Origin of the sequence: Prosthecobacter sp. (assembly GCF_044236155.1) — a bacterium.
Lineage (GTDB): Bacteria > Verrucomicrobiota > Verrucomicrobiia > Verrucomicrobiales > Verrucomicrobiaceae > Prosthecobacter.
In genome coordinates, this window is the sequence record NZ_JBIIHA010000027.1 from 1 (window position 1) to 56,758 (window position 56,758).

At 61.5% G+C, this 56,758-nt stretch carries 49 protein-coding genes and 1 tRNA gene (1 of these 50 cut by a window edge); 17 read left to right on the forward strand and 33 right to left on the reverse strand.

All coding sequences use genetic code 11. The features are described from left to right. Positions 1-202: 202 nt before the first annotated feature. From ACILSE_RS18730 to ACILSE_RS18790, 13 genes are all read right to left on the reverse strand, one after another. Positions 203-475, reverse strand: coding sequence for a helix-turn-helix domain-containing protein (locus tag ACILSE_RS18730; protein WP_395718957.1), 273 nt, complete (start codon positions 473-475; stop codon positions 203-205). A 277-nt stretch (positions 476-752) separates the two neighbouring features. After that, positions 753-2,816, reverse strand: coding sequence for a redoxin family protein (locus ACILSE_RS18735; RefSeq protein ID WP_395718958.1), 2,064 nt, complete (start codon positions 2,814-2,816; stop codon positions 753-755). A 7-nt stretch (positions 2,817-2,823) separates the two neighbouring features. Beyond that, on the reverse strand, positions 2,824-3,516 hold the full coding sequence (locus ACILSE_RS18740) for a hypothetical protein (RefSeq protein ID WP_395718959.1): 693 nt from the start codon (positions 3,514-3,516) through the stop codon (positions 2,824-2,826). Between the two features lie 76 nt (positions 3,517-3,592). Next, positions 3,593-4,408: a hypothetical protein gene (locus tag ACILSE_RS18745; protein ID WP_395718960.1), complete on the reverse strand. Its 816-nt coding sequence runs from the start codon at positions 4,406-4,408 to the stop codon at positions 3,593-3,595. A gap of 441 nt (positions 4,409-4,849) precedes the next feature. Beyond that, the gene (locus tag ACILSE_RS18750; RefSeq protein ID WP_395718961.1) at positions 4,850-6,286 is read right to left on the reverse strand and encodes an RNA polymerase sigma factor; all 1,437 of its coding nucleotides are present in this window, start codon (positions 6,284-6,286) and stop codon (positions 4,850-4,852) included. A 169-nt stretch (positions 6,287-6,455) separates the two neighbouring features. Then, positions 6,456-6,602, reverse strand: coding sequence for a hypothetical protein (locus ACILSE_RS18755; RefSeq protein ID WP_395718962.1), 147 nt, complete (start codon positions 6,600-6,602; stop codon positions 6,456-6,458). An 11-nt stretch (positions 6,603-6,613) separates the two neighbouring features. After that, positions 6,614-7,783, reverse strand: a complete 1,170-nt coding sequence (locus ACILSE_RS18760; protein ID WP_395718963.1) for a M24 family metallopeptidase — start codon at positions 7,781-7,783, stop codon at positions 6,614-6,616. Further along, entirely contained in the window at positions 7,780-10,071 is a 2,292-nt protein-coding gene (locus ACILSE_RS18765) for a S9 family peptidase (protein ID WP_395718964.1), read from the reverse strand. Before ACILSE_RS18765 ends, ACILSE_RS18760 begins: the two co-directional genes overlap by 4 nt. Continuing rightward, a complete protein-coding gene (locus ACILSE_RS18770; RefSeq protein WP_395718965.1) occupies positions 10,068-11,654 on the reverse strand; it encodes an arylsulfatase in 1,587 nt (528 codons plus the stop codon). The genes ACILSE_RS18765 and ACILSE_RS18770 overlap by 4 nt, the downstream gene beginning before the upstream one ends. Continuing rightward, complete coding sequence (locus ACILSE_RS18775; RefSeq protein WP_395718966.1) at positions 11,651-11,812, reverse strand: hypothetical protein; 162 nt, start codon at positions 11,810-11,812, stop codon at positions 11,651-11,653. Before ACILSE_RS18775 ends, ACILSE_RS18770 begins: the two co-directional genes overlap by 4 nt. Positions 11,813-11,816: 4 nt before the next feature. Continuing rightward, positions 11,817-13,676, reverse strand: coding sequence for a sialate O-acetylesterase (locus tag ACILSE_RS18780; RefSeq protein ID WP_395718967.1), 1,860 nt, complete (start codon positions 13,674-13,676; stop codon positions 11,817-11,819). 1 nt (position 13,677) lies between these two features. Then, positions 13,678-16,095, reverse strand: a complete 2,418-nt coding sequence (locus ACILSE_RS18785; RefSeq protein ID WP_395718968.1) for a DUF6288 domain-containing protein — start codon at positions 16,093-16,095, stop codon at positions 13,678-13,680. Further along, positions 16,092-17,828, reverse strand: coding sequence for a zinc-dependent peptidase (locus ACILSE_RS18790; RefSeq protein ID WP_395718969.1), 1,737 nt, complete (start codon positions 17,826-17,828; stop codon positions 16,092-16,094). The genes ACILSE_RS18785 and ACILSE_RS18790 overlap by 4 nt, the downstream gene beginning before the upstream one ends. 135 nt (positions 17,829-17,963) lie before the next feature. Between ACILSE_RS18790 and ACILSE_RS18795 the strand changes: the two genes are divergently transcribed. Continuing rightward, entirely contained in the window at positions 17,964-18,725 is a 762-nt protein-coding gene (locus tag ACILSE_RS18795) for a helix-turn-helix domain-containing protein (protein ID WP_395718970.1), read from the forward strand. Positions 18,726-18,736: 11 nt separating this feature from the next. Here the strand turns inward: ACILSE_RS18795 and ACILSE_RS18800 are convergent, their stop codons facing one another. From ACILSE_RS18800 to ACILSE_RS18815, 4 genes are all read right to left on the reverse strand, one after another. Further along, positions 18,737-20,917: a prolyl oligopeptidase family serine peptidase gene (locus ACILSE_RS18800; protein ID WP_395718971.1), complete on the reverse strand. Its 2,181-nt coding sequence runs from the start codon at positions 20,915-20,917 to the stop codon at positions 18,737-18,739. Next, a complete protein-coding gene (locus ACILSE_RS18805) occupies positions 20,914-21,777 on the reverse strand; it encodes a proline racemase family protein (protein ID WP_395718972.1) in 864 nt (287 codons plus the stop codon). The genes ACILSE_RS18800 and ACILSE_RS18805 overlap by 4 nt, the downstream gene beginning before the upstream one ends. A gap of 163 nt (positions 21,778-21,940) precedes the next feature. Then, complete coding sequence (locus tag ACILSE_RS18810; protein ID WP_395718973.1) at positions 21,941-22,753, reverse strand: 3-methyl-2-oxobutanoate hydroxymethyltransferase; 813 nt, start codon at positions 22,751-22,753, stop codon at positions 21,941-21,943. A gap of 44 nt (positions 22,754-22,797) precedes the next feature. Next, complete coding sequence (locus ACILSE_RS18815; protein ID WP_395718974.1) at positions 22,798-23,700, reverse strand: dihydrodipicolinate synthase family protein; 903 nt, start codon at positions 23,698-23,700, stop codon at positions 22,798-22,800. A gap of 78 nt (positions 23,701-23,778) precedes the next feature. On the opposite strand from ACILSE_RS18815, the gene ACILSE_RS18820 reads away from it, so the two are divergent. After that, positions 23,779-24,510 carry an AraC family transcriptional regulator gene (locus ACILSE_RS18820; protein WP_395718975.1) on the forward strand — a complete coding sequence of 244 codons (732 nt, stop codon included), beginning with the start codon at positions 23,779-23,781 and terminating at the stop codon, positions 24,508-24,510. On the opposite strand, the gene ACILSE_RS18825 is transcribed toward ACILSE_RS18820, so the two are convergent. The 6 genes from ACILSE_RS18825 to ACILSE_RS18850 all read right to left on the reverse strand — a co-directional run bounded on the left by ACILSE_RS18825 (position 24,511) and on the right by ACILSE_RS18850 (position 32,733). Next, positions 24,511-25,941 (reverse strand): DUF1501 domain-containing protein, encoded by a 1,431-nt coding sequence (locus ACILSE_RS18825; protein ID WP_395718976.1) that lies wholly within the window; start codon positions 25,939-25,941, stop codon positions 24,511-24,513. A 19-nt stretch (positions 25,942-25,960) separates the two neighbouring features. Continuing rightward, the gene (locus ACILSE_RS18830) at positions 25,961-26,383 is read right to left on the reverse strand and encodes a four helix bundle protein (protein WP_395718977.1); all 423 of its coding nucleotides are present in this window, start codon (positions 26,381-26,383) and stop codon (positions 25,961-25,963) included. 58 nt (positions 26,384-26,441) lie between these two features. Next, a complete protein-coding gene (locus tag ACILSE_RS18835; protein WP_395718978.1) occupies positions 26,442-29,612 on the reverse strand; it encodes a DUF1553 domain-containing protein in 3,171 nt (1,056 codons plus the stop codon). 97 nt (positions 29,613-29,709) lie between these two features. Further along, positions 29,710-31,191, reverse strand: coding sequence for an amidase (locus ACILSE_RS18840; RefSeq protein ID WP_395718979.1), 1,482 nt, complete (start codon positions 31,189-31,191; stop codon positions 29,710-29,712). Between the two features lie 60 nt (positions 31,192-31,251). Beyond that, positions 31,252-32,349, reverse strand: coding sequence for a Gfo/Idh/MocA family protein (locus tag ACILSE_RS18845; RefSeq protein WP_395718980.1), 1,098 nt, complete (start codon positions 32,347-32,349; stop codon positions 31,252-31,254). Positions 32,350-32,373: 24 nt separating this feature from the next. Beyond that, a complete protein-coding gene (locus tag ACILSE_RS18850) occupies positions 32,374-32,733 on the reverse strand; it encodes a DUF3147 family protein (protein ID WP_395718981.1) in 360 nt (119 codons plus the stop codon). A gap of 102 nt (positions 32,734-32,835) precedes the next feature. Here ACILSE_RS18850 and ACILSE_RS18855 point away from each other — a divergent pair, with 102 nt between their 5' ends. Together ACILSE_RS18855 and ACILSE_RS18860 are read left to right on the forward strand one after the other, a co-directional pair. Continuing rightward, positions 32,836-33,771: a di-heme oxidoredictase family protein gene (locus ACILSE_RS18855; protein WP_395718982.1), complete on the forward strand. Its 936-nt coding sequence runs from the start codon at positions 32,836-32,838 to the stop codon at positions 33,769-33,771. Further along, positions 33,735-34,151: a di-heme oxidoredictase family protein gene (locus ACILSE_RS18860; RefSeq protein ID WP_395718983.1), complete on the forward strand. Its 417-nt coding sequence runs from the start codon at positions 33,735-33,737 to the stop codon at positions 34,149-34,151. Before ACILSE_RS18855 ends, ACILSE_RS18860 begins: the two co-directional genes overlap by 37 nt. Before the next feature lie 69 nt (positions 34,152-34,220). On the opposite strand, the gene ACILSE_RS18865 is transcribed toward ACILSE_RS18860, so the two are convergent. Next, positions 34,221-35,417: a serine/threonine protein kinase gene (locus ACILSE_RS18865; protein WP_395718984.1), complete on the reverse strand. Its 1,197-nt coding sequence runs from the start codon at positions 35,415-35,417 to the stop codon at positions 34,221-34,223. Positions 35,418-35,501: 84 nt separating this feature from the next. Here ACILSE_RS18865 and ACILSE_RS18870 point away from each other — a divergent pair, with 84 nt between their 5' ends. The 5 genes from ACILSE_RS18870 to polX are packed head-to-tail and all read left to right on the forward strand — an operon-like array spanning position 35,502 to position 40,787. Then, positions 35,502-36,611 (forward strand): ABC transporter ATP-binding protein, encoded by a 1,110-nt coding sequence (locus ACILSE_RS18870; RefSeq protein WP_395718985.1) that lies wholly within the window; start codon positions 35,502-35,504, stop codon positions 36,609-36,611. Beyond that, complete coding sequence (locus tag ACILSE_RS18875) at positions 36,608-37,468, forward strand: ABC transporter permease (protein WP_395718986.1); 861 nt, start codon at positions 36,608-36,610, stop codon at positions 37,466-37,468. The genes ACILSE_RS18870 and ACILSE_RS18875 overlap by 4 nt, the downstream gene beginning before the upstream one ends. Continuing rightward, positions 37,465-38,235 (forward strand): ABC transporter permease, encoded by a 771-nt coding sequence (locus ACILSE_RS18880; protein ID WP_395718987.1) that lies wholly within the window; start codon positions 37,465-37,467, stop codon positions 38,233-38,235. Before ACILSE_RS18875 ends, ACILSE_RS18880 begins: the two co-directional genes overlap by 4 nt. Further along, positions 38,232-39,011 carry a YdcF family protein gene (locus tag ACILSE_RS18885; RefSeq protein WP_395718988.1) on the forward strand — a complete coding sequence of 260 codons (780 nt, stop codon included), beginning with the start codon at positions 38,232-38,234 and terminating at the stop codon, positions 39,009-39,011. Before ACILSE_RS18880 ends, ACILSE_RS18885 begins: the two co-directional genes overlap by 4 nt. Before the next feature lie 30 nt (positions 39,012-39,041). Next, positions 39,042-40,787, forward strand: a complete 1,746-nt coding sequence (gene polX, locus ACILSE_RS18890; RefSeq protein WP_395718989.1) for a DNA polymerase/3'-5' exonuclease PolX — start codon at positions 39,042-39,044, stop codon at positions 40,785-40,787. A gap of 410 nt (positions 40,788-41,197) precedes the next feature. Here the strand turns inward: polX and ACILSE_RS18895 are convergent, their stop codons facing one another. Together ACILSE_RS18895 and ACILSE_RS18900 are read right to left on the reverse strand one after the other, a co-directional pair. Beyond that, on the reverse strand, positions 41,198-41,770 hold the full coding sequence (locus ACILSE_RS18895; RefSeq protein WP_395718990.1) for a hypothetical protein: 573 nt from the start codon (positions 41,768-41,770) through the stop codon (positions 41,198-41,200). Positions 41,771-41,918: 148 nt separating this feature from the next. Then, complete coding sequence (locus ACILSE_RS18900; RefSeq protein ID WP_395718991.1) at positions 41,919-42,278, reverse strand: hypothetical protein; 360 nt, start codon at positions 42,276-42,278, stop codon at positions 41,919-41,921. 325 nt (positions 42,279-42,603) lie between these two features. Between ACILSE_RS18900 and ACILSE_RS18905 the strand changes: the two genes are divergently transcribed. The 3 genes from ACILSE_RS18905 (at position 42,604) to ACILSE_RS18915 (ending at position 44,173) form a co-directional block, all read left to right on the forward strand. Beyond that, positions 42,604-43,041, forward strand: a complete 438-nt coding sequence (locus ACILSE_RS18905) for a hypothetical protein (protein WP_395718992.1) — start codon at positions 42,604-42,606, stop codon at positions 43,039-43,041. A gap of 485 nt (positions 43,042-43,526) precedes the next feature. Beyond that, complete coding sequence (locus ACILSE_RS18910; RefSeq protein ID WP_395718993.1) at positions 43,527-43,769, forward strand: hypothetical protein; 243 nt, start codon at positions 43,527-43,529, stop codon at positions 43,767-43,769. Between the two features lie 155 nt (positions 43,770-43,924). Continuing rightward, on the forward strand, positions 43,925-44,173 hold the full coding sequence (locus ACILSE_RS18915) for a hypothetical protein (RefSeq protein WP_395718994.1): 249 nt from the start codon (positions 43,925-43,927) through the stop codon (positions 44,171-44,173). Between the two features lie 149 nt (positions 44,174-44,322). Here the strand turns inward: ACILSE_RS18915 and ACILSE_RS18920 are convergent, their stop codons facing one another. After that, positions 44,323-45,627, reverse strand: a complete 1,305-nt coding sequence (locus ACILSE_RS18920; protein WP_395718995.1) for a M20 family metallopeptidase — start codon at positions 45,625-45,627, stop codon at positions 44,323-44,325. A 252-nt stretch (positions 45,628-45,879) separates the two neighbouring features. On the opposite strand from ACILSE_RS18920, the gene ACILSE_RS18925 reads away from it, so the two are divergent. Genes ACILSE_RS18925 through ACILSE_RS18940 form a run of 4 tightly spaced genes read left to right on the forward strand, consistent with a single transcriptional unit; the run spans position 45,880 to position 50,397 of the window. Next, the gene (locus ACILSE_RS18925; RefSeq protein WP_395718996.1) at positions 45,880-47,940 is read left to right on the forward strand and encodes a sodium-translocating pyrophosphatase; all 2,061 of its coding nucleotides are present in this window, start codon (positions 45,880-45,882) and stop codon (positions 47,938-47,940) included. A gap of 53 nt (positions 47,941-47,993) precedes the next feature. Next, entirely contained in the window at positions 47,994-49,247 is a 1,254-nt protein-coding gene (locus ACILSE_RS18930) for a hypothetical protein (protein WP_395718997.1), read from the forward strand. Next, positions 49,231-49,953 carry a MotA/TolQ/ExbB proton channel family protein gene (locus tag ACILSE_RS18935; protein ID WP_395718998.1) on the forward strand — a complete coding sequence of 241 codons (723 nt, stop codon included), beginning with the start codon at positions 49,231-49,233 and terminating at the stop codon, positions 49,951-49,953. Before ACILSE_RS18930 ends, ACILSE_RS18935 begins: the two co-directional genes overlap by 17 nt. Before the next feature lie 18 nt (positions 49,954-49,971). Next, complete coding sequence (locus ACILSE_RS18940; RefSeq protein ID WP_395718999.1) at positions 49,972-50,397, forward strand: ExbD/TolR family protein; 426 nt, start codon at positions 49,972-49,974, stop codon at positions 50,395-50,397. Positions 50,398-50,433: 36 nt separating this feature from the next. On the opposite strand, the gene ACILSE_RS18945 is transcribed toward ACILSE_RS18940, so the two are convergent. The 6 genes from ACILSE_RS18945 to ACILSE_RS18970 all read right to left on the reverse strand — a co-directional run bounded on the left by ACILSE_RS18945 (position 50,434) and on the right by ACILSE_RS18970 (position 54,636). Further along, the gene (locus ACILSE_RS18945; RefSeq protein WP_395719000.1) at positions 50,434-50,847 is read right to left on the reverse strand and encodes a hypothetical protein; all 414 of its coding nucleotides are present in this window, start codon (positions 50,845-50,847) and stop codon (positions 50,434-50,436) included. 19 nt (positions 50,848-50,866) lie between these two features. Next, positions 50,867-50,942 (reverse strand) — tRNA-Ala (locus ACILSE_RS18950). Between the two features lie 129 nt (positions 50,943-51,071). Continuing rightward, positions 51,072-51,542: a thioredoxin-dependent thiol peroxidase gene (gene bcp / locus ACILSE_RS18955; protein WP_395719001.1), complete on the reverse strand. Its 471-nt coding sequence runs from the start codon at positions 51,540-51,542 to the stop codon at positions 51,072-51,074. A 23-nt stretch (positions 51,543-51,565) separates the two neighbouring features. Further along, positions 51,566-52,141, reverse strand: a complete 576-nt coding sequence (locus ACILSE_RS18960; RefSeq protein ID WP_395719002.1) for a DUF4112 domain-containing protein — start codon at positions 52,139-52,141, stop codon at positions 51,566-51,568. 48 nt (positions 52,142-52,189) lie between these two features. Then, positions 52,190-53,866, reverse strand: coding sequence for a transcription termination factor Rho (rho, locus tag ACILSE_RS18965; RefSeq protein WP_395719003.1), 1,677 nt, complete (start codon positions 53,864-53,866; stop codon positions 52,190-52,192). Between the two features lie 20 nt (positions 53,867-53,886). Beyond that, positions 53,887-54,636, reverse strand: coding sequence for a YebC/PmpR family DNA-binding transcriptional regulator (locus tag ACILSE_RS18970; RefSeq protein ID WP_395719004.1), 750 nt, complete (start codon positions 54,634-54,636; stop codon positions 53,887-53,889). Positions 54,637-54,980: 344 nt separating this feature from the next. Between ACILSE_RS18970 and ACILSE_RS18975 the strand changes: the two genes are divergently transcribed. Next, positions 54,981-56,758, forward strand: the 5' portion of a protein-coding gene (locus tag ACILSE_RS18975; RefSeq protein ID WP_395719005.1) for a DUF1549 and DUF1553 domain-containing protein. The gene runs 232 nt beyond the window's last position; the window shows 1,778 of its 2,010 coding nt (coding positions 1-1,778); the start codon lies at positions 54,981-54,983; the stop codon falls past the right edge of the window.

The following is a 56,758-nucleotide window of genomic DNA, read 5'->3' on the forward strand; positions in this document are numbered from 1 at the left end:
CCGGGCGGAGGAGCGAGCCCGTGGCTTCCGGGTTCCAGCCCATGGCGTCCGGGATGGCCGTTTTGAGGCTGAAAACGCCTCCCGGGAGGCAAAACAGCGGTTGGGGGCGGTTGGGGCGGCTCATGGCCGGCGTCGGGTGTGACACCGCCGATGAGAGCACAGACCCCGCGCAGGCCGGTAGTCAATCATAGGTGACGGGTGCTCACTCCTCGTCGTCCTCGTCCTCAAGCTGACCGGTGAATTGCTCCAAGGTCATGCCCAGCCCGTAGCTGATCTGCGCAGTGACAGGCAGCGTGGGATTCGCGGCTCCTCGTTCGATCTTGCCAAGGTATTCGCGACTCACTCCACTCTCACGCGCCAGACCATACTTGCTCAGTCCACAACGTTCCCGGAGTTCCTGCAAGCGCCTCGGCAGCCGCTCTCGGATGCGCTCGGCATAGTTGTGGGCGTCGTGGTTGTCCGGCGCGGTAGGCATCGTTGGTCATCCCCAGAGTTCGTTGAACATGAGTTGCTTCTCGGCGGCGCTTAGGCTGGACTTGGCGACGGCGTTCCAGGCGGTGTTGATGTCGGTGCGTGCCCAGCATTGTGCGATGAGCGCGGCGAGTTTATGGCGAGTATCAGGGCATGCGACGCCTGGCAGCCTGCTGAGAGCTTGCGCAGGAGAGTGGGGCAAATGAACGAGAATACGCTTCGCTTCTCCATCATGCCTCTCGCCTTGGTCACTGGTGCTTTGTGATGTTTCACCTTGCATTCTATTGGGTTGGAAGCTGCCCTTTCTGGTAGGCTGCCAAGCCGTCACGGAGGCGTTTTTCTTCGTCAGGGCTGGTGGCTCGATCTATGGCCTGCTCCTGGCGCTGAATGGCTTCGCTGCGATTACCCTGGCGGAAGTGAAGCCTGGCAAGGTTCTCCAAAATTCGCGGGTGTTGCCCGCGAGTGGCCTCATTGGCCTGCATGGCACACATTTCCGCAAACTTGAGCAGTGCGACGGACGGATTTTCTGCGTGAGCAATGACCCAGACCAGCGAATTGGCAGACCCGCTGTTCTGCTTTTCATCCGTGAGGATCGACTCGCCGAGCTTGATGGCCTCGTTGTCCTCGCGTTTGGCGACGAGGAGTGTGAATTGCTGTTTGCGGATGACAGCCCTCCACTCGGTGTCATCGGCGGGCACGATGGATTTCATCCGGTCGAGCAAGGCTTGCGCATCCACCCAGTTCCGCGTTTTGATGGCGGGTTGGAATTTCCGAAACGCTTCATAGTAGGCCCCGCTGATCTTTCCGCGCACTTGCTGAAGCCGCTTTTCCTTGGCGAGATCGAAGGTTCCGGCCAGCACTTGCTCGACCACAGTTTCGCTCAGGGCTTCCGGGTGGTCGATCCATGCGATGTTGCCGTCTTTGCCCACGAGAATGACGACGGGAATGCCATTCTGCCCGGCGGCTCTGAGCCACGGTTTCGCCACCGCTTCCTGCGAATCGAGCGCGATACGATAGGTCATCTTGTTCGCCACTTTTTCGACAAACGCACTGATTTTACTGGTATCGTCCTCCCACACGTTTTGGCCGATGACGACCAGCCCCTGGTCTTTGTATTTTTGGTGCAGATGCTCGATGTGTGGAATGGAGGCCACACAGGGGCCGCACCAGGTGGCCCAGAAGTCGAGAAGGTAAGCTTTGCCCTTTTCAAACACCTGCACGGGTTCCCCTTGAATCCATGAATGTGCCTTCAGTGCTGGAGCGGGATCGCCGGGGCCAAGCAGGGCCTTCGTGGCTGGCGGCGTGTCCGCCGATGACTTGCCAGTCAGACTGGCAAGACGTTTGCGCACATTGTCTTTGTCGATGGCTGGATCATCGAGCGCCAGCATTTGCCGCCAGACTCGGACGGCATCGTCGGTCTTGCCGTGACCTTCGTAGGCGCGGGCGAGAGAGCTGAGAGCCATGGGATTTCGGAAGCCTCCAATATTGAGCGTCTGCTGCGCGAGACTGATGACTAGGTCGTAGTCAGTCTGATCCTTGTCTGAGACCTTCAATAGTTCACTGGCGATATGGGCAGCGATCATTTCCGACACGCCGGGTGCGACTTCACGTGCGAAGCGATTTGCCGCGGCTGCTTCCCCAAGCTGAATCAGAGCCTTGACGCGGGTTGAATAGTTCAGCGGAGCACTTGCTGGATCGACTTGGTTCATCTCATCCAGCACAGCCAGCACGTCCCGCCAGCGAGTTTCGCGTATCGCCTCGCCCAGCTTCAAATCCAGTTCGGCAAAGGCTTTGTCCATCTGCTCCTGCTGGCGCGGATCGAAGGTGCCCTTGAGCACGGCCGCTAGCGGCCCGTCCAACCGCATGGGATGGCCGATCCATGCTATCCTGCCCTTGCGGTCTATGATGAACGTCTGTGGAATACCCTCACGCCCGGCTTTCTCCAGCCACTCTTTCGCCATAAACTCGGCGTCTTTACCTTCGGGAGTATCCGTGGCGATAGGATGGTTCAAGGCCTCCTTTCGCTTGGCAACAAAGGCGTTCACTGCCTTGGCGTCGTCTTTCACCGCCACAGCCACCACTGTCAGGCCACCTTTCTCGTGCTTCGATTGCAGTTCCGCCAAATGAGGCATGGACGCTATGCATGGTGCGCACCAAGTGGCCCAGAACTCGACCGCGTAAATTCGGCCTGGCTCCAGCTTGGTGACGGGAGATCCCGCCACCCATCGTCCAACTCGCAGCGGCGGCGCGGGATCACCTGCTTTGAGTTGGGGCTCGGCAGCGCGCAGAACAGATAGCGATGCGAGGATCAGGGTGGCGATGAGTATGGAACTGGGTTTCTTCATGAGGTTTTCACTTTTCGTTTTTCAGAGACTCGAGGCGAACGTCGTCAAACCATGTGGCCACTGCGGATTCGCCTTTACCGCCGGGCTGAAGGCCGATGTCGTGCTTGGGCACGTCGCCGCATAACGTGGCGTAGCTGAGAGCAAGTCTCCTGTTGATAAAGGCGCGGAGCTCTTTGCCGCGAAGTTCGATGATGAGTTCGTGCCACACTTCGGGCGCAATGGTGATCTTCTGTGTCTTGGCGTAGAAAAACCTGCGGTTCCAAATGTCCTTCTTCTTCAACTCGGCGGCTTCGGGAGAGCCTTTCGGGTGCATGACATCATTATCCCACGCGGTGATGCTATCGGGACGGATATGAAGCCCGGCAACATTGAAGTCCTTTTCCACCACCGGGTTCGGCCCGCAGACACTGATGCCCATTTGCCCGCCCACAGCGAGCTTGAATCGACAGGTGAAGCGGATGTCAGTCCCGCTGATAGCTCGGCGCAGTCCAGGCGGATGTTTCTCCTCGGGGAAACATTGGCCGCGCAAGGCGCCGTCCATGATCTGCCACCAATCGGGACGCGCCTCCTTGCCGCTCACGGTCTTGCCAAGCGGATGCGTGGCATCAATAGCGCTGGCGAGAAAGCCGTAAGCCCGCCAGTTGTCTGCCAAGGCGCCGCCGTCGGAGAAGTCGTCGCTCCACGATGAATAGGCTGGCACCTTCTCAGCAGCATTTAGGACCGTGATGGAAAAGGATAGAAGAATGAAGATGGTGGGCCGCATAAGCTGGTGTCTCTCAGTCGGTCTTTGGCACGCTCCCGGACTTGTAGCCGTACAGACTCACTTGAATCCGTTTCTTCATTTCAGGATCATCGGCGAGGTGGAGTGCTTTATCAGCTATCTCAACAGCTTTTGACTTTCGGCCCAGGAGAAACTCAGCGTGGGCCAGCACTGACAAGTGTCCGGCGCGGCAGTCGCCCATCAGGTCGCCCTTGTTTGCCGCCAAAGCGAGCTCGTGTACCAAGACGATGATCTCGCGGTGCGGACCTCCTGCGTGATCGAGCAATGCCTGCGCGATCGCATTCAAGCGGCAGCGATCCTTCTCATTGGCTAGAGCTTGGCGTGCGAGAGCGCCCGCCTGCTTGGTATCACCCCTAGCGGCCAGGATTTGAATGCGGACAGGTAGTAATTCGGTTTGTGCCTGCGGCTCAATCTGGATCAGCTCGTCGAGGTGTTTTTCGGCCGCGTCCCATTTCTTCTCTTCTAGGGAGCGGTTGAGGTGAATGGAGGCCGTAACGTCGCGAAAATTATCCTTCAATTCGGGCACGCGGGAAAGGAGTGCATTCAGCAGTTTTTCCGCATCATCCCACCGGCCCTCCTCTTGCGCCTTGTTCAACTCGCTTGCCAGATTGTCAACCTCGCGCGGCAGATCCCCCACGCTGGCGGGTATTGCACCCACCACGGCCGGGCGTTCCGGTTGCGGATTCTGCTGTGGCGTGGATTCTTTGGGCTCGGTGGCGGACACATCCCTCCTACTGATCGCAGCCGTCCCCAAAAGGAGAAGCAGTGGAATCAGGGTGAAAGAGGCGGGGCGGCGGAATTTTGTTGTCATGGAATTATGGAATGTTTGTGGGTTTGCGTGGAGTGAAAGGTCGGCGATTGCAGCGGTGAACGACAGGTCAAGCGGATGTCAGTCCCGCTGATAGCTCGGCGCAGTCCAGGCGGATGTTTCTCCTCTGGGAAACACTGACCACGCAACGCCCCGTCCACGATCTGCCACCACTCGGGCCTGGCATCCTTCCTGCTCACGGGCTTCCCGAGAGGATGTTTGACATCGATTCCTGAAGCAGGGAAACCGTAGGACCGCCAATTTTGGACCAAGGTCTTAGAATCGGAGAAATCATCAATCCAAAACACGGACGGCGCATCTTTAGCCGCATGCACAGCAGGCTCGAATGCGAGCACATAAAAGTCTAGGACGAGCAAACGCAGGAAAATGGATGGTAGGAAAATGCGGAGATACACCTTTATTGGGAATGACGCTGGAGGAGGTTTATTTTGTCTGTTTTGCCGCACGAAGGCTGTAGGCACCCCATGCTAATGTGATTCCAGCGAGCATGAGACAAGTCATCACCAGCAGCGCAAACTCAGCCTGGCACTCCCCCCACACGCCGGACTCCGTCCAGAAGCGAGCCAGCAACCAAGCCAGCAGCGAGGTCAAAGCACTCAGACTGCCGAAATGCCCAAGAAGCAGCCAGCGGTGGCTTGCCGGGCGAATCGAAACCAGCCCTGCCGACACAAGCGAAACAACCATGCACGCAACGATGAAGGTTCCGGTCATCCAGGGAGGCACATTGGCGGTGACGAGACCAACCATGCCCAGGCAGAACATGGGGAAGCATCCAGTCGCGACAATCATCCCCAGAATCGTTTTACGGAACTCCGGCATGCCCGGCTCCAGCCGCCAAGCGCCGGTGGAAGCATCGAGAGGGCTCCCACTCTGCAATCTTAGTGTATCTCGTCGGCGACACATCCACACGCCTAGCCGCCAGCTAGCCAGCAGGACGACCACTGCGGTGATCACGCACAGAAGCAAGGAAGTGTCGGGATTCATGGCAGCGGCCAGTCCGACCATCAGGCCGATAAGGACGCAGACGATCGTCATGCGAATCCACATTCGTCCGGCAAAACGACGTTCATCAGGCGATTGAGCGTTTTCAGTCTGCGCACGAGCCATGGTCCAAAGTGCTGCAGAGGTTCCAGCGAGAGCCAGTAGTGGAGCGGTGCCACCGGCAGAACCGCCAAGTGAAGCCTTCGTCATAGCACCCGTGGATGCGGCTGCCGATGCCGACGTTGTGCCCGTAGCGAGCGCTCCCATGACCGCCACGGTGAATGCAGCCGTCGGAACGGAGGACTTCAGGGCACTGCCCAGCGAGCGCTCCACCCGCTCCGCCAGCATCGCACGGCCTCGCGAGAGTCGTTGCTTCACCGCATCTTCGGAAATCCCGAGTGTTACAGCCACCGCAGCCACGGATTCGTTCTGCCGGTAGAATAGCACCATCGGCTCGCGAAACTGCGGTGGAAGCCGCTGAACCTGGCGCAGCAGGATCGTCCGTTCCTCACTGTCGATCACATTCTCAGCGGGGGATGGTGCAACCTCTCGCGCATCTACCTCCTCGATTCCCGCATCGGCAGCCAGAGGCGTTCGCGCCTCCTTGCGCTGCGTGCTGTTCGCCACATTCCGCGCGATGCCGCAGACCCATGACTTGAACATGGCAGGCTCCCGCAACTCTCCAAGCTGCCTCCAGGCTCTCACAAATGTCTCCTGCGCGATGTCCTCACTGCGATGCAAATCTCCGCAGACCCCGAGAGCGAGGGAACACACCAAAGCCTGATGACGCTGAACGAGCCGACCAAAAGCGTCTGTTCGTCCATCAAGGGCATGTTTGACAAGCTCTGCATCCGGTGGGCCGTCGGGGGGGGGAAGCACTGATGGTGTGTTTATTCATAGCGCCTTCTAAGTGGTCGAAGCTCACTATGAGGTGACACGAAATCTTTGCTACTCTGGCCTGAGTGTGGACCACGGTGCTGCCGGGCATCATCCGCTCTCAATTCGTTGTCAAAATCGGCCAGTCGTCACTGCGGAAGGCGAGGGTGTGCTATTTCGCCTTGCTCAAATACGCCCACGGCATCTTCGCCGTCTCGCGGCCCCAGAGGGTGACGGGCTGGCGGTTGTCGTTACGTTCGTTGATGCCGCAGAGGGTGGCTTGCTGATTTCGATGAGGAAGGCGGGGAGGCTGTAGCACCAGCCATCAGCTCAAAGGGTAACAAACTCGTTTTGCATCCTGCCGGTCACGCGGGCGCTGTGGTCCTCGACGAAGAGGTTGATCTCGGTGCGGACGCCGAAGTCGGGGAGGTAAAGGGCGGGCTCGATGGAAAAGCAGGTCCAGGGGATGATGCGGCGGTCGTCGTGGGTCTCGTAGTTGTCCATGTTCGCGCCGACGCCGTGGACCTCGCGGCCGATGCTGTGGCCGGTGCGATGGCGGATGAACGAACCCATGCCGCGTGACTCGATGCAGCCGCGCACGGCGTCATCCACCTCGAAGCCGCGAATGGTGCGCCCGGCGGCCATCGCTTCCTGAACGAAGCGGATGCCCGCGTCACGCGCGGCGACCACGGTGGCAAAGGCGTCGCGCATGGGCGCGGGCACTTCATCGCCGCAGAAGGCCATCCAGGTGATGTCGTAATAGACACCCTCGGGCACATCCAGCTTTGCCCAGAGATCGAGCAGCACGAGATCGCCACGGCGGATGGGCGCGCTGCCGGTCGCGGGAGGTGAATAATGCGAGTCCGACGCATTCACGTTCGCTCCGACAATGGGCGGATGATTCGTGACCATGCCGGCCTCCTGGAAGCGCTGCATGACAAACTGCTGCACGCCGTATTCGTCGATGGACTGGCCGCTGTGGGTGGCGGTCTTGATGAGTTCAAACGCCTCGTCGCGGATGCGGTCCACGCGGCGACCGGCTTCGAGATGCAGCTCAAGCTGCGCGGGCGTCCACCGGGCCTCGAAGATCTGGATCAGCTCCGCCGAGCTCACGACCTCGACACCCAGACTGCGGACGAGTTCCGCCGTGCCCGCATCCACATTCGCGACATAAGGCACGGCGCAACGCGGCGAGTATTGCATGGCGACCTTCCGCGCCCCGCCCAGCAGATCGCGCAAGGCCGGCTCCTGCTCCTGCCAGCGAGCATAGAGCATCTTTTCGCCGCGCAGTGCATCGAGTTGGTGAGGTTCGACGCGATGAACCAAACCACGCGGCAGGCCTTTGGCCGGGATGAAATAATACCAGCGGCGCGAGACATGGCCCACGGCAGGCAAACCGAGCACGCGATAGGCCAGCGGGTCGCGGAAGTGATGGTCGAAGAACAGCCAGCCATCGAGTCCGGCGCTGGTCAGTTCGTTTTGGATGGCTTCAAGATTCATGGTTCCTTGGCGGCGGTGGCAGGGGTGACGGGCAGATGCTGGTGCAGGTAGCGGGTGATGGTGCCGTGAAAATGACGCACGGTGTTGTCGCCCTCCGAGATGGCGTGGCTGCGGTTCGGATACGGAACGGCCGTGAAGTATTTGTTGTGCTTGATGAGCTCGTTCATCAACTGCTCCGTGCCTTGGTAGTGCCCGTTGTCATCGCCGGTGCCATGGATGAGCAGGAGGTTGCCCTGAAGCTGGCTCGCATGAGTGATGGGCGAGCCGAGGCGATAGTTCTCCGCATTGTCCTTCGGCAGACCCATGTAGCGCTCCTGGTAAATGGTGTCGTAGAGCAACTGGTTCGCGTTGGGCGCCACGGCGATGGCGGTGGAATAGAGGTCCGGGTAGCGGAAGATGGCGTTCAGGCTCATGCTGCCGCCGCCACTCCAGCCCCAGACGCCGACGCGGGCGGGGTCCGCGTCAGGCCAGCGCTTGAGCAAGGCCCGGACGCCTGCGGCCTGGTCCTGCGCCGCGAGGATGCCAATCTGGCGGAAGGCGCTTTTGCGCCAGGCGCGGCCGCGCGGGACCGGTGTGCCGCGGTTCTCGATGCTCGCGACGATGTAGCCCTGCTGCGCCAGCATCCAGTGCCAGGTGCCTCTTTCGCCCGGCCACTTGTCCCGCACGGTCTGGCTCGCTGGCTCGCCATACACGTGGATCAGCAACGGGTGCTTCAGGGAGGGATCCATGGCCGGCGGCTTGAGGCCCCAGGCATCCAGCAAAACACCGTCACCGATGTCCAGTTTCAAAAGCTCGGCGGCGGGCTGCTTGAGGGCCGCGAGCTTCTCACGGAGCTTCTGATTGTCCTCCAGAGCGCGCACAACCTTGTGATCAGACACCTGGATGAGCGCCACCACCGGCGGCTGAGTGAAGTGGGAGTGCGTGTGCATCGCCCACTGAGCGTCAGGCGAGAACTCATAGCTGTGCCAGCCCGGCTGCGAGGCCGGCGACAGACGCTCGGGTTTGCCGCCGCTGAGGCGCTGCCGATAGAGATAGTGCTGCGTGGGGTTTTCCGGCGAGGCGGAAAAGTAGAGCCAGCCATTCGCTTCATCCACAGCCTCGATCTGGATGACATCAAAGTCGCCAGTGGTGATCCGATCCAAGCTCTTTCCATTCGTGTCCGCCAGATAGGCATGGCGCCAGCCATCGCGCTCGCTCAGCCACAGAAACTTCTCGCCGCCAGCCATCCAGCGCACCGGGTTGTCATTTTCCAGCCAGGCCTCATCGGTCTCGGTGAGGACGGTGCGAACCGTGCCGGTGCTGGCCTCAGCCAGCATGACCCGGTTGATGTTTTGCAGGCGATTGAGCTGCTGCACGAGGACGCGCTTCCCGTCCGGCGACCACTCCGCATGAGGAATGTAGTGCTCGCGTGGATCGCCCGGCACCTCCAGCCAGCGCACTTCGCCGCCAGTGGCGCTGACCACACCCACCCGGGTGGCGGAATTGGGTTCGCCCACCTTGGGATAGGGAAAGGACGTGATCTTTGGATAGCTCTCGTCGGTGTTGTTGATGAGATGAAACTGCCGAACGCCGCTGGTGTCGAACTGCCAGAACAGAATGGATGAGCCGTCGGGGCTCCAGCGAAAAGCGTCGCGAATGTGAAGCTCCTCCTCATTCACCCAGTCGGAGGTGCCATTGATGAGCGTGGGCGAGCCATCCGCGGTCACGGCGGTGATCTTCATGCCAGTCAGCTCCTGAACGTAGATGTTGTTCGCGCGGACGTAGGCGACTCGTGTTCCATCGGGCGAAAACTTGGCAAACATGAGCGTGGAGGGCTCCGCATCGCCGCCGAGTTTCCGCAGAGAACCGGGCTTCCCCATCTCAAGCACCCAGTAGTCGCCGCGTGTGTTGCGCCGCCACACGCGCTGGCTGTGGGTGTAGATGAGAAGCTTTGACTCGTCGGTGGAGAGCTCGAAGGCCTCGACCTTCAACGGCTCGGCTTCTCCTTTCGGCTGGAACCCGGCGGCTGGCACCAGGATCTCCTTTTTTCCCGTGGCCGCATCGTTGCGGACCAAGTCCTGGCCTTGGCCCTCTCGTTGCGGGACTTCGAGAGTCAAATACGAAGCGGTGCGCTTGCTCCATCGGTATTCCCCCAGCGAACGTTCCTTGAACTCATGGTCGGCAAAGATGCGATCCAGATTCAGCATGGCGGGATCGGAAGCGATGCGCTGGTCATTCAGGTTGTCTTGAGCTGTCACGGCGGTTGTGGCTGCGATCATGGGGAAGACGAAAAAGAGAAATGGTTTCATGGGCGGCTGCGTCCGGACTTCTTCGACTCCTCGAGCAGCGTTTGCAGTTCCTTCACGATCTCGGGCTTCTTCGAGTAGAGATTCGCCGTCTCGCCGGGATCGTTGGCGAGGTTGTAGAGCTGGCCGGGGGCCTCAGGATCGGTGTCGGGCAGGGCGTAGGGCTTGAGCTCGCCTTTGTCGTAGTTGTTTCCGCCGGAGCCGCGGTGGGCGATGTATTTCCAGTCACCGCGACGAATCGAAAGCGTGCGCTGCCCGCCAAAGGCCTGGGTGAGCAGATAAGGCCGGATCGGAGCGGTGGCAGTGCCTTCGAGGGCGGGGAGCATGTTGAAGCTGTCTTCCGCGCCATCGTGCGGCAACTCAGCACCGGTGATCGCCGCCACGGTGGCCATGATGTCGGTGAGGCAGAGGGTTTGATCGCTGGTGCTGCCCGCTTTCACCTTCGTTGGCCAGCGGACGATGAAAGGCACGCGGTGGCCGCCTTCCCACGCATCGCGTTTGATGCCGCGCCAGGGTTTCGCGCCATCATGGGCATGATCCGCACGCATGTGGACGGCGCTCGCCACTTCAGGGCCGTTGTCGCTGCTGAGGATGACGAGCGTGTTTTCCGCGAGGCCGTGCTTTTCGAGTTCCTTCATCAATTCGCCGACGACGTGGTCGAACTCGGCGATGAAGTCGCCATGCGGTCCCGCTTTGGTTTTTCCTTGGAACTCCGGCGCGGCAAACGATGGCAAATGCACGGCCTGCGTGGCGTGGTAGAGGAAGAAAGGCTTGCCCGGTGACTCCCGAGCATGCTGCTGGATGAACTCGCGGCTCTTCTTCAAGAAAACGAGGTCCACCTCCTCCATCGGAAAGTCCGGCGCGATGAATCCGGCACGACAATCGTTCGCATACGGATGCTTCGGGAGCTTCGATTTGTCGATGGGACCGGTAGGCGGAACCGGGATGTGATCACCGTCGATGAACGCGTAAAGCCACTCAGTGGTGGGACAGCACGCGGTGCCGAAAAACTGGTCAAAACCCTGATCGAGCGGCCCGCCCTCGATGCGGCGCGAGTAATCGATGCGCTGCACAGCGGCTCGCTCACCGGAGTGTATCGCTACGCCAGCCTGATCGCGAAAAGTCAGCCCGATGTGCCATTTGCCCACCGCCGCCGTGGCGTAGCCCTGCTTCTTCAACAGGCCAGGAAGCGTGAGCTTTCCCGGGGCGATCAACGACGGTCCGCCTGTGCCCTGAAACACCGTGCCGCCGTTCGGCACGCGAAACGCCATCTGCCCGGTCATGAGGCTGTAGCGCGACGGCGTGCACACCGTGGCCGGGCTGTGCGCATCGGTGAAGCGCATGCCTTCGCTCGCGAGCCGGTCGATGTTTGGCGTGGGCACCTTTGAGTCGGCATTGTAGCAGCGCACATCGCCATAACCGAGGTCGTCGGCGAGGATGAGGAGGATGTTCGGCTGCGCCGAAAATGACGAATGAGGAGCCGAGCAAAGCGAGACAGCCAGCACCGCGAAGCGTGTGCTGCTCCGAAGAAGTGAGCGAAGCGAAGCAATGGCGAATGCCGAAAGAAGCAGCAGGAAGAGTCTCATGGTGTGCGCACCTTGGCGTGGGCCTGCATGTTCGACTGGCAGTCGAGGATAAAAAAGCGCAGGACTTGGTGGTTCGTATCGGTGGACACGGCGGGCAGAGCGATCAGGCAATCTGCGGTGAGTGTGGACTGGATTTCCATGCCGTTGGCAATGCTCACGGATTCACTTTTGGTTGATCAGCCTCTTCGCTTCTTCGACGCGGCGTTTCATGTCCTCGGCTTTCATTGCCTGGGTGAGTTCGCGCATTTCGCCGCCGTGGAGCACTCCTGGCGTGGAGGGTTTCTTTCCGGTGTAGATCTGATACATGTCGGCGATCGTGAAGGGGTCGTTGCGCTGGGTGTCGAAGGGCAGGTTCGAGAGATCGCTCGATTTCAGAGTCTCCAGCGGGTTTCTGGCCCAGGCGTAGCGGAAATAGACGGGGTCGGGGACGAGGTCGCTGCTCAGGACGATGGTGGAGCGCTGCCAGTCGGGCTGGCCTTGGCCGCTGTTTTTGTCGAGCCATTCGGCTTTTGCGGGTTGGAAGCGTCCGTCCTTGCCGGCGATGGCGAAGCCCTGGATCGGGCCGTCGTGGAAGGGGATTGCCCAGGTGTCGAGTTTGAGGATGAGCTTGCCGTTGCTGGCTTTGACCGCCTGGAGCTGCGGCGGTAGCCAGCGAATGTTTTTGCCGTATTGCGTGGCGAGAGCCCATTTGGCGATGCGTTCGCCGACGGCGACTTTGAGCTGCGGATGATACCAGGCGCGGTGCTGGTCGAAGCTGCTGGCGTAGCCGATTTTTTTGTCGCCCGCTTTGCGGAGGTTGAGGAAGGTCTGGTAGTGGACCTCGCGGATGTAGTTTCCTTCATCGACCATCGGCGGCAGGAAGTTCTCCAGCGTCTGCGGCTGGTCCTGCGTCTCCTGAGTGATGATGCCGAAGGGCATGGCTGGGTCATTGAAAGCAGCACGCCACGCCTTGATCATCTCCGGGAAGACCCGCGCATACATTTTGTGGCCGTTCGGCATGAGCGCGTCGTTGTAGCCTTGATGCCAGAGGGCTCCTTTCACCGGGAGTCCGGCAATCGTCGAGAGCGTGGCGGCAAACAGACTTCCCGGACGGTTCATGTCCGCTGCCGGACCGGGCTGCAAATCAGTGGGCGGCTTGCGATCAGCCGGGATCGGTTTGCCCTGGGCTTTCATGGCGGCGATCCGGTCGTTGTATTGCTTGAGCCGGTTCTCGAGATCCTTCTCGGGATCGAACTCGGCCACCTTCTTGTCCCACTCCTCCAGCGTGCTCTTCACCTCAGGCGTGTCGATTCTCCTCAGCACCTCGATGGGTGTCCAGGTCATGAGCGAAGTCCCACCTCTGGAAACGTCCACGAGGCCGATGGGCACGCGCGTGGCCATGTGGAGGCGACGGCCAAAGACGTAACCGATGCCGGACATCTCCGCCACGGTGTCTGGCGAGCACACATCCCAGTAGCCCTGCCGGAATTGCCGGCTGAAAAATGAACTCCACTGGTATTGGCGGGGGAACGCTTTCTTGGTCTCCGGTCCGTTTTGCTGGGGCACGGTGAAGAGACGGATCTGGTCGAAGTTGGCGGAGATGATCTCCAGCGGGCCTTCTTCCAGCTTGGCGATTTCAAACTCCATGTTGCTCTGACCGCCGAGCAGCCAGACATCGCCGACGAGGATGTTCGTCAGCTCGATTTTGCTGTCTTTGCCCTTCACGGTGATCGTCCGAGCCTCCGTGCTGGCGGGCAGGGCGGGCAGTTCGACCTTCCACGACCGGTCAGCAGCGGCGGTGGCGGACTTGTTGTTGCCACCAAAGCTCACGGTGATGCTTTCACCGGGAGCGGCCCAGCCCCAGAGCGGCATGGGTTTGTCCCGCTGCACGACCATGTTGGACTGAAACAGATTGTGAACGCACAGGCCGCTTCCGATCGCTGGCGTGTCGATGCGGTCCTGGCCTCTTTCCAGCTTCTCTTCAGCGTGGTGAGTGGAGGTGCACGCGATGGCGACCCAGGTGGCAAACAGCAGGCGTTTCATGTTACGGGAGCTTGATCAGGGTGGGAGTGTCGTTGCTGGCTTCGATGGCCTTGATGGTGTCACGAACTGAGTTGGCCTTTTGCAGACCGAGTGGTTTGGGGAAGTCCGGCTCCTCCTTCTCGAAGTAATGGGCGATTTTCTCCAGTTCGGGAATCAGCGCCTTCGCATGCGTGCCGTAGGCGAGGAGGATCTTCATCAGCTCTGGCGTGCGGTTCTGGCTGGCCCAGGGATTTTGATCGCGCGTGTATTTCATCAGCGCGTCCATGCCTTCCTGGACGTGATGCTGAGCCAGAACGCGCAGTCCTTCGACACGAATCGTGTCCGCGAACATCTCGCCGCTCGGCGCAGGCTGCTCGATGGCCTGAAGAATGGCGGGAAGCAGCGACTGGATCTCATCGGTCGAGAGATTGCGGTAAACGGAGCCGATGGCTCCCCGTGCCCGGCCATCCTGATTGTTGAGTCCGGCCTTCACGGCCTTGTAGAGTGCCTCGCGGTCCACGCCTGCGAGCGAGCGACTGAGCATGCCGCTGCCATGCTCGCCATGCGTGTCGAACAGGCAGAAAGACAGATACCGCTGCTGCATGCCGCGCGGATCGTTTTTCTCATCGACCTGGGCAAGCAGTTCGAGCAGTCGCGGCACCGCCTTCATGGCAGGCGCGCCGATGGCGGCAAGCGCCTCGGCAGCCTTGATGCGCAGCCAGAGATCGGGGTCGTTGAGAGTCTTGAGCAAAGCATCCATGGCAGGCGCTGCACGGCCGCGTAGAGAAATCAAGCCCTGGCAGGCACCGTAGCGCGTTTCGAGACTTGGTGAGCCGAGCATCTCGATCAATGGAGCTGGGTTCACACCTTTGCGCCGGCCAAGAGCGTCTGCGGCACGTTCGCGCACGATGGGCGACCAGTTTTGCAGGCGTTCGAGCAGTTGTTGGTCACTGAGCGCGTCGTAGAAGCTGTTGCGATCCTTGTTGCTCCAGCCGCGACCATCCGCGACGACCGCCTGGGCCGCGGTGGCATTGAGCTGCGGCACGTTGCTGGGCTTTTTGCCGGTGAGATGCAGCTTCTTCAGCGGCATCGCGCAAGCCAGCACATAGGCACCCGTGCAGTCCCAGCCCGCATAGCTGTCGTTGCCGTTTTCGGGCGGCCCTTGATGCAAAAAGCTGCCATCCCAGCGCCGTGCGAGATCGAAATACCACGCTCCAAACTCCTGCATCCACGCCCCCGTTGCCTGCGGACCCGAGCGCGCCACGCCGGGCATCGCCCAGAGCATGTTGAAGAAGTTGCCCGTGTGTCCCGTGTCGCGCTCGGGGCCATGGGACGCAAGGCTCATGCGCGAGAAGAACTCCGCGCCCTTGGGCTCGCCGAGCAGGTCGAACAGCACAGCGGCCATGCCGCACTTGCCATTGTCATCATGGTTCTGAATCCATGGATGATGGTCGCCATACGGAATGGCTCCCTTGCCGATGTAAAAGCGCAGCAAACGTGCGCTGCGTTCGATGGCCAGATCGACCGCAGGATCTATGACACCCGCATCGCGAGCCAGCACCAGCCCGATGGTCAGCGGCACGCCCGGCGAGTTCATCATGCCATAGCCGCGCAGCCGTCCATCAGGCCGCGCAAACCCATGTCCCCAAGAACCGACGGCGCTTTGACCATTCGCCGACTCCAGCGCGAGACGTTTCAGACCCGGCAACACCGACTCATCGCCGGTGGCGATCACATACTCGCCGAGGAAGATCATCACATAGCCGTAGTGCCATGTCTGCATGCTGGTGGCTGAGTAGGCGGCCGCCCATTCGGCTTCCTTCTTGACCAATGGCAGGTAAGCGGCGTCACCACTCGCCAGCAAGGCCAGCGCATTCAGCGAACGCGGAATAGGATCCTGATTGCCATAACCCGCGGCCCCCATGCGTGTCGCGATGGCCTTGCAGCCTTGCTCCACGATGCGTTTCGACTTTGCGCAATCAAACGGAGCCGTCGGCGAATAACTGCCGAGCACCGGCAGCTTTAAGACGACCTCTTCTGTCTTTCCCGCACGCCACCTCGTCAGCGTCAGCTTGCCGCCGCCCGCTTCCGTTTCCGCTGCCGTGAGCGCGAGGCCCATCTCCTTGCGTGGATCGTGTGAAAATGCCTTCCCGCCAACGCCAAGAATCACATCACCCACCGCGATCACTCCATCCGCCGGCGACTTGGGCTCCACCTTCGTGATCGCGATCTGCCGCGCGTCACTCGTGACCAAAGTGTCGCAATACATCCAACCGCGCAGCCCCGTGGCCCCGAGGTTCCAGTCGTGCTTCGCATTGTTCGGAATCGCATCGCCCTTCGTAAAGTCAGGAACATTCAATGACTCTTTGGGGCCAGCGCCATGCAGCGTGAGCGAGCATGGCAGCAACAGGTAGATGGCAAGGATGTGCGTGCGTTTCATTGGGATTTGGAGTCAGCGAGCCAGAGTTGGCTGAGCAGTTGGAACATCTCGGGATCGTGCTTTTGCAGCTCGTCTCTCGTGAAGGGAAAGAAGTCATTTTTCGCGAAGAAGGCCTCGGAGCATTCGGCGAAGTATTCTTTGGCGTTTGTGAGGGCGTAGGCGCGGTCGAGTCGCTTGCGACCTTCGCTGTCCTGACGCTGCACGCGGTCGTAGAGGCCGGCGGCCTTGGCTTTTTGATAAGCGGCCTCGATTTGAGCATTCTCGAAGCCGAGCACGCGATCATGAAACGCGTGCGCCAGCTCATGCAGGGCAAAGTTGGGCATGCGGCGTGTCTCGGCCTCGAAGATGCGCACGTTGGTGAACTCGACGCCCTTCACCATCGCGGGATCGCGACCGTTGTCCTTCAACCAACCGGCACCCGGATGGTATTCGGCACGCGGAGGCACCTTCGGATACTCGGGATTGATCCACAGCGGCACTTTTTGAAGTTCCGCGACCGCTTTGGCAGGCACGACGCGGATGATTTCATCGAGTTGAGCCTGTAGCAGCGGCAAAACCTTGCTCCACGCCGTGGCGTCGATTTTGGGACTGATGTGGAGGGTCCAGCCGGAGAGGTTGCGTGTTTGGTGTGCTTTGTTCGCCGCATCGGATCTCGCGCGGGCCTTGGCGCGGATGAGTTCGCGGGCTTTTTCGAGGTGCGGCGGCCAGGTGAACTTGGGCGCGGTTTTCGGATCGTAGCCTTCGAGATGGCCGGTGAGGCGGGTTTGAGGCTTGGTGTATTTGAGCACGGTGTCGCCGAAGACCTCGCGACACAGCGCGGCGAGGCCGGGATCGTAGTCGAGCAGCTCGGCGCGGGTGTTGACGTGGTTGTGGTCGTGATCGGGATCGCGGTTGTTGTCGAACCAGCTCTGCACGCCCTCGGCGAAGTATTCGTGATGGTTCACGCTGGCGTATTTGCCCTTCCAAAGGCCCGCCTTCATCGCGGCGTCGTAGGCTGCCTTCACGCGTTTGTCGAACGTGGCGTCCACATTGATCATGCCGCGCAGGTGGATGTTGTGCGCCAGTTCGTGGATGAGGATGTTTTCCGTGCTGTAGGGATCGCCGTCGTAGGCGAGCAGGTTTTCCTCGGCGCAGGAGCAGTAGGGATCCGTGATGCTGCCGCCCATGCCGCGGGCACGAGCATCGCGGAAATCACGGGCGCTGAGATTCTCAAAACCTTCCTCTTTTTGCTCGGCGAGCCAGACCCACTCGGGTTGATCGCAGGTGAACTCGTTGTGCGCGAGGATGCTCAGTCGTGCGCCGCTTTTCACCATGGCCTCGCGAACGTCAGGACGCTTCGAGAGCATCATATCGATGATGTAAACGGCCTCCTTCAGCGCATACGGACTCACCTTGGCCGAGGCGACGACGGGAAAGCCGCCTGCGCTGGCCTGCTGCGTGTAAAACGACGGCAATCCACCCACGCGAAACGCCTGCACACGCACCTCAGCAGTCACGAGGCTCTCTTTTTTGTCCTCGCGACCCACCACGGCAAAGCGATGCCCGAGCGTGGTGCCGATGATTGTGTGCTTGCCCGGTGGCACGGTGCCATTCGGGATGCGTTCGCCTTTTTCATTGATCCAAAAGACCTCCACGACCTGTGCGGTGCCATTGATGATCTGCAGCTTTGGCCGTTCCAGCGCGGCTTGAAGCGCGGAGGAGAGGAAGCAGGCGATCAGCAAAAGTCGTTTCATAAGAAAAGGCAGTGTGGGCGTGAAACGCGGCAGCGTCTTGACCGGGAAGGCCAAAACGGGCGTGAAATGCCGCACAATCGCAAAACGCACTGGAAGGCCCCGCTTGGATGGTCGTTGATAAAGTTCGACGTTCTCATGAAACCGGCTTTTTCAACGCTTCCGGGCCTCCTTTCGCCAAAAGGGGCTTTGATGATGGATGCTCGATTCGTCGAGCAGGTGGCCGATTTGATGCATGACACGGCTTTTTTCATCAAAGACGCCGCAGGGCGTTATTTGATCGTGAATCAGTCGCTCGTGGAGCGGCATGGTTTGAATGGCAAATCGCAGATGATCGGTAAGCGGCCCTGCGATGTGTGTCCCGGTGACTTCGGCCGCATTCCCACCGAACAGGACGCGCAGGTCTTGCGCACCGGAAAGCCGATCATCGAGCGCCTGGAGCTGTTCTGGCGTCGCCCGCATGTGCCCGTGTGGGGGCTCACTAGCAAACTGCCCATCCGCGATGAAAACGGCCGCGTGACCGGCCTCATCGGCATTTCCAAAGATCTCACCGCGCTGGTGAACCGCGAAGAAGTGCCGCCCGCCGTGGCGCTGGCTTTGCGGCATCTCGAGCGCTCGTTTGATGAAGCGGTGAGTCCGTCCTCGCTCGCCAAAAAAGCCGGCATGAGCGCCGCACGCTTCGCGCGAGTCATCAAGCGCATCCACGGCATCAGTCCGATGCAACTCATCACCAAAACGCGCATCAGCGCCGGCTCGCGGTTGCTGCTGGAAAGCGATGCCTCCATCGCCGAGATCGCACTGAACTGCGGCTTTGCAGATCACAGCGCCTTCACGCGGGCGTTTCGAGCCGTGACGAGCTATTCGCCGAGCGAGTATCGGCGGCTGAAGCAGGCCGAGTGAGGCTGACCTCGTCATGGCTTCAGATGCCGCACGAGGAACTCCATCCGCAAACGTGAGCCATACGGCGTCTCGGCCGCGCCATGGCCTGCGCCGGCGATCGGCATGAAATCGAAGGTCTTCCCGGCTTTCTGTAGCGCGGCGACCACTTGCGTCGTGCTCGCGGGATCGACGTTCGTGTCGAGTTCGCCGACGATGAGCAGGAGATGGCCTTGGAGCTTGTGGGCGTCTTCCTTGTTCGAGCTTTTCACATAGGACTCATCCACCGGCCAGCCCATCCATTGCTCGTTCCACCAGATCTTGTCCATGCGGTTGTCATGACAGCCGCAGTCGGCGACGGCCACTTGGTAGAAGTCGTGATGATCGAGCAGTGCACGCATCGCATTCTGCCCGCCCGCGCTGCCGCCGTAGATACCCACGCGGCTCAAATCCATCCACGGACGTGTTTTTGCGGCTTCTTTGATCCACAGCTTCCGATCCGGAAAACCCGCGTCCTTGATGTTCTTCCAGCAGACATCGTGGAAGGCCTTCCCGCGATGATTCGTGCCCATGCCGTCCATTTGCACGACGATGAAGCCAAGCTCGGCGATCACATGATGTCCCATCAACCGGCTGAACTCCTTCGGCGCAAACGAACCATGCGGACCGGCATAAATGTTTTCCACGATGGGATACTTCTTCGCTGGATCGAAGTTCGACGGCTTCACGATCACGCCGTGGATGTCTGTTTTGCCATCGCGACCCTTTGCCACGAAGTGCTCCGGTATCGTCCAGCCCGCCGCGAGCAGCGCGGAGGCATCTGCCTTCTCCAAATCACACACGAGGCTGCCATCGTTACTGTGGCGTAGTTCCATCAGCGGTGGCATGTCAGCCCGTGACCAGGTGTCGATGAAAAACTCGCGATTCGGCGAGAACTCGACGCGGTGTTTGCCATCACCTGAAGTGAGCTGTTTGAAGCCGCTGCCATCGAAGTTCACGCGGCAGAGATGCTCGTGATACGGATCTTCCTTTTCCCGCAAACCACTCGCGAGGAACCAGACCTCCCGTTTCGCGTCATCCACATGCAAAACCTCTCGCACTGGCCATGCGCCCTTCGTGATCTGATTCTTCACCCGGCCGTTTTTCGAGTCGTAGAGCCACAAATGGCACCAGCCATCGCGCTCGCTCATCCAGATCAGCTCATCGCTAGCATGCAGCCAGTGCCGCCAAGTTTTGCCGGAGTAGTGAACGAAGGTCTTCGACGTTTCCTCGACCACGACCCGAACGGCGGCGGTCTTCGGATCCACCGCGAGCACGCGGTAGAGCTGATGGCCGCGTTGGTTGTAGTTGAAGTAAAACTCGCTGCTGTCCGGCGCCCACACCGCATCGAGTTCGCCGCTTTCGGTGAACGGATTCTGGTAAAGATCACGTGGCACGCGGATCTTCGTGCCATCGCTCTTCTCGATCACCCACTGTGGCTTCGGGAGCGGATCGCCGGGCTTGATGTAGTCGATGACCTTCAGCTTCGGCTGCACGCTGTCGTTCGGCTTTGATTCGACGATCGTCACCTTCCGTCGCTCCACTTTCTCCGCCTCGGTGAAGACCACGCACGAGCCATCCGGCGAGCGGAAACCGCGCTCGGGCTTCTTCGGTGCCTCCGTCTTGGCCTTCGAGAGGCCTTTGCCATCAATGATGAAGGTCTGCACCTGCGCTCCACCTTCCACCACGGCGAGATGCTCACCCGTGCGACTCGTAATAAGCCACACATGACCATCAAAGGTGTGCTGCTCGCGCTCCGTTCCTACACGAACGCCGCCATAACGCACATGACCGCCTTCTTGATTGATCCAGTAGAGCTCCACGTCCTCGCTGAGCTGGTTGATGAACTTCAGGCCGGATGACTCGCCGGTGCGCCGTGTGCGTCGCAGCTCGATTTTCATCGTGGAGGTCTTCGTGGCCTCTTTCTCCGGCAAACCCAGCGCCTTGAGCGTCGCGGCGGTCTTGCGGCTGCCCTTCGTGGCATCGATCAAAACAAACTCCGACTTCCCCGGCGCCGTCTGCACACGATACCAGAACGTTTTGCCATCCGGCAGCCAGTTCGCCTGCACTCGGTCTCGGAAGACTTTGTTCTCCGTGCGCTTGGGAAAACTGAGCGCAGCCTCAAAGTCGGCGGCGAAGGCCGAAAGGCTCAAAGTGAGGAAAAGAAGCGATTTCATGCGATGCCGAATTGAAATGGGTCCGCCGGATCGAGCAACAACGTCGATTCGGCCGTGATAAACGCTTCTCCGGTGATCGTGGGGATGATGCCGCGTTCACCAGCCTCGTAGCTTCCTTCAAACACACTGCCGAGGATGCTTTCCTGACGCCAAACCTCGCCGGGAGCGAGTTTTCCGTCCGCAGCCAGACACGCGAGCTTCGCGCTCGTGCCCGTGCCGCAGGGTGAGCGGTCATACTCGCCTCCAGGGCACAAAACGAAGTTCCGGCTGTGATTCGCGGCATCTTGCGGCGGACCAAATAGCTCGACGTGATCGACTTCCGGGTAGCCTGCGGCACGAACGGCCTCGCGCATCGCTAAACTGGCCTGCGTGAGCTGCGGGATGTTTTTCAGCGTGAGATCGAGTCCGTGATCAGCGACGAGAAAGAACCAATTTCCACCCCAGGCGACATCTCCGGTCGCTCCACCGGCCTTCACGCCCTTCGCTTGTCGATACGACGGCACATTGCGAATGCTAACGCGGCCATCGTCATGCAGCGTGGCGGTGACGATGCCCACGGGCGTCTCCACGCGATGCTCGCCAGCCGAAATACGTCCGAGGTGCTTCAGCGTCGCGATGAGGCCGATCATGCCATGCCCGCACATGCCGAGCAGGCCGACGTTGTTGAAGAAGATGACGCCAGCGGCACACGACGTGTCTTTTGGCTCCACGAGCAGGGCACCGACGATCACCTCATGCCCGCGTGGCTCGCAAATGATCGCACGACGATGCGTTTCGAGCTCCGTGGTGCTGACGCCACTCAAAACGACGCGTGTGGGCTCGCCGCCGGTGTGGGAGTCGATGATGGGAATGCGTTTCATGGGCCGCGCAGTGTGCCGGAGGGCCGCAAAGGCATCTTGGCTGATTCCGGCAGCGCTTTCGTGAAAACGCTCAAAGCACGTTGTTCACGCTTTGGCGTGATGGAGGCGCTCAGGGCACGCTAAAGCGTGAACAACGTACTCCAATGCCTGCGTGACATGCGAATCACTGGCCACAGACCGTTTTGACGACTTCATCCAGCAGCGCGGCATCCATCTCGGTGAGGTGGCAGCGCTCGGGGAAGCGGCCTTCCTTCACATCGGCGACGTATTCGCTGAAGGCGGCGATGCGCTCGTTCTGCAGGCGGCGGTTCTCTTCGGCGAAGTTGCGGTAGGACTTCGCGTGGCGCGGGATGCGCTCGTCGTAGTCGCCGAGGATGTCGCAGGAGAAAAGGAACTGCGTGTCGCAGCCAGTGCCGGAGCCGAGGGACATGAGCAGCATGCTCGTTTGCTTCGAAAGCCACGTGGCGAGGTTGTGCGGCACGATTTCGATCTCCGCGGCATAGGCACCAGCGTTTTCGAGGTCTTTCATCTTCTGGTAGATGGCCTTCGCTTCATCCACGGTCTTGCCGAGGCTGCGGTAGCCAGTCCAGGTGACATGACGCGGCACCATGCCGATGTGGCCGACGACGGGGATGCCTTCGCGAGCCATCGCCTCGATCAAAAACGGACTGCCGGAGCAATAGACGGAGCTGGCACCCATTTCGAGAGCGCGGAAGCCGGTGCGGATGGCCTCTTCCTGCGTGGCCATGCCATGCGGCGTGGAGCCGGAAAGGAAGGCCGTGGGCGCAGCAGCGACGAGCAGCGGCAGACGCGCCTGCGCCTCCGGCGAGTCAAAGCTACAGCTCATGAGATCGATCCCCGCTGCCTCAGCGGCCATGGCCTCCTGCGGTGACTTCACGTGGATGTGCGTGAGCACGCGTTTGCCTTTGAGCTTACGGAGATCGTGAACGGTGTATTTTTTGCGCGGGCGGACCATGCGCTTTCATTATCGGAAAGCGTCTCAGGATGCAACGCGGATCATCACGCTGGGCGTTTCGCCAGCGCATCGCGGATGATTTTCAGCACCTGCTCGCGCTCGGCTCCGGCGAGCGTGAGGCGCGGCTCACGGACCCACTCGGCACCGAGACCGGTCTCCTGGCAGAGGAGCTTGATGTATTGCACGAAGTGGATGTGCGTATCGAGCTTCATCAGCGGCTGGCTCCAGCGGTAGAGCGCGCGGCATTCGTCCCATTTGCCCGCTTGGGCGAGGTCCCAGAGCTGTTGATTTTCCTTCGGGAAGGCAATGCCGCTGCCGCAAACCCAGCCATCGATGCCGAGGATGGCGGATTCGAGGAAGAGATCGTCCACGCCGGTGAAGATGCGGTAGCGATCCCTGGTTTGATTGCGCAGCTCGGTGATGCGGCGGGTGTTGGCGCTGCTTTCCTTGATCGCGAGCAGGTTCGGGATGTCGGCGAGTTCGATGAACATCTCCGGCGTCACATCGGTGTGGTAGCCGACGGGGTTGTTGTAAAGCATCCAGGACAGCGGCGTGGCTTTGGCGAGCGTGCGGAACCAGTGCTGCGTCTCGCGTGCGTCACTTTTATAAACCATCGGCGGCATGATCATGAAGCCGGATGCGCCGAGCTTTTCGCAGTCCTGCATGTAGCTGATGGCGCTGCGGGTATTCATCTCCGCCACGCCGCTGATCACCGGCACGCGGCCAGCGGCCACTTCGACGGCGTGTTTGACCACGGCACGCTTTTCATCCTGCTGGAGGCACTGATTTTCACCCAGAGAGCCGCAGACGATCAAACCGGACACACCGACGTCGATCTGTGCCTGCCAGTGCTTGGCCGAAGCCGCGAGATCGAGCGACTGATCCGGGTGGAGCTGCGTGAGGACTGCCGGGAAGACACCGGACCAAAAGTTGGATTCCTGATTCATGGGTCCGCATTCATCCGTCACGAATCCAGCAGGCTCTTGATTGCTTTTTGGCCGCGAACCTGCCATTTCAGCCAATTCATGGCCACCACCGACCTTTTCATGGATCACGCTGTCACGGAGGCGCTTTTCGATGCGCTGCCGGATGTCGTCTTTTTCATCAAGGACGGCCTAGGGCGCTATGTCGTCGTGAATCAGACCATGGCGGCCCGCTGCGCCGGTGGCGACAAAACGAAGCTCATCGGCAAAAAGCCCACGGAGGTCTATCCGGCACCGCTGGCGGCCAGTTATGCCCGGCAGGATGAGTTGGTGCTGAAAACGGGCAAACGCGTGGAGCATCAGCTGGAACTGCACATCTATCCCGGCGGCAAAGCAGGCTGGTGTCTCACCACGAAGCATCCGCTGCGTGACGCCAAAGGCCACATCATCGGCGTGACCGGCATCTCACGTGATTTGAATGCCCCCAGTGACAAAGCGACCGGTTTTGCCGAACTGGCCTCCGCACTGCGGCTGATGCAGACGCGCTTCACCGAAAGCCTACGCATCGAGGACATCGCCACGAAGGCCGGGCTGAGCGTGTATCAGTTCGAGCAGCGTGTGCAGCGCCTCTTTCAAATGAGTCCACTGCAGCTTCTGCACAAACTCCGCCTCGACGAAGCCACGCGGATGCTCCGCGAGACGGACAAATCGCTCGCCGACATCGCGCTCGAGACCGGCTGGTGTGATCAAAGCGCCTTCACCCGCCACTTCAGCCGCTATGCTGGCATGAGCCCGGGGAAATTCCGCGCGCTGCAGAAGGACGCTAAGAAATGATCAAGCCATCAGCGCCTTCACCGGCTTCGCCGGATTGATGCCGATGAGTTTGCCGTCGAGGCCTTGCGTCTTGAAGCTGAAGCGATCCGCGTGGAAGCCGAGGAGGTGCAGCACGGTGGCGTGGAAGTCGCTGATGTGGAGCGGGTCTTTGACGATGTTGTAGCTGAAGTCGTCGGTTTCGCCGTAGATGGCACCGCCTTTGGCGCCGCCGCCGGCCATCCACATGCTGAAGCAGCGCGGGTGGTGGTCGCGGCCGTAGTTTTCTTTGGTGAGGCCGCCCTGGGAGTAGATGGTGCGGCCGAATTCGCCGCCCCAGATGATGAGGGTGTCGTCAAACATGCCGCGCTGCTTCAGGTCCTCGATGAGCGCGGCGCAGGGCTGATCGACGTCTTTGCACTGGCTGGGCATGCGGCCGCCGACGTTGCTGTGGTGGTCCCAATTGTTGTGGTAGAGCTGGATGAAGCGCACGCCGCGCTCGGCGAGTCGGCGGGCCATGAGCACGCTGTTGGCAAAGGAGCCGGGCTTCTTCGCGTCCTCGCCATAGAGCTTGAAGATGTGCTCGGGCTCCTTCGAGAGGTCGGTGAGCTCCGGCACGCTGGCTTGCATGCGGAAGGCCATTTCATACTGCGAGATGCGCGTGGCGGTCTCTGGATCGCCGAGTTGCTGGTAATTGAGCTCGTTGAGTGCGTTGAGGCCGTCGATGGTGCGCTTGCGCACGCTGTCGGGCACGCCGGGCGGGTTGTTGATGTAGAGAATGGGGTCGCCCTTGCTGCGGAAGGACACGCCAGCATGCTCGCCGGGCAGATAACCGCTGCTCCAGAGGCGCGAGGAGATGGCCTGCTCCTGCTCGCGGTTCGTCGGCGTGGCCACGAGCACGACAAAGGTGGGCAGGTTCTCATTCGTCGATCCCAGGCCATACGAGGCCCAGGAGCCGAGGCAGGGGCGTCCGCCGATCTGATTGCCTGTCTGCATTGCCGCGATGGCAGGCTCGTGATTGATGGCCTCCGTGTGCAGCGAGCGCATCCAGCAGATGTCGTCGGCCTTCTTCGCCAAATTCGGCAGCAACTCGGTGTTCATCATCATGCCGCACTGTCCCGCCGCGCTGAATTGGAATTTCGACGGCGCGATGGGGAATCGCGCCTGCCCGCTGGTCATCGTGGTGAGTCGCTGGCCGTTGCGAATGCTATCCGGCAGGTCCTTGTCATACCACTTCATCATCTCCGGCTTGTAATCGAACAGATCGATCTGCGAAGGCCCGCCGACCATGTGCAGGTAGATGACGCGTTTGGCCTTCGGGGCAAAATGCGGCCCGGAAGCCTTGTGCGACATCGCCGCATTCGCGAGCGACTGGCTGAACAGCGAGGTCAACGCGGCTCCACCGAGGAGGTGGGAGCCGGACGTGAAGAATTGGCGGCGTGTAAAAGAGTTCATGAGTTTCAGGTTTAAAGTTTCAAGTTGGTTGGCGGGCGGGCGCTTTGGGATTGGATTGGAATTTGCGGCCTTTGATCTCGGTTTGTTGGAGATACTTCATGAAGCCGTCGAGCATGCGGCTGACTTCGAGGCAGCGGTCGTGGAGTTTCCGCCAGTGATCCTCGGTGATGTATTCCTCGTCCAAGGCGACGTAGAGCTGTGAGCGAACTTCGCCGCAGGAGCCTTTGGAGTGGCCCAGGAATTGAACAAACTCTTTGGAGCTTCCTCGTTCAAAACCTTCAGCGATGTTCGAGGTGATCGAAATGCACGCGCGGCGAATCTGATCCTTCAAGGAGTAGTCTTTTCCAAATTCACCCTTCCGCGAAGCTTTGTAGATCAAACGCGTCAGCTCCCGGCCCTTCTGCCAGGCGAGAATGTCCTCAAACTTTTCGATCTTGGCCATAAGCGTTCGATTTCGGTGAACTTGAAACTTTAAACCTGAAACTTGAAACTCCGCCCCGCTACTTGTTGAGGACCTCGTCCAAATTGAAGAGCTGGTTCGTGAGCATCGTCCACGCGGCGAGCTCGTTTTTCGCGAGCTTCGCATCCACCGGCGATTCGCCGACTTTAAGCAGCGCTTCGGCATCCGCGGCATTCTTCGAGTAGTGATCACGCAGGTCTTTGAGGCTCGCTTCGATGATTGGCTTCTCTTTGGCCGTGAGCGGGCGGCAGAGGATGCGCTCGGCGATGTAGGAGAGTGGTTCCTTCGTGCTGAGCGCTTTCTCCGCGAGCTTGCGGGCGGCTTCGACGAATTGGGGGTCGTTCATCGTGACGAGGGCTTGGAGCGGGGTGTTGGTGCGCTCGCGGCGGACGGTGCAGACTTCGCGGCTGGGGGCGTTGAAGACTTCCATGTTCGGCGGCGGGGCCATGCGCTTCCAGAAGGTGTAGAAGGTGCGGCGGTAGAGGTTTTCGCCTTTGTCCTGCACGTAGTTGCGCGTGTCGCCGCCGGGCAGGCCGACGACGTCCCAGATGCCTTCGGGTTGATAGGGTTTGGTGCTGGGACCGCCCATTTTCGTGGAAAGGAGGCCGCTGGCGGCGAGCGCGTAGTCGCGCAGCATCTCGGCATCCATGCGGAAGCGCGGACCGCGGCTGAGGAGCGAGTTGTCGCGGTCTTTTTCGAGCTTCTCGGGCGTGGTGGCCGCCATCTGACGGTAGGTGGCGCTGGTGAGCATGAGCTTGAAGAGCTTCTTCACGTCCCAGCCGCTCTCGCGGAACTCAACGGCGAGCCAGTCGAGCATCTCGGGATGACTCGGAGCCGCGCCCATGATGCCAAAGTCCTCCGGCGTCTTCACGATGCCCTGGCCGAAGAGTTCTTGCCAAAAACGATTCACCGTGACGCGGGCCGTGAGCGCATTGTCCGGCGACACGAGCCACTGTGCGAGACCGAGTCGGTTCTTCGGTGCTTTTTCGGGCAGCTTGCCCAAAGCGGCGGGCACAGCGGCCTCGACGCGTTCGCCAGGCTTGTCGTAGGCGCCGCGGGCGAGGATGTTTGCCATGGGCATGACGTTCATGACTTCCTCCTGCACATGCGTGATGGGGCTGCGGGCCTTGATGGCCTCTTTTTCGGCTTCGAGCTTCTTCGCGGTGCCGTCGTGCTTCATCCACTCGGTGTCGCGGGTGGCGAGGTAGTGGGCAAAGAGCGCATTCCGCTGCTGCGGCGTGCGTTTGTCAGTCGCCGCGGCGAGGATGGCACGCAGCGGGCCGACATCGGCGAGCGTCTTGATCTCCGTCTCGCTGAGCTGACGGTCATACACGCGGGCATCCTGCACGCTGCCATCGGCGAAGACGGCCCCATCGCTGCGCTGGCCGATTTTCATCGGCACGGTGGTGCGGATGCTGGCCTTTGGCTTGATGGTGTTCGTGTTCACGATGAGGCGCTTTTGCAGCACGCCATTGATGTAAATCTGGATGCCGTTGGCCTTGCCGCTGCCGTTGTAAGTCATGAAGACATGCTGCCACTCGCCCGGTTTCAGAACCGCATCACGCGTGGTGACCTTGATGGCGTTGTCGCTCCATTTATCGACAATGTGCACGGACACAGCGCGATCACTTTGCCAGAGGTCCCAGCCGCGATAGCCGTTCTTCTCGTCCATGCGCGACATGATGGCTCCAAAGACGCCGTTGCGTCCTGCTTTGACCCAGGCGCCGTAGCTGAACTTTTGATTCAACTCGAAATCACCCGCGTCGCTCACTTCAAAGGTGCTGCCAGGCTTGATCACCGGTGCAGGGCCGAGCTTGCCACCGGGCGTCCACGAGATCTGACCAAGCGCTTTGGCCTTCGCCGGCGTGCCGCACACGTTTGCCACATCATTGCCGACGCCTTCATTGAGCGGCAAATGCACCTGCAGGCCCTTCGTGGGCACATCCTGGTCGAGATGCTCCGGCTTCGCGGAGGCCAGCCAGGCATTGAAATCCTTGCCAGCGGCCTTTTTGCGTTCGTCGCGCTGCTTCGTGGCCTCGGCGATCTCGGCGGGAAGCTTTTGCCAGCGCGGCTTGTCTTGCTCGCTCGGGATCACGAGCACGGGGCCGCGACCGTCCTTCACATTGCCATCTTTGGCCCCCTGCGTGGTGTTGCGGAAGAAAGCAGCCAGCGAGTAGAAGTCGCGCTGCGTGATGGGATCAAACTTATGATCGTGGCACTGCGAGCAGTTCGTGGTGAGGCCCATGTAAACCCAGCCAAGCGTCTGCACGCGATCCACGGCGTAGTTCGCGAGGTTTTCTTCATCAATCGTGCCGCCTTCATTCGTGGTGATGTTGCAACGCTGGAAGCCGGTGGCGATGAGCTGGTCATCCGTGCGGTTCGGCAGCAAGTCGCCCGCGATCTGATCGAGCGTGAACTGATCAAACGGCTGGTTCGCATTGAAGGCCTTCACCACCCAATCGCGGTAAGGCCACATCTCGCGGTAGTTGTCGAAGTGCAGTCCGTGCGTGTCGCCGTAGCGTGCCGCATCGAGCCAGTAGCGGGCGCGGTGCTCGCCGTAGGCCGGAGATTTCATGAGCTCATCAATGAGCGCGCTGATCTGCGCATCGGTCAGACGCGTCGGACTGGTCGGACCCGTCGGACAGTAACGGGCCAGCAGCTCCGGCGAAGGCGGCAGCCCCGTGAGATCCAAACTGATGCGCCGCACCAGCGTATGTGCATCGGCCTCAGGAGCCGGTTTGAGGCCCGCTTTGTCCAGCGAGGCCAGCACGAAGCGGTCGATGGGCGTTTTCACCCACGATCCATCCTTCACAGCTGGCAGCGCGGGCTTTTGCGGAGGGATCAGGCTCCAATGTGGCTGCCACGGTGCACCTTGTTCGATCCACGCTTTGATCATCGCGATCTGCGCGGGCTTCAGCTCCTTGTGGCTCTCCGGCGGCGGCATGATCTCGTCCTCATCGGTCGAAAGCAGGCGCTGGTAGAGCGAACTCGCCTCCGGCTGGCCTTTGATGACGGTGGGCTCTTCGCCCTTCTTCGCGGTGAAGAAGCCCGCCTCGGTGTCGAGCCGCAGACCGGCCTTCCGCGTGCCCGGATCAGGCCCGTGGCAGTGAAAGCACGCATCCGCGAGGATGGGCCGGATGTCCTTGTTGAACTCGACGCCTGCGAAGGCGGCGGCGGGCACGAGAAGGGTGAGGGAGAGGGTTTTGAGCATGATATGAAAGTGCTGGTGGCCGGTATGATTATGCTTACGCAGGCCAGATACGATTTTTTGCGCTCAAAGGCATGCCTTTCTTGGCAAAAAATGTGTCTTATCTTGCACTGAACACCGGCGCGTGACGGGCCTGAGTGATCTCTTCGATGCTTTGGCCGAGGGCGAGGATACGTTCGTCGGCGTTGGCGGTGCCGATGAGGGAAAGGCCGACGGGGAGGCCATCCACGAGGCCCATGGGCAGGGTGAGATGCGGGTATCCGGCCACGGCGGCGGGTGTGCTGGCGACGCGCACGTCAGCATCGCCTTTTTTCAGGTCGATGAGGCCTGCGGGATCGTTCGTGGGACAAATCAAGGCGTCGAGAGCATGCGCTTGCAGCGCGGCGTCGATGCCATCCGGGCCGGCGAGTTGCCGGGCGAGCTTTCTTGCCTGCTCACCGGCGGCGATGATGTCGGGCGTGCCGAGTTTTTCAGACTGCTCGAAGAACTCCTGGCCGAAGTGCGGCATCTCGGTGTCGCGATGCGCTTCGTTGAAGGCGATCAATTCGGCGAGCGAGCGCACATCGCCGCCGCGTTGCGCGAGATAGGCGTTCAAATCGGCGCGCAGCTCGATGAGCATCGCTTTGAATGCCAAACCGCCGGCCTCGCGGGCATTGGGCAGCTCGACGGGATCAATCAGGATCGCGCCAGCGTCACGCAGTTGCTTCAGCGTGGCTTCAAAGAGCGCGAGCACCTGCGGATGGCTGCCGCTTTGCTTTCGCAGCACGCCGAGGCGGATGCCTTTGAGCGAAAGAGGCGATGGCGCGGTGAAATCATCCGCGAGCACCTGCATGAGCAGCGCGGCATCGCGGACGGTGAGCGTCATCGGCCCTGCGGTGTCCTGATGATGCGTGATGGGGATGATACCCGCGCCGCTGATGCGGCCGAGAGTTGGTTTGAAGCCGACGATGCCGCAGGCGCTCGCAGGGCTGACGATGGAGCCGTTCGTTTCCGTGCCGATGGCCGCGGGGGCGAGTCCGGCGGCCACTGCGGCGGCGGAGCCGGAGCTGGAGCCGCTGGCGCTGTGCGTGAGCTTGTGCGGATTGCGCGTGAGGCCGCCGCGCGCGCTCCAGCCGCTGGTGGAATTCGGTGAGCGGATGTTTGCCCACTCGCTGAGATTGGTTTTGCCGAGAATGACGGCTCCAGCAGCGCGAAGTCGTGTCACCAGCGCCGCATCGCGTGCGGGTTTGTGATCGCGAAGCGCCAGCGAGCCTGCGGTTGTCTGCATGGCATCGGCGGTTTCGATGTTGTCCTTGATCAAAACGGGCAAACCGCGCAAAAGGCCGGGTTTGCATGCAGCAGTGATGGCTTTAGCCTCGGGATTGAGCTCGATGATCGCGTTCAGCTTCGGGCCTGTGCGATCGATGCGCGCGATCCGTTCGAGAAAATGCTCCACGAGCAGCGGTGGCGTTGTTTGCCTTGTCTGCAGCATGGCCGCGAGATCAGCGAGCGTCGCGAAGGGAAGGGGAGCGCGATGTTTGTGCGAGCAAGACAACGGGGGTAACACCATTGCGGCAGATTGAAGCAGGCGGCGGCGTTTCATGAAACGAGAATGCGTCAGAGCAGCCATGCGTTCAAGCCGGCCACGCTTTGTCGCATCAACTCAGAGCGACACGGCTTGGGAGCCGTTGCGGGCGGATTGGAGGCAGGCGTCGAGCACGCGTTGTGTCAGCAGGCTGATCTGGGGCCAGTGGTGGTCGATTTTGCCGGACAGGACGAGTTCTGAGAAGGTGCGGAAGAGACCACACTCCTGCGAGCCTGGAGCATTGTTGCTTGGTTCGTCGAGCGTTTCGGTTTCGCAGCCTGCATGCATGTCCGCACGGCAGCCGTCGATGACGAAATTCGAGCGCGTGAGGCTGAAGCGGGTTTGCGGACCGGAGAAGGGCAGGACGAAGTCGGAGACTTGCAGCAGGCCTTTGGAGCCGCTGACGACGGCCCATTGGGCGTTGGCGGTGGTGAATGAGCAGTAAAACGAGGCGCTGGCGCCGTCGGCATAGGTGAGCGTGCCGGAGAATTCGATCGGGACAGGGGGCGAATCGGTGGTCTGTCTTGTTTCCGCATGAATGCGGCCCGTGACCTGGGTTGGCACGGCGTAGTTCATGGCCCAGAGCGTGAAGCGCAGGCAGTACCAGCCGAGATCACCGAGGCAGCCGAGCGGTTCGAGCGTGCCATGTGCGCGGATGTTGGTGCGTTGGAACTCCTCATCGCTCAGGAAGCTGAACTGAGTCGCGATGTGACGAATTTTGCCCACGTCGCGGTCCACGACCTCGCGCAGGCGCTTCAACCGGCTGCCGTGCATGAACATGACACCGTCCATGAACTGCACGCGATGTTTTTCGCAGGCGGCGATCATCTCCGTGACATCGGCGGCGTTTGCGCCGACGGGTTTTTCCGCCAGCACATGTTTTCCGGCCTTCGCGGCGCGGATGACCCACTCTTTGCGCAAGCCGGTGGGCAACGGGATGTAAACAGCGTCGATGTCCGTGCGGGCGAGCAGCGCCTCGTAGCTGTCCATGGCTTCCGGCACGGCCGCATGCGGGGCGCTGGCCTGGCATTCGGCGATGAAGCTTTGCGCACGGGCGAGATCACGGCTGGCGACGGCGACGAGCGTGGCGTTGCCGGCGTCGCGGATGGCCTGCCAGTTTTTGCGGGCGATAAAGGCGGCGCCGAGAATGCCCCAGCGACAGAGTTTGGTGTGCATGCCGGTGTTGTTAGATGGATTCGGTCACAGCATCAACCCGAAGCGCGCAGCGACGGTGCGGAGCAAGGCGAACAGGCCGATCGTGAGCACGGCGCTGGCACCGAGGGCACCGTAAAAGCCCCACCAGCGCTGAAACGCCGGGAAGAGCAGGAACATCGGCAGCGTGGGAAGCACATACCAGAAGATGTACCACATGTGGTCCGCGGTCTTTTGAGCACGCACGTCAGGGGCGCTCTCGAAGTGGACCCAAAAGAGCGTGATGATGCTGACAAAGGGCAGCGCGGCGAGCAGCGCGCCGGCCTTGTCACTGCGTTTCACGGTTTCGCTGACCAGTGTGATGATGCCGGCGCTGAGGAGGTATTTGATGAGGAGTTTGAGGGTCATGAGCGGGTGGTTTTGAAAAAGGTGTAACGATTTCCAACGCGCAGGCTTTCCCGTGGCAACCAGATCATGCGCACGGGCGTGATCGCCACCCACACCCACGAAATGAAAGCGAATCATCAACACCCCATCCTCACCCTTGTGCTGGCGGCGTCCCTCGGGGCGCATGCCGAGGCGCAGGCACCGAAAAAACAGCCGCCACCACCGCGCAACACACCCGCAACCCAGGCCGGGCAGCCGGCCCCCCAGCCTGCACCGCCCCCGCTGAGGCAGCCTGCGGTGCGTCCGCAACCAGCGCAGGTGCCGCCAATAACCGCCAACGAGCGACAGCCGCGGTTCGGTGATCCGCTGCCAGGGCTGACGCGCCGCGAACTGCAGGAGTTTCGCGATGGCAGAGCTGACTTTGAGGCGGTGGAGACGGAGGCCAGCGGGCTGGGGCCGATCTTTAACAACACCTCATGTGTGATTTGTCACATTTCCCCTGCGGTGGGTGGTGGCGGCACCATCAACGTCACGCGCTTCGGCCGTACGGAGAATGGTGTCTTTAATCCGCTGGCGACGCTTGGCGGCTCGTTGCTGCAAGATCACGAGATCAACGCGGCGCTGCATGAGGTGGTGCCCCCGGAGGCCAATGTGGTGGTGCAGCGCAACACGACGCCTCTTTTCGGCGCGGGACTCGTCGAGGCCATCCCGGACGCGGAAATCCTGCGCAATGTGCGTCGTCAGCCGGTGGACGGAGTGCTTGGCAAGGTGTCACGCGTGCAGGACGCGGCGACAGGGAGGAACATGATCGGGCGATTCGGCTGGAAAGCCCAGCAGGCGACACTGCTGAGTTTTTCAGGCGATGCCTACCTTAACGAGATGGGCATCACGAACCGCCTGTTCCCGGTGGAGAACGCGCCGAATGGCAACGCGCAGCTACTCAGCCAGTATGACACGGTGGCCGATCCCGAGGACACGCTGGATGCGCAGGGCAGGGAGACATCGACCGGCTGGCGGAGTTCATGCAGTGGCTTGGCGCTCCGCCACGCCTGCCGCTGAACGTTTCCTCCGCCGCAGGCAGGAATGTGTTTCAGGCCATCGGTTGCGCGATCTGCCATGTGCCGGTGATGTTCACTGGTCCAAACCGTTCCGCGTCACTGCGGAACAAGGAGGTCTGGCTCTATTCCGACCTGCTGCTGCATGACATGGGCACGCTGGGCGACGGCATCGCTCAAGGCACCGCCGACGTGCGCGACATGAAGACCGCGCCTTTGTGGGGCTTGCGCGCCAGCGCGCCCTATCTGCACGACGGACGCGCTGCGACGGTCGATGAGGCGATCAAGGCGCACGACGGGGAGGCGAAGGCGTCGAAAGATCGCTATCTGAAGCTCACCCGGCAGCAGGTGCAGCAATTGCTCGACTTTTTGGGCACGATCTGAGGTGTGTTTGACAGAATCATGGTGTGTGAAGCAGGCAGCGATGCCTGCTTCACTTTTTTCTTCCAGCGGTCAGCGTTTAGACGATGCTGGCGGTTTCCCTTTCGCCGGGGCAGGAGCCTTGCCGCAGCGCGATAGCATGAAAACCACCACCAGCAGCACGACAGCCGCGGCGGCGATGATCATGGGCTTCTTGTTTTTTTCCAGGGACGACTGAGTCGGCGGCTTGCGCGGAGGCGCGAACCCTTTGCGCGGCGAGGGCACCACATTCGTGGGGCGCTTCGGCTGCGGCGGTCGCGCCACATGCGGTCCGGCCTGGATGGGAATGGTGCTGGAGGTCGCGTGGCGGGCGCCCTGCTGGGGAACCGGCAGCACGACGGGCGAAGACGGCGGCTGCGGGTTCAGACTCACCGGCGGCGTGGTGGGGGCCAGCGCCGCCTGTGTTTCCGAGCGCGGGGGCAGTTCCGGGAGCGGAGGCGCCTCGCGCCGTTCGAACAAATCGCGCGCGGCGGCGGCTTTGCGCGGACGCTGCTCGGGATCGACCGCGAGCAGATGCATGACCCAGGCGCACATCCAGGCGGGCACGTGCGAGGCGAGTTTTTGCAGCGGGGCCAGGTCGTGGCTGATGTGCTTGAGGCGCAGCTCTTTCAAAACCTTGCCGTCAAAAGGCGGGCGCGCGGCCAGAGCCTCGTAAAGCACGCATCCCAGCGCGTAAACATCCGTGCGGCGGCGGGTGGTGCCGTCCTGCCATTGCTCCGGCGCGGTGCAGCGATAGGCGCGGATCTGCTCCTCCTTACTGTCGTCACGCGCGGCGAATCCCTGGCCGAAACCGTGCAGCGTGACCCGCCATTCGGAGGCGTTCGCGCCTTTGATGCGCACAAATTCCGGACGCAGGCTGCCATGAACCACGGCTTGCTCGTGCAGCGTGTCCAGCACGCTCAAAAGCTGCAGGGCCACGGTCTCAAACTCCGCCTGGGTCAAAGGTCCGCGCTCCAGCATCTCCGCCAGCGATTCGCCGGGCGGAGGTTCCTCGGTCACGACGAAAAACCCCTCCTTGTCCGTGCCGAACTCGACCACAGGCTGAAGATGCGGGCTGTCAGTGTGGGAGACCTGCATGAAGAGCTCCTTCAGCCCCTCGATTTCCTCCTTCTTCTGCGTCTTGAAGCGGCGCAGGCAGGATTCACGCCCGCGTTTCTTGTCACGGACAAGAAATAGCGTGCTGGAGGTGTCCTCTTCCAGCGGGCGCAGGATTTCAAAATTTGATGCCATTCGGAAAAGCTCGCCGCTGATGGCGGTTCCCGCAAGCTCCTTGCCACATTACCTGTTTGAGGGCTAATGTACTAGCTTGCCTGCATGGACGATTTTCTCGTTATCGACCGCGTCTCGAAATCTTTCGGCTCCCTGTGTGCCGTGGATGATGTGACCTTGTCCGTCGGCAAAGGGGAGGCTTATTCGCTGCTGGGGCCGAGCGGTTGCGGGAAAACGACCCTGCTGCGCATGATCGCCGGTTTCGAGCGGCCGGACAGCGGGCGCATCCTCGTCGGCGGGCAGGACATCACCGCGCTGCCGCCGGAGCAGAGGCCGGTGAACACGGTGTTTCAAAACTACGCGCTCTTTCCGCATCTCAACGTGTGGGAAAACGTGGCCTTCGGCCTGCGCATGAGCCGCCGCCCGCGTGAGGAGATTCGCGGCGGCGTGGACCGCATGCTGGAGCTCGTGCGCCTCTCCGAGCATGCGCGCAAACGTCCCGCGCAGCTCAGCGGCGGGCAGAAACAGCGCGTCGCCATCGCCCGTGCCCTGGTGAACCGCCCGCAGGTGCTGCTGCTCGACGAGCCGCTGGCCGCGCTCGATTTGAAGCTGCGCCAGCACATGCTCATGGAACTGAACACAATCCACGAGCAGGTCGGCACCACATTCATCTACGTCACGCATGACCAGGGGGAGGCCATGAGCCTCAGCGACCGCATCGCGGTGATGAACGCGGGCAGGGTGGAGCAGGTGGACTCGCCCGAGAACCTCTATGAAACGCCGCGCAGCAGCTTCGTCGCCACCTTCATTGGCGACGCGAACTTCTTCACCGGCACTGCGGTGGAGTTCCAGCACGAGGGCTATGTGCGCGTGATGGTGGAGGGCCTCGGCAGCCCGCTCGTGCTGAGCAACGGGGTGGTGTCCGCGAATCAAACGCTGAAGCTCATGGTGCGGCCGGAAAAGATCAGCCTCACGCTCAAACGGCCGCCCAGCGGCGAGCGCGTGAACGCCTTTCGCGGCATCGTCGATGACATCGCCTACTTTGGCTCGCACACACGCTACCGCATCCGCGCCGGGGAGCATTCCATCATCGCGCAGCTCCAGCGCAGTCGATTTAGTGGCGGTGAGATCGACCCGGCCCGCGGACAGGAGGTTTGGATGAGCTTTCACCCGGATGAAGGCCGTGTGCTGAAGCTGGAGGACGCCGCTTCATGAGCGCGGATCATCATCGTGCGAGGCAATGGCTGCTCACGCTTCCCTCGCTGGCTTGGCTGGGGGTGTTTTTCGTCATTCCGGCGGTTTTGATCATCATCACCGCCTTTCGTCCGGCGGATTTGCAGGGGGGCGTCGCCGCAGGCTGGACCCTGCAAAACATCCAGGTGCTGCGTGATCCGGCTTATCTGCCGGTGGTGTGGCGCACCGTGTGGTTGAGCGCCGCCACCACGCTCGTCTGCCTCGCGCTCGCCCTGCCGATGTCTTTTCAAATGGCCCGCGTGGGGCCGCGCATGCGCCAGTTTCTGCTCCTGCTCGTGGTCATTCCTTTCCTCTCGAACTTCCTCATCCGCGTCTTCGCGTGGAAGTCGCTGCTGCATCCCGAAGGGCCGCTGACAAAACTTCTCATCAGCCTCCACCTGGCGCCCGAGGACGCCATCCTGCTCAACAACACCGGCGCGGTGCTGCTTGTGCTCGTTTACACGCAGTTGCCGTTCGCCATCCTGCCGCTCTACGCCGCCGCGGAGAAGTTTGACTTCAGCCTGCTCGACGCCGCGCGTGATCTCGGCGCCGGGCCGGGGCGCTCCTTTTCCAAGGTCTTCGTTCCCGGCGTCCGCCGCGGCCTTGTCTCGGCGGCGGTGATGGTTTTCGTCAGCGCGCTCGGACAATACGTCATCCCGCAGATGGTCGGCGGCGCTTCGGATGAAATGCTCGGCAGCAAGATCGCCCAGCGCGTGTTTTCTGACCGCAATCTGCCCCTGGCGAGCGCCCTGGCGGCGGCGCTGATGCTCGCCGCGCTCGTGCCGATGCTCCTGGTGGCCGCGTGGCAGCGCTTCGGGCGAAAGGAGGCCGCGTCATGAGGCGATCGTGGCTTCCCGCGCTGCTGACGCTGGGTGTGATCGCGTTTCTCTTCGCGCCGCTGGTCGTTCTCGTCGTCAATTCATTCAACGCTTCGCGTTTCGGTGGTGAATGGGAAGGGTTCACCTGGGCCTGGTATGAAAAACTGTGGGCGGCCGATGAAGTGTGGGAATCGCTGTGGATCACGCTCAAGATCGCGCTTTCAGCCTCGCTCGCCTCGATGTTTCTCGGCACGCTGGCCGCGTATGCGCTGCACCGTTTCCGTTCGTGGCTGCAGGACGTGCATTCCATGCTCATCACGCTGCCGCTCGTGATGCCGGACATTCTCATGGGGATGTCTCTGCTGGCCTTGTTTGTCCTCACGGGGGTCGAGACCGGGCTGATGACCATCTGGATCGCGCATGTCACCTTTTGCCTGAGCTTCGTGACGATGGTCGTGCTCGGGCGTTTGCAGGATTTCGACTTCACACTGATCGACGCCGCCCGCGATCTCGGCGCCACGCGGACGCAGGCGGTGAAAAAAGTGCTCCTGCCGCTGCTGCTGCCGGGGGTGCTCGCGGGCGGTCTGCTGGCCTTCACGCTGTCGGTGGATGATTACGTCATCACCTTCTTTGTCTCCGGCCCCGGCACGACCACGCTGCCGCTGCGCGTGGCCAGCATGATGAAAACCAGCCGCAGCCTGCCTGTCATCAACGCCCTCAGCACGCTGCTCATCGCCAGCACTTTCGTGCTCGCCGCCCTCAGCTTCCGCCTGCAACGCCGCTCATGATCTCATTCCTCAAATCCTGTGTCGATCTGCTCGAACCGACCGGGCTGATCTGGCTGGCGCTCACCCTCAAAAGCGCGTGGCACATCCGTCGTCGTTGCTGGCGTCCGCTCTGGCTCACGGGTTCCGCCTGGCTGCTGCTCACCCTCACCGCCGCTCTGCCGGTGCCGCATCTGCTGCTGGCCTCCCTTGAGAGGGAATGGCCGCCCGTGGATCTTGCCACGCTGCCGGAATGCGATGCCATCATGGTGCTCGGCGGCTCCTCCGAGCCATCGGACAAGGAACCGGCAGGGATTCACTTTCATGGTGGCGCGGACCGCTTGTTCACCGCGTTGACGTTGGCGCGCATGGGGAAGGGGAAAAATCTGATCATCGGCGGCGGTTCCTTCGAATCCACAGACGGCCGTTTCCATTCCGAGGCGGACGCCGCCAAGGAATGGATCGGAAAATGGTCGCTGACGACCGTTCCCCTGCTCAGCCTCGGCAAGTGTTCCGACACGCACGACGAGGCGGTCAAAGTCGCGGCGTTGGCGAAGGAAAACGGCTGGAAGCATGTGGCGCTCGTCACCTCCGCTTACCACATGCGCCGCACGCAGGCGGTTTTTGCCAGGGCGGGAGTTCCGGTGATTCCGGTGCCGTGCAATTACGAGAGCGCGCCGATGCGCGGACGGGTGCTGACCTGGATCCAGCCGCCCAATGCCAAGCACCTCGAGCTTTTTGAGACCTGGATGCACGAGGTCATCGGCTGGTGGGTCTATCGTCTGCGCGGCTGGATTTGATCCGCCGTGTTCCCGCGCCATCATGCGCGCATGACCCGAGAGGACGCCGCCACCATCTTTGAACGCATCGCCACCCTGCTCGAAATGCAGGGAGAGAATCCCTTCAAGGTGCGCGCCTACCGCACCGGGGCCGAGATCGTCGAAAGCTTCAGCGGCGACATCATGCAGCTCGCCGCCGAAAACCAGCTCGCCGGCATCAAGGGCCTCGGCGAGGCGCTGCGGGACAAGCTCCACGAGATGGCCACCACGGGGAAACTGGAGTTCTACGACAAGCTCAAGGCCGAGTTCCCGGACACCATCTTCGAGTTGTTCGACGTTTCGGGCCTCGGGCCGAAAAAAATCGCCGCGCTGCATGCCGAGCTCGGTGTTTCCTCCATCGCCGACCTCAAGCGCGCCTGCGAAAGCGGCACGGCGGCGAAGCTTTCCGGCTTCGGGGCCAAAACGGTCGAGAAAATCCTCGAAAGCATCGCCTTCCGCGAGCAGCACGCGTCCGAGTTCCGCCAGGATCAGGTGCATGGCCTCGTGCAGGAGATTCTGGAGGCGCTGCGGGAGCATCCGAACGTCTCGCAGGCGGAGATTTGCGGCAGTTTCCGGCGCGGGAAGGAAACCGTGCATGACCTCGACTTCCTCGTCTCGACTCGGCAGCCGGAGAAGGTCATCGATTTCTTCGTCAACCTGCCCGTCGTTGTCGATGTCATCGCCAAAGGGCCCACCAAGGCCAGCATTCATGCGACGCACGGCCTTCAGTGCGATCTGCGGGCCGTCACGAGCAAGGAGTTTCCCTTCGCGCTCATGTACTTCACCGGCAGCAAGGAGCACAACGTCGCCATCCGCCAGCGGGCGCTGGCCCGTGGCTGGTCGTTGAACGAGTATGCGCTCACGCCGGTGCCCGAACATGCCGGTGCGGCGGTCATTCCGCCGGTGCATGACGAGGCGGAGCTGTATCGCGCCCTTGATCTCGATTTCATCGACCCCGAGCTGCGGGAGAACACCGGCGAGATCGACGCCGCCGAGGATGGCAAGCTCCCGCGCCTCGTGCAGCTCGAAAATCTGCGTGGCGTCTTCCACAACCACACCACCGCCAGCGACGGCGGCGGCACGCTGCGCGAGATGGCCGAGGCCGCGCACGATCTTGGCTTCCAATACCTCGGCATCGCTGACCACAGCAAAGCCTCCTTCCAGGCCAACGGCCTCGATGAGAAACGCCTGCTCGTGCAGATCGAGGAAATCCAGGAACTGAACGCGGAATACGCGGAGGAAGGCTTCCGCATCTTCACCGGCAGCGAGGTGGACATCCTCAAAGACGGCAGCCTCGACTTCAGCGACGAGATCATGGCCCGGCTCGACTACGTCGTCGCCTCCGTGCACAACGTCTTCAACCTGCCCGAGGCCGAGATGACGAAACGCATCATCAAGGCGATCGAAAACCCGCACGTCACCATGCTCGGCCACCTCACCGGCCGGTTGTTGCTCCAGCGTCCTGCTTATCAGGTCAACGTCGCCGCCGTGATCGAGGCCGCCGCCGAGACCGGCACCATCATCGAGCTCAACGCCAGCGCCTGGCGTCTCGACATGGACTGGCGCTGGTGGAAGCTGGCGAAGGAGAAAGGCGTCAAATGCAGCATCAATCCTGACGCCCACAGCACCCGCGGCCTGGAGGATGTCATCTACGGCATCAAAGCCGCCCGCAAAGGCTGGCTCACCCGCAAGGACATCATCAACTGCCTCCCGCTGGCCGAGGTGGAGAAGGTTTTGCAGGCGAAGAGGGCACGCTAAACCACGGGCGGGATGGACCCGGTCCCGTCGGCCCTTGGCCGCCCCTTGCAGATGGCTGCCTTGGTCAGTTGCTCCGCAACCTCGGGCATTTGCTCCGCAACCACGCGCACTTGCTCCGCAACCACGCGCACTTGCTCCGCAACCACGGGCACTTGCTCCGCAACCACGGGCACTTGCTCCGCAATCACGCGCACTTGCTCCGCAACCACGGGCACTTGCTCCGCAACCACGGGCAGTTGCGCCGCAACCACGGGCAGTTGCGCCGCAACCACGGACATTTGCTCCGCAAACGCGCGCAGTTGCGGCGAAGGCTCGGGCGCAATCGGTTGGAAATCAATGATTCACCCGAAACACACAGCCGGGGCGTCTGAAGGCCCCCCAGGAGCGACCAGAACTTCCCAGGCGGCTGTTCAAATGAAGCGTGCCATCGGCACGCAGGCGAGACGTTGCGTCAAAAGCTCGGACACTTCCGGCGGAAGTGCGCATGATTCCTCCGGAAGTGCGCGTGCCTCCGCCGGAACCACGCATGGTTCTTCCGGAACTGTGCGTGATTCTTCCGGAACCGCGCATGGTTCTGCCGGAACCGCGCATGATTCTTCCAGAACTTCGCGTGGTTCCGCCGGAACTTCGCACGCAACGGCTTGGGAATGAGCCTTTTCCCTCAAATCCTCCCGTTTGACCCGCCAAAGGGGCCGGACCGTGCCTGCCGCACCGAAAACGGGGGCTGCCGTGCCGGGAAAGTGTTTTGCCGTGCCGCAGGATTGTTCAGTTTTAACCCGCCGTCGTTCCCCGTCCGCGTTGGTGGGCATAAAGACACCCGATGCTTCGACGACCCGGCGCACCCAAGGCTTGACCTCAGGCGACTTTTTCGCTTCCATCGGCGCATTCATAAAAAACCTTGTTTTTGTTGATGAAGCTCCTTTTAACCCAAGCCACTCCTGAAAAACCACAAAAAACTGTGGGCGAATCTGATTCGCCCACAATTAAGTGTGGATAAACAACGTTAGGCGATGCTCGCGTATGCGCACTCGACCACTAACCGCTGAGGAGTATGAGGATTTGTCGCGAACGTTCGGGTCGCCAAAAGTCAGACACCCGCTTTTGCACTTTATTCGTATCTCTGCATTCATCTCAGCCCCGCTTTTCCTGCTCTTTGTTGCCGTATCCATACTCGCCGAGAAACGAACTCCGCAGGATGCGTTTCGCCGAGGCATTCCGGTCTTGTTCTTCGGCCCCGTTTTCCTCCTCATCCAGCGCGTCGCGCCAGGACACACTCGTGCCTCGAACCCCTTCGCCCAAGCGCATGAAGACATGAGAGGTGGCATTTGCCAGATTCGCGAGTTTCACATTCGGCGCGTTTGGCCGCTCATCGACCAAGGCAATGAGGACGACCCCGATTACCTCGCCGAGACCCACGCCGGGAAATATATCGCCGTTTCCGGTCACTACCTCAGAAGCCAACTTCCGTTTCGTCGCCGACTTGAGATCCACGAACTACCCAAATCCGGAACGACCGTTTCCGTTACGTTTTCCGGAGACGAGGTGCCACTCGATTCAACAGCCATCAGGACTGACTGCGTCTGGCGCAACGACGACCTTCCTTGGGAGCGTCCAATTAGCCCGAAGCGCCTTCCCGAAGAGGCACAGAAGGTCATTCTCATCGGCAACGCCCAATGAAAACAGCCGCAACGCCTAACCATGCGCTGCAGCCAACGCCGGTTGCCGCTCTCTGTTCCGCTGACGCGGACCACGTCACCGGCCCGGAGAGGCTGAGCTTGGGACGTTCGCCCAACTTCTAGAGCGTCACCTTCACTCCATGTTTCGCCCTTGGAAGCCCATTGATGCCGAACTCCGATGCATCCCAGCATTGAGAGTGTGCCAAGATGGCCTCGCAGCTACCATCACATGGGAACAGTGGCATAAGGGCATCTGTGAGTTCAGGATGCGAATTCATTTTCCTACGGGTGTTGTGGCTGTTCTCTCGGTTGACGAGTCCATCCACTTTGCCGCTCCATTCATCCCAACTGACGCTGAATTGACCGCCGACGATTCCACACCTACTCCTTGGCCAGCATGGATATCAGACGTGAACTACCGGAGGCCGCATTACTCTTCCTATGCTGAGGAGATTTACAGCTCTGTCGTAAGCTACTACATTCATGGCGACGATGTTGTCGTGCTCCTCGACATTAACGGTGTCGATCCCGAGATTACCGTTGAGCACTTTCCAGCTAGTTCACCTGATTCACTATGAACAACCACTGCGAACCAACCAAGGCGAACAAAACGGATGCAGGCTCGAATGGCATCTGTCGAACAAAGTGTCTGTCCCTCGGTGAAGAAAACAGGAAAGGGTCGGAGGCGATTCTTGACAGAACAGGCGTTTGATCGCCCTCGAATTCGTGCGGAAACGAACCAGCCGGGTTGCACATTGCCCTTTGGCCGAATGACCTGAGATCAGCCGCTGCGGCATGCCGGCTGATTTTTTCAAAGCGCGACTGGGATCCAACGGGAGCGCCCCTGCTTGATCATCACTTCGACGCTGAATCGAGGAAATCGCACACGGCGGCGGCCATGGCGGCGACACCGCTGCTGTCTTCCGCGCCGGTGCCGGCGCTGCCGGCCCCGAAGGAATCCCTGCGTGTTCGCATTCGAAATCTGCGCTGCGTCGGGGCACGGACGATGTGTCGGGGAGAGAGCGTTGCTTGCCTGGATGATTTTTTGCAGCAACATGGGCGCATGACGACTCTCACCTTCAAGGTTTCAGACGCTGATGCACAGGTGCTCCGCCGGAAGGGGCGTGCCGCCAAGACATCGCTCTCCGAACTGCTGCGGCAGCGGGTGCTGCCGCGGGAGACGGTTGCCGGAAAAGTCAGGCTGAGTCGCTGCCGGCTTACGGGGGCCGAAATCTTCGCCCCGGTGGCGGGACAGGCAGCCCTAACGACGCAAACTGTGCGCGAACTGCTGGCTGACTTTCCATGAACTACCTGCTGGATGTCAACGTGCTCGTCGCCTAGGGCTGGAGTGACCATGCGGACCACCAGCGCACGGCAACCTGGATCGCGGCCATCCAAGCGGCAAACTCCGATGTTTTGCTGACCTCAGCGATCCCTCAGCTGGGTTTTGTGCGAGTCTCCGTGCAACGTAGCAACGGCAAGGTGACAGCCGCGCTCGCTGGCAGGGTGCTCAAAGGCATGCTGCAAAAGCTGGGCAAGCTGCACCAGTTTATTCCAGACAATCAAGACGCCTTGCAGTGGCCTTCGTGGTGCAAGGCCGCCTCACGCACCACGGACGCCCACCTGCTGGCACTGGCCAAGCGCCATCACGCGTTGCTGGCAACCCTCGACGCCGGCATTCCCGGTGCTTTTTTGCTGCCCATGACATGAAGATGCGGCAGGAAAGGGGCAGGGGGCTGTAGCTGACAGAACGCCTCTCGATACTTCCCCAAGCCAGCCAGCAATGGGGCATTGCCTCTGTCTGATTGTCTTGAAACCTCCCATCCGAATTCGGGGACGGAGCCCGCCGTTCACGGGCATCATTTCGACGCTGAATCGAGGAAATCGCACACGGCGGCGGCCATGGCGGCGACGCCGGTTTTGAGGGCGTCCTCGTCGCAGTCATACAGGGGCGTGTGGCCGCCGTGGGTGAAGCCTTTTTCCTCGTTGGCGACGCCGAGGCGGAAGTAGAAGCCGGGGACGACTTGCGCGAAGTAGCTGAAGTCCTCGCCGCCCATGCCGGGGATGAGTTCGATGACGTTCTTTTCGCCAACGATGCGTTTGAAGGCGGGCAGGGTGGCCGCGATGAGCTTCAGGTCATTTTGAATGCTCGGGTAGGTCTTGCGGTATTCCATCTCGTAGGAGGCTCCGTGCGCCTCGGTGATGCCTTTGAGGATGCGGTGCATCTGCTCGATGATGCCGTCGCGGAACTTCGCGTCGTAGGTGCGCACGGTGCCGCCCATCTCGACCTGCTCGGCGATGATGTTCTCGCGGTCGCCGCCTTTGATGGTGCCGATGCTGATCACCAGCGGCTGGCGGGTGTTTGTCTGGCGGCTTTTGATCATCTGCAACGCCATCACGGCCTCGGAGGCGACGGCGATGGCGTCCACGCCTTTGTGCGGCGCGGAGCCGTGCGCCATCTTGCCTTTGATGACGATGTGGAAGCGGTCGCTGTTCGCGTTGTCGATGCCGGGGGTGTAGCCGATCTGCCCGGCCTTCAGGTAATGAACGCCGTCATCCGTGGTGCCCGCGGGCATAACCTGCGCCGTGGTGTGAAGGCCGAACACGGCGGCGGGCTTCGGGTTTTCCATCACTCCCTCGGCCACCATGAGCTTCGCGCCCCAGTCGCCTTTGAAGGTGGCGGGCATGGCCTCCTCGGCGGGCTGGAAGATGAACTTCACGCTGCCTTTGACGAAATCGCGGTGCTTGGAGAGAAGTTCCGCGACACCCAGGGCGCAGGTCGTGTGGACATCGTGCCCGCAGGCATGCATGACGCCGGGATTCTGGGAGCGGTAGGGCGTGCTGCGCAGCTCCTTGATCGGCAGCGCGTCCATGTCCGCCCGCACGGCGACGCAGGGCCCGTCGTGCGCGCCTTTGAGCAGCGCGACGACGCCATGCTTCGCGACGCCGGTCTTGATGTCGGTGAAGCCGAGTTCCTTCAGCCGGTCGGCGACGAGTTTGGATGTGCGCACTTCCTCATTCGGCAGTTCGGGATGCGCGTGGATGTCCCGCCGGATCTCCACCAGCTTCGGAAACATCTGCGCGATGCTCTTTTCGAAGACAGCGTCGCGATTTTCAGCGGCGAGGGCGGACGTGGCCAGGAGGAGCGGGAGAAGTCGGTTCATGGATGGCTGATGCAACGGTGGCGGAAGGGAAACCTTTGCCGGACGCACGCAAATCCGAATCCTGCGCAAGTTCGGGCCTGGGGAGACGCGTATTGGGCTGTCCTCGTGCCCGGAAGACGTGTTTTCCCGTTTTCCGGACAAGGGGAGACGTCTCATAAAAGCGGAGCAAGTTCTTGCCTCTGTTTTTCGACTCGTTAGACTTCGCGGCTTTATCCGCCCCGGACCAACCACCCGCTCTCAACTCAACCACACATGCCTCCTTCCTTCCTGCTAACCAACGGAATCGCACTCTCCATCGCCCTTGCTGTCGTGGGCCTGGTGTTTGCCCTGATCCTGATCCGCAAGATCGTCAGCGCGGACGCGGGCAATGAGAAGATGCAGGCCATCGCGGGCGCGATCCAGCAGGGTGCCAAGGCCTATTTGAACAAGCAGATCATGGCCGTGAGCTCCATCGCGGTGCTGATCTTCGCGGCGATCTGGTATCTGCGGGATGGTGTGACGGCGGCGGGCTTTGTGGTCGGCGCGGTTTGCTCCCTCGCTGCTGGTTACATCGGCATGATGATCGCGGTGCGTGCGAACGTGCGCACGGCGCAGGCGGCGTCGAAAAGCAGCCATGGGGCTCTGAAAGTGGCCTTCAACGGCGGCGCGGTCACCGGACTGCTCGTCGTGGCGCTCGGCCTGCTTTCCGTGGGCGTTTTCTACCTGGTGGTCAAAGGCAGCACGGACCACGCGAAGCATGCGATCGACTCGCTTGTCGGTCTGGCGCTGGGCAGCTCGCTCATCAGCGTCTTTGCCCGTCTGGGCGGCGGCATTTACACGAAGGCGGCGGACGTGGGCGCGGACCTCGTCGGCAAGAACGAGCAGAACCTCAACGAGGATGACCCGCGCAATCCGGCGACCATTGCCGACAACGTGGGTGACAATGTGGGCGACTGCGCCGGCATGGCGGCGGATGTGTTTGAAACCTACGCGGTGAGCTTGATCGGCGGCGTTCTTGTGGGCCATCTGACCTTGGGAACCGACGCGGCGGTGATTTATCCCTTTGTGCTCTGCGGTCTTTCCATCATCGCGTCGCTCATCGGCATCGGCTGGGTGAACTTCGTGAAGCAGAAGCCGACGAATGCGCTCGTGTGCGGCGTGGCGGTTTCCGGCGTCATCGCGGCGGCTCTCTTCTGGTGGGCCACGAACTCGATCTTCGGCGCTTCGGTGAAGATCGGCGGCGTGGACATCGCCAGCAGCAGCCTTTTCTACTGCGCGGCCGTGGGTCTGCTGATGACCTTGCTCGTGGTCTGGATCACAAATTACTACACCAGCACCCATCACAAGCCGGTGCGTCTGATCGCCAAGGCTTCGGAAACCGGTCATGCCACGAACATCATCGCGGGCATCAGCATCGGCCACCACGCCACGCTGCTGCCGGTGCTGGCCATCGCGGCTTCGATCTGGGGCTGCTACGACCTCGCGGGCCTGTATGGCATCGCCATCGCGGTCGTTTCGATGCTCTCGCTCTCCGGCATCATCATCTCGCTCGACGCGTTCGGCCCGATCACTGACAACGCGGGCGGCATCGCCGTCATGTCCGGTCTGCCCGAGGAGGTGCGCCAGATCACCGACGAGCTCGACGCCGTGGGCAACACGATGAAGGCCGTGACCAAAGGCTACGCCATCGCCAGCGCCGGCCTGGCCGCGATGGTGCTCTTCGGCAGCTACGTCGAGGACTTGCAGGCCTTTGTCGGCCACAAGGTCGCCTTCGACCTCATGAATCACAAGGTCGTCATCGGCATGTTCATCGGCGGCCTGCTGCCGTTCATCTTCACCGCCTACTGCATGAGCGCGGTGGGCAGCGCCGCTGGCGCGGTGGTGCTGGAAGTGCGCCGCCAGATCGCCGCGAAGCCGGGCATTCTCAATGGCACGGACATTCCCGACTACGCGCAGTGCGTGGGCATTGTGACGAGCGCCGCCTTGAAGCAGATGATCCTTCCCGCGCTGCTGCCGCTCATTTTCGTGATCGGCATGGCCTATGTCGGCATGGAGGCTCTCGGCGGCGTGCTCATCGGCACGATTGTGACCGGCTTGTTCGTCGGCATCGCGATGACCAGCGCCGGTGGTGCCTGGGACAATGCGAAGAAATACATCGAGGAAGGCAATCATGGTGGCAAAGGCAGCTTCGCCCACCAGGCCGCCGTCACCGGCGACACCGTGGGTGATCCTTACAAGGACACCGCCGGTCCCGCCGTGAACCCGATGATCAAGGTGGTGAACATCCTCGCCATCCTGATCATCCCGATCATGTTCAAGGCCGCCGCGAAGTGACGGGAATCAGTGTTTGATTCCAGAAAGCGGGAAGGCACTATGCAGCCGTCCCCATGACCGCCTCCGCTGCCGACAAAAACCTCCGCATCGCCATCACCGGCTCGCTGGTGCTGCACGCGTTGTTGTTTTTGATGCTGGCGTGGATGTTTGCCGGCGATGCGGCGCGCAAGCTGTGGCAGCAGGCCACGGCGGCACCGAAGGAGAAGGAGATCGAGTTCGTGCTGCCGGAGCAGATCATCCCCGAGCCGGAAGTGAAGCCCCCCGTGCCCCCTCCGCCGCCGAAAAAGGAAATCTACATCCGCACCTCTCAGAACGAGACCGCGGACAGCGCGCCGAAAAACGCGCCGTTCATCGCCGACCGCAACACGAAGGCCGCCACGGTTAAGGCCGCGTTCCCAGATGCAACCCAGCCACTGCCGACGATGGACGGCCTGAAAATCCCCACGCGAGAGCTTGCGGACCGGGATCATCGCGATGGCGAGCTGAAGGACGACGCCCGGCCGAAAACACCGAAGGCCGCCGCGAATCTGGCCATGCTCCAGCCGCAGCCCCAGACGCCGCCGTCTCCTCCTTCCATCATGAAGCCGAAGGATGCCGCGCCGCCACCCCAGCCGGTGGTTCCGCCGCAAAATGTCGCCAAAGCCTTGCCGGAATCGACCCCGCTCACGAAAATGATGGAGGAGGCGGACAAGGCGCTCGCAAGCATCGAAAAAAACCGCCTCACCATCGAGGTCAAACGTGCCGAGGCCACACCGGACACTCCGCCAATGCCGCAGAAGCCGGAGATGAAGACGCCGCAGGCCCGCGAGATCGCCCAGACGCCCCCCGAGTCGCCGCAGCAGCCGATTCCCAAAGCGCTGCCGGTCATGGAGAATGAGCCAATCACACGCACCACGCCGAACCAGGATCCGAACGCCTTCACTCCCTTCACCCGCACCACCCAGACGAAAGGCATGATCTCCAATCACGGCACTCAGGCCGCGGTCGATGCCGAGGAGTCGCCGAAAGGGCGCTACATCCGCCAGGTGACGGGCCAGGTGGAAAAGAAGTGGCACATCTACCGGCTGCTGCGCCGCGACGGCGTCACCTACGGCAGCCTGGAGATCGTGTTTTACGTCAACAAGAAGGGCAAGGTCGAGGATTTGAAGGTGGTGAACGACAAGGAGTCCAATCCCATCCTGACGAACTTCACGCTCCAGGCGATCCGCGACGCGGAGATCCCGCCCATCCCGGCCGACGTGCTCCCTTTGCTCCCGATGAACGATCAGGAGCGCCTCAAAGTTGAATACAATGTCCTCATTTACTGACCTCCTCCTCGCCACGCCTTTGCTCGCCGCCGCGGAAAAGACCGCGCCTTCCGGTATCCAGCTTGTCTATGAATTCCTCGCCACGGGCGGCTTCGTGATGGCGCTGATCGTGGTTTGCTCGATTTCGGCGATCACCGCCTCGATCCTGGCGTGGCTGCAGCTCCGCGAGCACGTCATCATGCCGAATAGCGTGATCAGCCAGCTCCGCTCCATCCCGAACTACGCGGTGAAGGGGGACATTCGTCCGCTGCAGGAGTTTTTGGAAAAAGACGGCTCCATGCTCTCACGCCTCGGTGCCATGGCGATCAGCGGCGCCTTCACCAGCAAGCAGGAATGCCATGCCGCCTGCGAGATCAAGGCACGTGAGGAAATTCATAATCTGGAGCGCGGCATCCCATTGCTGGAGGTGATGGTCAGTGTGGCCCCGCTGCTCGGCCTGCTAGGCACCACCGCTGGACTCGTCGGCATGTTCTCCGCGTTCGGTGCCGGTGGCGATGGTAGCCCTGACACCGGTGCGATCGCGCATGAGATCGGTGTGGCGCTGCGCTGCACCATCGCGGGTCTCTTTGTCGCCGTGCCCTCGGTGCTGGCGCACACCTACTTCACGCGCCGCGTGGACGCGCTCGCGGTGAAGGTGGAGTCCATCATGCAGGAGACGATCCAGCATTTTTACCAGCACTTCGAGGTGCAGCGGCCCGCCGCCTGATCTTTACGCGCCACTGTCATGAACCTGCGCCCCCGCCGCCGACCGGTGCCCACGATCCCCATCGTGTCGCTCATCGACATCATGGTCATCCTGCTGATCTTCTTTGTCGCCACCACCACCTTCAAAAAGGAGAAGACGCAGGTAAAGATCACCCTGCCGGAGTCGAAGTCCCTCGGCGGCGCCACTCAGGCGCCCGAGTCACGCGTCGCCATCAGCATCACGAAGGAGCAGAAAATCTTTCTCGACGGCCAGCCCGTCGAACTGGACAAGCTCGCCATTGCCATCACCTCGCTCAAGAATGCGAAGCCCGGCATGAAACTCGAGCTTCAAGCCGACACCACCGCCGCGCTCGGCGTGCTCGTGAAGGTGTGGGACTCGTTGCGGGAGGCTGGTTACAGCATCAATGATGTTCCTGCCCGCATCCAGCGTGCCGGGGGATCTTGAAGGAGAAACGCCCCGCTCTGCTTACTTCGAAGGCGGTCACTTCGCCTTCTTGTATTTCACATAGGGCTCGAACTTGAAATGCGTTGGCATGATGATGCCGTTTTTGCCGAGAAAAGTGGTCGCGCTCTGATCCGCCTCAAAGCCAGGGTGGCCGATCCAGGCCCATTGCCAGCCTTCGTTGGCGATGAAAAGGCCGCCGCGCTCATGGCCGTCCCGGATGATGCCGGTGGTCTTCAATCGCACAGGAGCCACGTAGTAGATGCCCTTGGCCGACATGGCCTCCGGTTGATAATGCCCGGCGGGAAGGGTGAATTTGCCGTCCTTGTGGGTGCATTCAGTTTCCTCGGCCACAATGATTCCCAGAGTCCCCGGCGGGCAACGTGTGAGATCCTTGGTGGAACATGAAACCATCAGACAGGTGGCCGCGGCGCTGAGCAGGAATCGCTTCATTGGATCAGGTTGTTTAAAGTGGTGGAGGTAAGGGGATTCGAACCCCTGACCTTCTCATTGCGAACGAGACGCTCTACCAACTGAGCTATACCCCCATGGTTGTCAGAACCAGCGGCGGAACGTTTCCATCACGCGCTGAATCACGCCGAATTATGTGGCGGCCATGAAGTCCGGCAAGCTGATTTGTCTTCTTTGTCGGCGGTCGTGTTTCGCGCCGAGGGGATTCAGAGCGCCGCAAGCACCGCGTCCAGATGCTCTTCCGGCTTCACTTTCTCCAGGATCGCGGCGATCCGGCCATCCTTGCCGATGATGAAGGTGCTGCGCTCCGTGCCCATGTAAGTTTTGCCATACATGCTTTTCTCCACCCACACGCCGTAGGCATTCACGATGGTCTTGTCCTCGTCGGCGATGAGCGGGAAGGGGAGTTCGTGTTTCTGGATGAACTTGGCGTGGCTCTTGATCGAATCGGTGCTCACCCCGAAGACATGCGCCTCCTTCGCGATCTTTTTCCAGCCGTCCCTCAAACCACAGGCCTGCTTTGTGCAGCCCGGTGTGTCGTCCTTCGGATAAAAGTAGATCACCACCGGTTTTCCTTTGAGCGCGCTCAGTGTGATCGTGTCTCCGGCTGCGTGGTCGCCGCCGATGACCGGCGCTGTGAAGTCGGGTGCGGGGGAATGAAGGGCGGGTTTGCTCATGATTCGAGCATTACGCCGCCTCATCAGGCTTGGATGCCCAGAGCACCCGCGGCACTCCGCAGCAGGCTGTAAAAGATCCACGCGTAAAACAGCCAGCCGATGACGATGAGCAGAACGATCATCGCGAGCAGGATGGCGAGGCCGCCGTAAAATCGCAGGGTGCTGCGCTTCACCTTGTCCTTGTGCCCCGCCTGCCAGGTGGTCAGCAGGGCCAGATTGCGGCTGTTGGACTTGAAGAAGGCGGAACCCGCGGCGCCGAGGCCGGGGACGAGGCCGATGAGGAAATTGATGCCCATGTTCAGGGCCATGCGCAGAAAAACCGGAATCGAGACACCGCTGCGCAGCGCGTCGAGCAGGATGATGACACCCGCGCCGGAGGCCACGGTGTCGCCAACGCCGGGAATGAGCGCGAGGATGGGGTCGAGGCCGATTTTGAAATTTGTGCCGGGGATGCTGAGCAGTTCGTCCAGATACTTGGCGAGAATGCGCGCCGTGGCCCGATCCGCGGGATCTTTGCTCGCGGCGAGTTTTGCCGCGATGGGATTGACCTGCGGCGGCAGCACCTCGTCCACCTTCAGTTCTGGATCGGGAAGAGGCATGGCGGGCTGGATGCTGGAATCGAGATTCTAGGATCGAGAGTCCAGCCCCTAGGACTTGCTGGGCAGATCGACGAGCATCTGCGCGTTGTTCGGGTAGCGCTCCAGCAAGGAGATGACCCGCTGGATGGCCTCGATGGGCTTGTGGCCGGCGAGACCGCGGCGCAGCATGTGGATTTTGTCGAGCTGGAAGGTCTGCAGCAGCAGTTCCTCGCGGCGCGTGCCGGATTTGAAGATGTTCACGGCGGGGAAGACAAACTGCTCGGCGATGCGGCGGTCGAGCACGAGCTCCATGTTGCCGGTGCCCTTGAACTCCTGGAAGATCAGGTCGTCCGCCTTGCTGCCGGTCTCGACCAGCGCGGTGCCGAGGATGGTGAGCGAGCCGGCGGTGCGCGTGTTCCGCGCGGCGGCGAAGAGGCGGCGCGGAATCTCCAGCGCGCCGGCGCCGATGCCGCCGCTGGTGTAGCCGCCGCTTTTGTGCGTGCTGTTGAAGGCACGCGCCATGCGCGTGATGGAGTCCATGAGGATGAAGACGTGCTCGCCGCACTCCACGAGGCGCTTTGCGCGCTCGATGGCGAACGCGGCGATGCGCGTGTGGCTCTTCACGTCCTGGTCGTTGTTGCTGGCGAAGATTTCGGCGCGCGGCAGGATGCGCTTGAACTCGGTGACCTCCTCCGGGCGCTCATCGACGAGCAAAATCATGAGATGCACGCCGGGATGATTCTCCGTCACCGCCTCGGCGATGTGCTGGAGCATCGTGGTCTTGCCCGCGCGCGGCGGGGCGACGATCAAACCGCGCTGGCCGCGGCCCACGGGGGTGAGCATGTCGATGACGCGGGTGGTGAGGCGGTCTTTGACGGTCTCAAGCTGGTAGCGCTTGTTCGGGTTCACAGCTTTCAGTTCCTCGAACAGCGGTGTGTCGCGCATGGCCTCAGGCGCACGGCCGTTTACCTCGGTGACCTCGGTGACCTGCGGACCGCGATGGCCCTTGCATTGCACGCCGACGATTTGCATGCCCTCGCGCAGGCAGTATTTGCGGATGAACTCGGGCGCGATGAATGCATCCAGCGGGTTCTGCGCGAAGGAGAGTTCGCGGCGGCGCAGGAAGCCGTAGCCTTTCGGCGACATTTCCAGGATGCCGTTGGCCGGTTCCGGCGGCCCGAGGGGCTTTTCCGGCTCGATCTCGCGGTCCTGGCCGTTTCCGGCCTGCGGTTCGCTGCCTTGGACTGGCATCTGGCGTTCACCTCCACCACCGCCGTTGCGCCGCTCGGCGCGGCGCTGCTTCCAGCGCTCAAACTTGGCCTTGCGGCGTTCTTTGGAGGTCATCGGGCGCAACTGGCCGTTTTCGCCCATGATCATGTAGCGCGGGATGTTGTTATCGCCGGGAGCGCCGCCTGCGGCATCGGCAGCTTCATCACCTTCTTCCTTTTCAACATTGTCGTTGTTTTCAACCGGTGCCGCAGGTGCTGGCTCGACGGCTTCAGGAGCGGGAGCCGGAGCTTCGACCGCGGTTGCAACAGGCTCGGCCGGGGCAGGTGTCGCCGTCTCGGTGGCAACAGCCAAAGGCATTTCCAATTCGGTAGCTTCCGCGGCTTTCTTTTTCGCCGTCTTGCGCGCTGTTTTCGCCGCAGGCTTTTTTGCGGCGGTTTTTTTGGCGGCGGCCTTCTTGGCCGGTGCTTTGCGCTTGGGCTTGGTTTCTTCGACCTCGGCGATGAGTTCTTCGGACATAAAACGTGATGGAAAGTGGGTTAGTCGAGCTGGTCGGCGATCGAGTCGTCGATTTCAAAATTGGCGTGGATGTTTTGCGAGTCGTCGTAGTCGTCGAGGAGGTCGTAGAGGCGGATCAGAGACTTCGCGGTGTCCACGTCGCTGATGGTGACGGTGGTCTGCGGCTGGTAGATCAGTTTCTGACTGCGGGACGCGACACCCTTGTCACGCAGCACGCCCGCGACATGGAAGAGCTTGTCGGTGGGTGTGTAAACCACCCACTCATCACCCTCGTCCACGATGTCATCGGCCCCGGCGTCGAGGGCCAGTTCCATGAGCTGGTCCTCGGTGGCGGCGCTTTTATCGAGGCGGATCTCGCCGCGCCGCTGGAACATGTAGGCCACGCTTCCTGCGTCGGCGAAGGTGCCGTTGTTTTTGGAAAGCAGCGTGCGCAGGTCGTTGGCGGAGCGGTTGCGGTTGTCGGTGACGATTTCGATCATCATGGCGACGCCACCAGGCGCGTAAGCCTCATAGGTGATCTCCTCCAGCGCGGCCCCGGCCAGCTCGCCGGTGCCTTTCTTGATGGCGCGGTCGATGTTTTCGTTCGGTACGTTGGCGGCCTTGGCGGCGTTGATGGCGCTGCGCAGGCGGGCGTTCATGTCGGGGCTGCCGCCGCCGGCTTTGGCAGCCAAGGTGATTTCCTTCGCGAGTTTGGAGAAGACGTTGCCGCGTTTGGCATCCGTGATGGCCTTGCCGCGCTTGATCTTGGACCATTTATTGTGGCCAGCCATGATGGGAACGATGTCAGGTGGGAGGCAGCTTGCGGCGCTGCCATGACGGCGGCCGTTCGTGCGTGGGGTGTTGGGAAAATGTGGGGGAAGCGGCATCGCCGCGGTGTGTTCGGGAGGAATGTCGGCCTCGCAACGGGTGCGGGGTCGCGTTTCATCAGCGCGGAGGCTGGGGAAACATCGGCAGTCCTGCCGGGAACATCACCAAGTGTTCACCAGATTGAGAGAACCTGGAACGGCGAGAAGTGTGCGGGAGGCAGGGCCTTCTGGCAAGAGGTTTTTCATTCAAGAACTCAAGAATCAGCACGCCAAGCCGTATTCGGAGCGTGATTGCGCGTCCAACCGCCTTGCTTTGCCTGTCCGTCTGCATGGCGGGAGCTGCCGAGCCATCGGAACCACTTTGGTCGCTACGCCCCTTCACCATTCAGCCGCTGCCACAGGTCAAACAGCAGGGCTGGCCGCGTTCGCGCGTGGACCATTTCATTCTCGCCCGCTTGGAAAAGGTGAACCTGCCTCCGAATGCCGACGCGGAGCCGCTGACGTTGCTGCGCCGCGTGTATTTCGATCTCATTGGCCTGCCGCCGCCGCTGGATGTGATCGAAGGCTTCACGATGGCCAAGTTTCCAGTCGTGGTGGATCAATTGCTGGCCTCGCCGGAGTTTGGCGCTCGTTGGGGGCGGCACTGGCTGGATGTGGCGCGCTACGCCGAGACGAGCGGCAACACGCGCAACATGGCCTATGTGCTGGCGTGGCGTTACCGGAACTATGTCGTGCGCGCCTTCAACCGCGACACGCCCTTCGATGAATTCATTCGCGAGCAGATCGCGGGCGATTTGATCAAACCCGCCGCTGATCCAACTCGGCGTGATGACCAGCTTCTCGCCACCGGCTTCCTCAATGTCGGCACCAAATCGCTCGGGGAGCAGGATGCGATGCTTTACGACATGAATGTGGCCGATGACCAGATCGACGCGACCTGCCACGCGTTTCTGGCCCTGAGCGCGAATTGCGCGCGCTGCCACGATCACAAGTTCGATCCCATTCCGACCGCCGACTATCACGCGCTGGCCGGCATATTCCGCAGCACGCAGAATCTCTCCGGCGTGCAGACCAACAACGTGACGAAAGAGGCCGAGGCAATGGCGCTCGGCAGCGACGGCCCGAAACGCCTCGCGGCCGTGAAGCAGCACGAGAAAGACCTTGCCGACATGACCAAGGACTACGTCGAGGTGGCGAAGAAGCGGAACAGCATGCGCGACGAAATGGCGAAGATGCCAAAGGAGGTCGCGGCGGAGAAGATGGGCGTGCTTGCGTCGCTCGACAAAGAAGTCGAGACATGGAAGGCAAAGCTCGCGGAAAAGCAAAAGTCCGCGCCTGTGCCGCCGGTGCTCGGCATGTCCGTGCGCGATGCTGAAACGCCCATCGACTGCCCCGTGTTTGACAAGGGGGAAATCAAAAAGCCGCTTGCACCGGTGAAACGCGGCGTTTTGTCGGCCATTCCGGTCAAACTGGCCGCGATCGGACCGAAAGAGAGCGGTCGTCGGCAACTCGCCGACTGGATCGCAAGCCCGCAGAATCCACTCACTGCCCGCGTGATCGTGAATCGCGTGTGGCAGCATGTGTTTGGCCGTGGACTGGTCGAAACGCCCGATGATTTCGGCCGCATGGGCATGAAGCCGACTCATCCCGAGCTGCTCGACGATCTGGCGGCACGCTTTGTGAAAAATGGCTGGTCGATCAAGACGCTGATTCGTGAACTGGTGCTGTCGCACACCTATCAACTCAGTTCGCGTGGAGAAGGTGACAACTCCCTGCTCTGGCGTGCGAACAAGAAGCGCCTCGAAGCCGAGCCGCTTCGCGATGCGATTCTCGAACTCGGTGGCACTTTGAACCGCACGCCGCGTGAAGGCTCGCCCATCGCCGACAAAGCAAAGAACATCACGCCGCAGGGCCGCGAGGTGGGCCGGAAGCACTTCCTGGCTGATCTGGAAGACGACACGTCGCATCGCAGCCTCTACCTGCCCATCGTCCGCGGAGCGCAGATGCCGATGATGCAATGCTTCAACGCCGCCGATCCCGGCCAGGTCATCGGCGCGCGCTCAGCCAGCATCACGCCCGCGCAGTC

What these genes read in the sequence shown, in the direction of transcription:
- ACILSE_RS18730 (WP_395718957.1), bottom strand. Translation starts at nt 475, where the DNA reads ATGCCTACCGCGCCGGACAACCACGACGCCCACAACTATGCCGAGCGC.
- ACILSE_RS18735 (WP_395718958.1), bottom strand. Translation starts at nt 2,816, where the DNA reads ATGAAGAAACCCAGTTCCATACTCATCGCCACCCTGATCCTCGCATCG.
- ACILSE_RS18745 (WP_395718960.1), bottom strand. Translation starts at nt 4,408, where the DNA reads ATGACAACAAAATTCCGCCGCCCCGCCTCTTTCACCCTGATTCCACTG.
- ACILSE_RS18760 (WP_395718963.1), bottom strand. Translation starts at nt 7,783, where the DNA reads ATGAATCTTGAAGCCATCCAAAACGAACTGACCAGCGCCGGACTCGAT.
- ACILSE_RS18765 (WP_395718964.1), bottom strand. Translation starts at nt 10,071, where the DNA reads ATGAAACCATTTCTCTTTTTCGTCTTCCCCATGATCGCAGCCACAACC.
- ACILSE_RS18770 (WP_395718965.1), bottom strand. Translation starts at nt 11,654, where the DNA reads ATGAGACTCTTCCTGCTGCTTCTTTCGGCATTCGCCATTGCTTCGCTT.
- ACILSE_RS18780 (WP_395718967.1), bottom strand. Translation starts at nt 13,676, where the DNA reads ATGAAACGCCTGCTGTTTGCCACCTGGGTCGCCATCGCGTGCACCTCC.
- ACILSE_RS18785 (WP_395718968.1), bottom strand. Translation starts at nt 16,095, where the DNA reads ATGAAACGCACGCACATCCTTGCCATCTACCTGTTGCTGCCATGCTCG.
- ACILSE_RS18790 (WP_395718969.1), bottom strand. Translation starts at nt 17,828, where the DNA reads ATGAAACGACTTTTGCTGATCGCCTGCTTCCTCTCCTCCGCGCTTCAA.
- ACILSE_RS18795 (WP_395718970.1), top strand. Translation starts at nt 17,964, where the DNA reads ATGAAACCGGCTTTTTCAACGCTTCCGGGCCTCCTTTCGCCAAAAGGG.
- ACILSE_RS18800 (WP_395718971.1), bottom strand. Translation starts at nt 20,917, where the DNA reads ATGAAATCGCTTCTTTTCCTCACTTTGAGCCTTTCGGCCTTCGCCGCC.
- ACILSE_RS18805 (WP_395718972.1), bottom strand. Translation starts at nt 21,777, where the DNA reads ATGAAACGCATTCCCATCATCGACTCCCACACCGGCGGCGAGCCCACA.
- ACILSE_RS18810 (WP_395718973.1), bottom strand. Translation starts at nt 22,753, where the DNA reads ATGGTCCGCCCGCGCAAAAAATACACCGTTCACGATCTCCGTAAGCTC.
- ACILSE_RS18815 (WP_395718974.1), bottom strand. Translation starts at nt 23,700, where the DNA reads ATGAATCAGGAATCCAACTTTTGGTCCGGTGTCTTCCCGGCAGTCCTC.
- ACILSE_RS18820 (WP_395718975.1), top strand. Translation starts at nt 23,779, where the DNA reads ATGGCCACCACCGACCTTTTCATGGATCACGCTGTCACGGAGGCGCTT.
- ACILSE_RS18825 (WP_395718976.1), bottom strand. Translation starts at nt 25,941, where the DNA reads ATGAACTCTTTTACACGCCGCCAATTCTTCACGTCCGGCTCCCACCTC.
- ACILSE_RS18830 (WP_395718977.1), bottom strand. Translation starts at nt 26,383, where the DNA reads ATGGCCAAGATCGAAAAGTTTGAGGACATTCTCGCCTGGCAGAAGGGC.
- ACILSE_RS18835 (WP_395718978.1), bottom strand. Translation starts at nt 29,612, where the DNA reads ATGCTCAAAACCCTCTCCCTCACCCTTCTCGTGCCCGCCGCCGCCTTC.
- ACILSE_RS18840 (WP_395718979.1), bottom strand. Translation starts at nt 31,191, where the DNA reads ATGAAACGCCGCCGCCTGCTTCAATCTGCCGCAATGGTGTTACCCCCG.
- ACILSE_RS18845 (WP_395718980.1), bottom strand. Translation starts at nt 32,349, where the DNA reads ATGCACACCAAACTCTGTCGCTGGGGCATTCTCGGCGCCGCCTTTATC.
- ACILSE_RS18850 (WP_395718981.1), bottom strand. Translation starts at nt 32,733, where the DNA reads ATGACCCTCAAACTCCTCATCAAATACCTCCTCAGCGCCGGCATCATC.
- ACILSE_RS18855 (WP_395718982.1), top strand. Translation starts at nt 32,836, where the DNA reads ATGAAAGCGAATCATCAACACCCCATCCTCACCCTTGTGCTGGCGGCG.
- ACILSE_RS18860 (WP_395718983.1), top strand. Translation starts at nt 33,735, where the DNA reads ATGCAGTGGCTTGGCGCTCCGCCACGCCTGCCGCTGAACGTTTCCTCC.
- ACILSE_RS18865 (WP_395718984.1), bottom strand. Translation starts at nt 35,417, where the DNA reads ATGGCATCAAATTTTGAAATCCTGCGCCCGCTGGAAGAGGACACCTCC.
- ACILSE_RS18870 (WP_395718985.1), top strand. Translation starts at nt 35,502, where the DNA reads ATGGACGATTTTCTCGTTATCGACCGCGTCTCGAAATCTTTCGGCTCC.
- ACILSE_RS18875 (WP_395718986.1), top strand. Translation starts at nt 36,608, where the DNA reads ATGAGCGCGGATCATCATCGTGCGAGGCAATGGCTGCTCACGCTTCCC.
- ACILSE_RS18880 (WP_395718987.1), top strand. Translation starts at nt 37,465, where the DNA reads ATGAGGCGATCGTGGCTTCCCGCGCTGCTGACGCTGGGTGTGATCGCG.
- ACILSE_RS18885 (WP_395718988.1), top strand. Translation starts at nt 38,232, where the DNA reads ATGATCTCATTCCTCAAATCCTGTGTCGATCTGCTCGAACCGACCGGG.
- polX (WP_395718989.1), top strand. Translation starts at nt 39,042, where the DNA reads ATGACCCGAGAGGACGCCGCCACCATCTTTGAACGCATCGCCACCCTG.
- ACILSE_RS18905 (WP_395718992.1), top strand. Translation starts at nt 42,604, where the DNA reads ATGTTTCGCCCTTGGAAGCCCATTGATGCCGAACTCCGATGCATCCCA.
- ACILSE_RS18910 (WP_395718993.1), top strand. Translation starts at nt 43,527, where the DNA reads ATGACGACTCTCACCTTCAAGGTTTCAGACGCTGATGCACAGGTGCTC.
- ACILSE_RS18920 (WP_395718995.1), bottom strand. Translation starts at nt 45,627, where the DNA reads ATGAACCGACTTCTCCCGCTCCTCCTGGCCACGTCCGCCCTCGCCGCT.
- ACILSE_RS18925 (WP_395718996.1), top strand. Translation starts at nt 45,880, where the DNA reads ATGCCTCCTTCCTTCCTGCTAACCAACGGAATCGCACTCTCCATCGCC.
- ACILSE_RS18930 (WP_395718997.1), top strand. Translation starts at nt 47,994, where the DNA reads ATGACCGCCTCCGCTGCCGACAAAAACCTCCGCATCGCCATCACCGGC.
- ACILSE_RS18935 (WP_395718998.1), top strand. Translation starts at nt 49,231, where the DNA reads ATGTCCTCATTTACTGACCTCCTCCTCGCCACGCCTTTGCTCGCCGCC.
- ACILSE_RS18940 (WP_395718999.1), top strand. Translation starts at nt 49,972, where the DNA reads ATGAACCTGCGCCCCCGCCGCCGACCGGTGCCCACGATCCCCATCGTG.
- ACILSE_RS18945 (WP_395719000.1), bottom strand. Translation starts at nt 50,847, where the DNA reads ATGAAGCGATTCCTGCTCAGCGCCGCGGCCACCTGTCTGATGGTTTCA.
- bcp (WP_395719001.1), bottom strand. Translation starts at nt 51,542, where the DNA reads ATGAGCAAACCCGCCCTTCATTCCCCCGCACCCGACTTCACAGCGCCG.
- ACILSE_RS18960 (WP_395719002.1), bottom strand. Translation starts at nt 52,141, where the DNA reads ATGCCTCTTCCCGATCCAGAACTGAAGGTGGACGAGGTGCTGCCGCCG.
- rho (WP_395719003.1), bottom strand. Translation starts at nt 53,866, where the DNA reads ATGTCCGAAGAACTCATCGCCGAGGTCGAAGAAACCAAGCCCAAGCGC.
- ACILSE_RS18970 (WP_395719004.1), bottom strand. Translation starts at nt 54,636, where the DNA reads ATGGCTGGCCACAATAAATGGTCCAAGATCAAGCGCGGCAAGGCCATC.